Origin of the sequence: Pedobacter agri, from assembly GCF_032678665.1 — a bacterium.
In the GTDB taxonomy this organism is placed as follows: Bacteria; Bacteroidota; Bacteroidia; order Sphingobacteriales; family Sphingobacteriaceae; genus Pedobacter; species Pedobacter agri_A.
Map to the genome: position 1 here is coordinate 1 of NZ_JAVTSH010000013.1, position 57,671 is coordinate 57,671.

Genomic DNA, 57,671 nt, shown 5'->3' on the forward strand with positions numbered 1-57,671 from the left:
GTCTGCAAATAGCTTAATGGCTTTTGTTGCTCAGCCCCGGATAAAACGCTGTTTATCAAAGAGAAAAAGTTCAAAACATTTTAGCAGTTGATTGGTTTTAAAAGGTTGCCTGGTGTGGATTTTTGGGGCAGGTGTGGTAAAGGTAGTTTTGAACCATATAGATATAGAGCACATATAGGTTTGAGCTAGATATAGAATACGTGTTTTTTTAACCATATAGGCATAGAGAACATATAGTATTAAACCGGGATATCAAACTGCATTGTTCTTTGAACCATATAGATATAGAGAACATATAGTATTAAACCAGGAAATCAAACAGCATGTTTTTTTGAACCATATAGACATAGAGAAAATATAGACTGAATTGAAGAGGTTAAGTGAAGAAAGCTTTAGGGCTTAGCACATAGGTAACTGATGAAGGCTTATTCTATTTAGTTAGGTTGGCACCCAGCCATTTGATCGGGGCAGCGCCTGTGCCACCTAAACCCGACAGAAGTGGAAAACCCGCAGCGAGGCACGAGCGAGGATTTGCAACATAGGGCGGGACGATACTTATATATGAGCAGTTGCAGTGCTTTCCAAAAAATGAATATGTTATTTAACAAAATTTCAATAAATTAGGCATATGTTAACGGTAAAACGTTGGGGATATGATCTAATTGGTTTGTTGTTTCCAAACCCATGCAATGCTTGTGGCATACCCTTATATTACAGTGAATATCTGATTTGCACGAAATGCTTGTATGATTTGCCTTTTACTGATTACCACCTGCATGCAGAGAATAGAGTAGCTAAGCAACTATGGGGAAGACTTAATTTAAATGCTGCAATGGCCATGTTATATTTCAGAAAGGGAGCGAAAGTTCAAAACCTGATTCATAACTTAAAATACAATGCTAAAACTGATATTGGCACTTTTTTAGGAAGCAAGCTTGGAGAAAGATTAAAAGCGAGTCAATTGTATTGCGACATCGACTTGATAATCCCTGTACCTTTACATCATAAAAAGTTAAGAAAAAGAGGTTACAATCAAAGTAGTTTCATTGCTTTGGGAATTTCAAATGTGATGAAAATTCCTTTTAGCGAAACTGATTTAATTAGACCGACCGAAACAGAAAGCCAAACTAAAAAAAGCAGATACAACCGGTATGAAAATATGCAGGGTGTTTTCAAAGTAGCTGATCCAAAGTTGTTGAGCGGCAAGCATATATTACTGGTTGATGATGTAATTACAACTGGTGCTACTTTAGAAGCTTGTGCGAACGAGCTTATTAAAAATGGCGCAGCGAAAGTAAGTATTGCTGCGCTGGCTTATGCTGAATAGGTCATCTATACGCATGAAATTATGTATTGCTTTCAATCGAAAATTATTTAAGTTTGATTTATGCGTAACATTATTTTTCTTGCGTTAATTTTTAGTAGCTTCATTTTTGGGTGCAGGAAAGAGGACCATATTAGTACGGATCCTGCTGCAAGGCTCAATTTTTCTACAGATAGCGTTGTTTTTGATACTGTTTTTACCTCCGTTGGTTCAATTACCAAGCGATTCAAGGTTGTGAATAAAAATAACGCTGCAGTTAACATCTCAGAAATTAACTTAGCTGGAGGAGGCTCATCTCCATTTAGCATTAACATTAACGGAGAAAGCATAAGCAATAAAAATAACCTGGTAGTTAACGCAGGCGATTCTATAAACATTTTTGTTAAGGTAAGTATCAATCCCAATAGCAACCAATTGCCCTTCATTGTTCAGGATTCGATTTTGTTTTCTACCAATGGAAACAAACAGGCAGTGCACTTTATTGCCTATGGGCAAAATGCGGTGTTTGTAAATGGATCATTAATTAACTCAGACGTTACCTGGTCATCAGCACTTCCCTACGTAATTACGGGTGCATTAACAATCAGGAATAACGCCAACTTAACCATTAATCCTGGCACAAAGCTTTATTTCCATAAGGATGCCAGCTTAAATGTAGAAGGCAATTTAAGCGCAAAGGGCACAGCTGATAAACCAATTATGTTTTGTAGTGATCGGCTAGAAAGTGCCTATACTGATGAACCGGGGCAATGGAAAGGAATATTTATAAAATCAACAGCCAATGCCACTATTGCCTATGCGACCGTTAAAAACGCTTCTGTTGGCATCACTTCAGATTCGCTTACAAAAAATGCTACCCCGAAGCTAATTTTAAGCAATACCGTAATCAAAAACATGCAAGTGGCGGGTTACATTGGCAACCACTCTGATCTAGTTGCATTTAATAACTTATTTTATAATTGTGGTAACTATCTGATATACGCAGCCGGAGGTGGTAATTATAACTTGAAACAAAACACCTTTGCGGGGTACAATCCAAATTTTCCACGTAAAACCGCAGCCTTAACTTTTTCTGATTATTTATCGGTCAAAGCCTATAACAGGCTGAATTTAAACCTTACCAATAACATTATTTGGGGGCAACTTAATAATGAATTGGATATTCAAAAGAAAACGAATGCAATAACCCAGAGCAGTATTTGGAATAACTTAATAAAAACTAATGTTACTGCTTTTGCTAATAATGATAATTTGATTAATGCAGATCCGGGATTTATTAATTGGACACTCGGAAACTTCGAATTAACCAATAGCAGCTCGGCGTTGAAAAAAGGCTACAACCTAGGCAACGAACTTTATTTTGCTGATTACCTAAGCCATGATTTGAAGAATAATCCTAGAAATTTTCCTTCCTCGTTAGGGTGTTTTGAAAAAAAATAATTTTTTTCAAGGTCTTTAAAACAATTTACCTTCAAGCTCGTTTATATAATTGAGAGCGTTAATTTAGATGGTAAGGGTCGATATTTCTACTAAGGATATCGGCCCTTTACTTTTACATATCTTCGAAGTAATATTTACTACTCGCACCCCAGCCGTTTTAAATGTTGCGACTATCTTAACACAAAATTTTCCGGAAAAACAAAAAGCAGCTACAAGTAAATGCAGCTGCTTCTCGAAAAAATATGATTATGGCTTATTTATAAAGCGGAAAAGCACTTACCAGATTGATTACCTCAGCTTTAACTGCGTTGATGTTTGCTTCATCTTCAGGATTAGTGAGTACCTGATCAATTAAATCAACAATTTTTTCCATTTCAGTTTCTTTTAAACCACGGGTGGTAATGGCCGCAGTGCCTACACGAATTCCGGAAGTTACGAATGGTGATTTATCGTCAAAAGGAACCATGTTTTTGTTTACCGTAATTTCAGCCCGCTCCAATGCGTTCTCTGCCACTTTACCAGTTATGTTTTTGTTTCGAAGGTCAATTAACATTAAATGGTTATCTGTACCGCCAGAAATAATACCATAACCTTTCGCCACGAACGCTTTCGCCATTGCCTGGGCATTTGCTGCTACTTGTTTAATATAGGTGCCATACTCTTCTGTCAAAGCTTCGCCAAAGGCGATTGCTTTTGCTGCAATAATATGTTCTAAAGGACCGCCTTGAGTTCCTGGGAAAACAGCCATATCCAATAAATTACTCATCATTCGGGTTTCACCTTTCGGTGTTTTCAAACCCCAAGGATTTTCAAAATCTTTACCCATCATAATCATTCCGCCACGAGGACCGCGTAGTGTTTTATGAGTAGTAGTGGTTACAATATGGCAGTGTGGAAGTGGGTTTGCCAATAAACCTTTAGCAATTAAACCTGCCGGATGTGAAATGTCAGCCAATACCAAAGCACCAATTTTATCGGCTACTGAGCGAATGAAAGCGTAATCCCACTCACGTGAATACGCTGATGCACCGCAGATAATTAATTTTGGTTTTTCAGCTAAGGCAACTTCTTCCAGTTTTTTATAATCAATTAAACCAGTTTCTTTCTCTACACCATAAAATAGTGGCTGGTACAATTTACCAGAGAAATTTACCGGCGAACCATGGGTTAAGTGACCACCATGAGAAAGATCGAACCCTAAAATTTTATCGCCCGGCTGCAGAATAGCCAGCATAACAGCAGCATTTGCCTGAGCACCTGAGTGAGGCTGAACGTTAACCCAGACAGCGCCAAATAACTCTTTAGCTCTGTCTATCGCAATTTGTTCTACTACATCTACCACCTGGCAACCACCATAGTAACGTTTTCCTGGCAATCCTTCTGCATATTTATTTGTCAGTACAGAACCAGCAGCTTCCATTACCTGCTTGCTTACAAAGTTTTCAGATGCGATAAGTTCTAAACCGTGCTCCTGGCGGTTTAATTCTTTATCAATAAGTTCAAAAATTTGGGTGTCGCGTTTCATCCTTATATAGGTTTGTATTTTTTGTGCAAAAGTAAGAAATTAATCGTTAACGAAGCGGTTGAATATGAGTTAAATTGCTACCTACAAACTTTGCCTTTTGAGTTAACAATGAGAATTAAAACCAAACAATTGCAAACATTTGTGAATATGCTATCTGCAACTCTATTCAGTTATTGATTTCACCTTGAAGTTATTAAAACCACTTCCAAGGGTGATTTCAATAATTTGTTGTTGCAACATTTCTAATATCGCTAGGAAATTATAAACAAAATGGACTTTGTTCTCCGAATTTTTGAGTACCATAGCAAAATCAATCTGCTTATTAATGTTTAATAAGTTAGAGATAAAATGTTTTTGTTGTTCAATAGTGTAAGGATATTGTACTACGGTATGTTTAACCTCTTCGCTACGCAACTCATACTTTTGCAAAGTGCGGTGGTAAATGGTTAATAATTTGTATAAATCAAGTGATAACAGTTCATCCTGATGAGAAGAGGATTCGGCAGCGAGTGATAAATCGTATTCGATGTTACCTCTTCGCTCCTGCTGCATTCTGGTTTCTTCAAAAGCCTTCAGTTCTTCAGCAGCAGATTTAAATTGTTTATATGCAATAAGCCTGGCAATTAGATCTTGTTCCGGATTAAGTTCCTGCCCTGCTTCGTCAACCTCAATACGTGGCAGCAGCATTTTCGATTTTATCCGCATCAATGTTGCAGCCACGAGGATAAATTCGCTGGCTACTTCGACATTTAGAGCTAAAAGCTGATGAATATAAGCCAGGAAATCGTTGGTAATCTTCGCAATTTCAATATCCTGAATATTCAACTCATCGCGTTCGATAAAAAACAAAAGTAAATCGAAGGGGCCTTCAAAAACAGGAAGCTTTATTTCAAAATTCTCAGACTGCATTTAAACAAAAATAATAAATAACAGCGAGACGTAACCAGTACCCGATTAAATTTAAGGCAGGAACTAAATCCCGTTACTTAAAATATAAATCGTTTGTCTGGAATCTAGATGAAAAAGGAATTCTCTGGAATCGTTCACTACCGATTTTCTGATTTTAACTACCTTACCTTGAGAATTGTATTCATCAACTATTTCATCACCGATCTTAACTTTGTTAAGTTTATTTACGGGAGTTGAGTGGGTTAAATTTAGCATGGGATGTTTTTTTTACTAATTTGGTATTTTTTTAAACTTTCGAGAACTCAAGTCGACCAACTTAGTAATATGGTAGAAAATGATGATGCAAATATAGATAAAGAATATGCATAAATCTTAGTAAAGTAGTATTACTACTACGCATTTAGGCTTTACGTGTTTGCCTATTATCGAAGAAGCCTATCATATTTCAACCTATTTGAAGATAATTAGTTACCAATGCGATTTTTCTTCTGTATTAAAACAAAAATACCTTACTTTGTATCTTGTTTTTTACCCAACTACCGAATGCAAGTTAAAGCTGGCCCCCTATTATCTAAAATCAACTATCCTGCTGACTTAAAGCAATATAGCGAATCTGACTTAGAACAAATAAGCCAAGAATTACGTCAATACATTATTGATGTTGTGAGTGTGAATGGTGGCCATTTTGGCTCCAGTTTAGGTGTTGTAGAACTTACGGTAGCACTTCATTATGCCTTAAACACGCCCTACGACAAACTCGTTTGGGATGTTGGACACCAGGCTTATGGCCATAAAATCCTAACTGGCCGGAGAGAATTGTTCCATACCAACCGTATATATAAAGGAATAAGCGGTTTTCCCAAAATTTCGGAAAGCGAATACGATACGTTTGGGGTTGGCCACTCCTCAACTTCCATCTCTGCAGCTTTAGGAATGGCTGTTGCTTCTCAATTAAAAGGAGAATCGAACAGACAGCATGTTGCGGTTATTGGCGATGGTGCCATGACAGCCGGTTTAGCTTTTGAAGGCTTAAATCATGCAGGTATTGAGAACAGCAACGTACTGGTTATCTTAAATGATAACTGCATGTCAATTGACCCGAATGTTGGCGCACTTAAAGAATATTTAACGAGTATTACCATCTCAAAATCTTACAATCGCTTTCGCGATGATATATCGAGTGTGCTGGCTGGCCTTTCCAAACTAGGCCCAAATGCACATAAGTATGTAAAGAAAATAGAGAAAAGCATCAAGGGTACTTTATTAAAACAAAGCAATTTATTTGAGGCATTAAATTTCAGATATTTTGGCCCTGTTGATGGCCATGATGTTAAACGTTTAGCACAAACCATTAAAGATTTATCAGCTATTCCTGGTCCCAAATTATTACACTGTATTACAGTAAAGGGTAAAGGATTTGCATTGGCAGAAAAAGATCAAACCATATGGCATGCCCCAGGTTTGTTTGATAAAATTACCGGCGAGATCAAAAAAAGTGTTCCGGATAAGCCGCAACCTCCCAAATATCAGGATGTTTTCGGGCATACAATGGTAGAACTTGCAGAAGCGAATAATAAAATTGTAGGAATTACTCCTGCAATGCCTTCTGGCTCATCGTTAAATATTATGATGAAAGCCATGCCTAAGCGGGCTTTTGATGTGGGCATAGCAGAACAACATGCAGTAACCTTTTCAGCTGGATTAGCCGCACAAGGATTGGTTCCTTTCTGCAATATTTACTCGAGTTTTATGCAGCGTGCTTACGATCAGGTTATTCACGATGTAGCTATACAAAAATTAAATGTTGTTTTCTGTTTAGATCGGGCTGGTTTAGCGGGTGCCGATGGTGCTACACATCATGGCGCTTATGATATCGCTTACATGCGATGTATCCCTAACCTGATTATCTCATCTCCAATGAACGAAGAAGAGTTACGTAACCTAATGTTCACCGCTCAACAGGAAAACATGGGCCCGTTTGTAATTCGTTATCCTCGTGGAAATGGCGTGATGCCAGATTGGAAAAGACCTTTTAAAGCTTTGGAAATCGGCAAAGGGCGAAAAATTTGCGACGGAGAAGATGTGGCATTACTAACCATTGGACATGTTGGCAATTTTGCCGTTGAAGCACGTTCGGAATTAAATAGCGAAGGTATATATCCTGGGCATTATGATTTAAGGTTTGTAAAACCTTTAGATGAAGAGATGTTACGTGAAGTGTTCTCAAAATATAAACATATAATTACAGTAGAAGATGGATCACTGCCTGGAGGCATTGGTTCGGCTGTACTGGAATTTATGTCCGATCATGGTTATACTTCAAATGTGATCCGCCTGGGTATTCCTGATCAGTTTGTAGAACATGGCGAACAAGCGGAACTTTGGGCAGAATGTGGTTATGATAAGGCTGCTATTATTCATGCCGTAAGAAAGGTAGGGTTTAAGAGAGTGACAGATAGTATGGTGGGATAGGTGTTCATCAATAAATTAAGTATAATTTATTGATGAAAGTTAGACTTTACTTTCATCAAGTGTAGTTAAAACATCTGATACTTTTGAGTGATGAGGATGCCATACAGCCTATATAGTCATCAGATACCTTAAAACTGTAAAAGTTATAAGTTTTAGTAAAGCGAACCGCTTGGTCCTTTAATACTGATATTTCATTTATTTGATCTATTAAGCCTTCACCTGTCGCTTTCAATAATGCTTCTTTTCTGGTCCAAAGCCAATAAAAAGTTTGATTAGCGTATGGTCCATTCTTCAGTAGCTTTAGTTCTGGCTTAGTAAAAGTAATTGCTGTAATACCATTAAAATCAAAATCTTTTTTACAAAATTCAATATCTATCCCAATAGGATTTTTAGAAATAGCAAAAATTACCAAATCTGCACAATGTGTAATATTGAATTCGATACCCTCTAAATACGGCTTGTTATTGAACCCTAACTGAAACACAATACTTTTTGGAGAAATATTCATAAAAAAGGATAATATATTTCTAATTCCATAGCGAGTACATATAAACCTGTTAGCATCATCAATAGATCTAAACTTTAAAGCTTTTTCAACTTCCTCCACTGATAAAATTTCCCGGTAGTCATCTTTAATTTTTTCGTAATAGACTCCAATATCTATTTTAATAATGTAATCACATGCAAGGCTTGTGTAGTCTATGGAGTCAATAGCATCGAACTGCAATTTGGGAAGGCTAAAATATTTTTCTTTTAAATTTAAGTTCAAGATAGAGTTTTAGTTAAATGAGTAACCTGATCAAGGCTTGATTGTAAAATCTCAGCAAACCTTATATCATTAGGGGCATGCAGGAATGTATTGTGATCTCCAGGAACATTATGAATATTTAAAGGTTCCGTGGTTAAATCTTTCCACCCAAGATATTTTCTGTCATCAAGATAGTATAAACGTTTTTCCACACTAAAAAGATTAATTTTCATGTCAATCTTTTTTAATACGTAGCTTTCATAGGCATTAGCATAAGTCTTGTAAACTACGCTCTCTTGAGATGATGCGACAAACTGCTTGACGATCTTTTCGGGGGAAACAAAGAAATTAAGTTTATTTTTAAAAGCCGTTACCTGATGGCCCATAGCCTCTCTTGGATTGTTAATGAATGATTTTGAAAGGTAAGGAAGTTTATAAAACTGTCTTTTTAATTTTTTCAAAAGTTTCAAAGGATCACTATCAATACGATGTTTGTTATACCCGTAAGAATCTATTAAACCTAAAAAACAAACTTCTTTCCCTAATTCCTGAAGTTGCTTCGCCATTTCAAAAGCAATATAGCCACCAAGTGAATAACCTGCTATGGCAAATGGGCCAACGGGATCTTTTTCGAAAATTTCGGCTATATGTTTTCCGGCAATTTCTTCAATTGTAGTCGGGATTTCTTTTTCGCCATTTAAACCATAAGCCTGAATGGCATACACCGGCTGTTCTGCATCAAAATGTTTTGTAAGAGAATTAAATAAAAGAACGTTAAGGCCTGCGCCATGAATCAAATAAACGGGTGTTTTACACCCTGATGTTTTAAGCGGTACTATAGATGTCCACAGGTCATCTTCGTCTGCTGATAAAATTCTTTTGGTGAGCCGAGCCACAGTAGCATTTTTTAAAAGAACCGCTAATGGTAAACGAACGCCAATGATTTTCTCTATTTCCGACATCATTTTCACAGCAAGCATGGAATTTCCACCTAATTCGAAAAAATTATCTAATCTATCTATTTCTTTTAAACCTAATATCTCACTCCAAATTGCAGCTACCCACGACTCATTTTCTAGCTGAAGCTGATTGACATTCTCATTTTCGCTGTCTTTAATTTTTGGTTTTGGTAACGCTGATTTATCTATTTCATGATTAGCGGTAAGCGGAAACTTATCCAAGACAATAAAGCTTTTGGGAATCATAATTTCGGGCAAATCAAGGCTGATCATTCTTTTCCAATGATCTATCAATGCGTCGTGATCTTCTAAAACGTCAATTAAAGTAATATAAGCAAGCAGATGAATGTCGCCTAGCTTATCTTCTTTAGGTATGATAACTAATTCTTTAATATTTTTTTGCTTTGCCAGCACAATAGAAATTTCAGCAGGTTCAACCCTTATTCCATTAATTTTGACTTGTTGGTCTGTCCTCCCAAAATATTGTAAGTCGCCATTATCAGAAAACCGCCCGAACTCGCTGGTTTTGTAAAAAGTTTCACCTGGCTGTCCATCAATTTGTAATTGAAAAACTCGCCCTTCATTCCATGTAAAACAGTTTTCGGCCAGCCCATCGCCATTAACAAATATTTCTCCCGTTTTCCCATGCGGTGTAGGTTGTCCATCTTCATCACAGATTAAAATTCGAGTATTATTTACCGGCCAACCTAAATTTATGCCTTCATCTTCCCTAACTATTTCTCTTACGGTTGTTACAAAAGTTGTTTCCGTTTGTCCGCGCAGGCTCCAAAGTTTATTTCCACTGGTCAATAATTGATCGGCAATCTCTTTTGTTAATGACTCACCAAAATGCCATATCCGCAAGCCAGCCTTTACATCCCAACGATGTTGAATCAATTTCTTCCAAAAGAATGATTGGCTACTTAAGATAGCAATGTTTTCTTTTTGAATTATGCGAGCAATATCTTGCATAGTTGCAGCTTGTTGCAAATTTGCAAATACGATCTGGGCACCGCTATTTAGAGATACCAGTAACTCGAGAATAACAAACTCGGAAACGTTTGTAGCAATTGATAATAATTTTTCGTTTTCCTTTATTCCAGGGTTAGCTTTAATGCTTGCTATTACATTACTTAAACTTTGATGTTTGATTTTAACGGCAACAGGCTTGCCACTTATATGAGATTCATATTGTACATAGGCGATGTTTTGACCATTAACACTTGGAAAATCAATTGGATGCAATTCAACTTCTTTGCTATTTAAGATACGCTCCAAGGAAATATCGGCTGCGTTATCGTAGTGTTGGGCATTTTTATTTTCGGCTACCAATATTATCTCTACTTCAGCATCTGCCAGGATATACGCATTCCTTAGCCTTGGATTTTCAGCATTTAGAACCAGAAAGGCTGCACCAGCTTTAAGGATTCCAAGAATTGCGATCGCCAATTCTGGAGATGGCTGCATAGCAATTGCAATTACATCACCAACATTTACACCCTTTTTAATTAAATGTTTTGATAACTTCTCCGCTTGTTTGATCAGATCATTATAGATGAGTGTTTTACTGCCAGAGCTAACAGCAGTGTTAAATCCACATTTCTTTGCCGAACATTCAAGAAGGAAATTCAAACTCTTTTCCTTTGAGTACTCGGTAGCCGTGTCATTCCACTTAAGTAACTGCTCGTTCCAGTATATTGACTTTTCAGCTGCAAGTTCTTTAAAAGAAACCGATGGCTTAATTGTGATTAATTCTAACAGTCTTTCGAAATCTTTTGAAATTTGTTTTATGGTATCCTCTTTAAAAAGCTGTGTGCTGTAGGACCATTCTAAAAAGAATGCAGATTTAGAGCCAGTAGCATTCAAAAATATTTCGAATGTTTCAAAAAATTTAGGGTTCGATATGAGCTCATATTCTAAATCCGTAAATGAAACTGCGGCGTCAAATCCCATATCTACATTAAATATGATGGGTAATATGGGTATGCGAGAATAGTCTTTCTTTTGATCTAAACTTTCTACAAGTTCACCAACCGTAAACTTTTGATTTTCATAAGCATCAAAAAAATCTTTTTTCCGTTTAGTTAGATAAGTATTAAAAGATGTTTCCAAATCTACTGTACTTCTTAAAGCAAGCAAATTTACGCAATGACCAACCAATTCATACTTCTCTGTAGCAGCCTGGCCCGCGGTTGGCATCCCAATGATAAGATCAGTTTGGTTAGTTTTCAAAAAAATAAAAACTTCAAAGGCACTTAATAGCGTATTTACTAAACTTGCCCCATAAGTTGAACCCAGTTTCTTTAATTTTTCTACCAGTTCATTTGGAATTTGGTGATCAAAACGATTCGATTTAAAGTTTCGATTTTGAGGCCTGGGATAGTCTGTTGGAAAATCTAAAATTGGAGCGCCGTCTTTATAAAGATTTAACCAATACGCCTTAACCTCTTCATGTTCTTTGCTATTCTTAAACTCAGCCATCTCAACTACGTACTCACTAATCTGATCGGCATTTTCTAGTTCTATTTTCTGTCCACTTATTTTTGCATTATAAAGTTTGGCTATATTTTCCATGATAATACCAAAGGACCAACCATCGCAAAACATATGATGGCCAACTATGGTAAAATAATGATGGGTGTCATTGAGTTTGTGTATGAAAGCCCTTATCAGCGGTCCTTCCTGTAAGTCAAAAACATTTTGCATTTCCGCTGAAATGAAAGCTTTAATCCTTACCGCCTGATCCTCAAACGAAGAGAAATCCTGATAAGAAATTTCAAAAGGAATATTGTTAAAGATAATGATAGACTCTCCGTTTGAACTAACGACTGATCGCAAAGCCTCATGCCTTAAAACTACTTCCTTGATGGCGTCTTTAAAGAATTCCTTCTTAAATGCACCTTTCAAATCCAGTGATATCGATTCGTTATAGGCTAGATTTGCATCATCACCCCCAATAATACATGATAGCCACATCAAGCGCTGAGGCTCGTTCATAACTACGGTCTTCTCTATCTCATAACCACTTTTAAATGGATTATAATCAATAGGCTTGAAGTCAGTGAAGATTGTATTTTTTTCTATCATTTTAGTAGATTTCTACCTCAAGGTATTTTCCTTTTTTTTCAGGGTCAGTAATAAACCATGCCGGATTTCCACCTTTATCCATTCCTAATTTTGCTCCAGAAACTGGAGGATTTTTAGTTTCAAACACAACTGAAGCGGAATCAAAATCTGGATTATTTTCGTATGCTGATGGGAAAAACCCAACTTTGATCATCATATCCATACTTTCTACAAAAGCGGTAATCATTTTCTCGATATCTGAAGAAGAAGTGGCTTCTGTCATAAAACAAGGAAAGCCATCTATAATATGAATTCCTTTTTCCCGTAATAGAACAAACATCAATTCACTATAAGGTAGTTCCTGATGGAACTTTACTTTCCAAAGTGAACCATAGTTGGCTACAAAAATTGGAAGTTTTCTTTTCTCAAACGCTTGATTTAGTACTTTAGAAAGGTAATTTCCTTTTTCATTAATTTCCTTCTGTAAATCTGGGCCTTTTTGTTTCATATACTTTAACGAAGCATAAGCCGCAGCCAGAGCCAAAGGATGACGGACAAATGTGCCGGCAAAATAAGTGACACCAGCTTCGGGTACTGAATCATTCCCGTATTGCCAATTACCACCGTCCAATGCGTCCATTAAATTTCTTTCACCAGCAATAACACCAATTGGCATACCCGCCCCAACCACTTTACCGTAGGCAGCTAAATCTGCTTTAATGTTAAAGATTGCTTGCGCACCTCCTGGATGAAATCTAAAACCGGTAATCACTTCATCGAAAATAAGAACAGAACCGCTTTGTTTGGTTATGGATCTTAATTCTTTCAAAAATTCAACTGGTACGAATTCTGGCCTTCTGCTTTGTATCGTTTCTACCAGCACACCTGCAATTTCATCACCTCTTTCTTTAATAATTGCCAGGCTTTCTGGCGTTCCATAGTCTAAAACTAAAATATTTTGTACCGCTTCTGGCATAATGCCAGCTGCAGCAGGGAAAGATTTTAATTTCTTGGTTCCCCGCACTAAAACTTCATCTATTATACCATGATAAGCGCCTGTAAAAGCAACAATTAAAGATCGTCCAGTAACTGTTCTGGCAATGCGTATGCAGCCTAAAACCGCTTCTGATCCGGTACTACACAAAGCAGCTCTATCAAGCCCCGTAAATTCACAAATCATTTTACTTACAGCTGCTGCCAGTTGATGCTGTGGTCCAACTTCATAACCTTTCTCCAACTGTTCATGTAAAGCATCCTTAATCACATCAGGTTGATGTCCTAACATATTTGAACCAAAGCCGTTCAATGCATCAATGTATTCGTTGCCATCCAGATCCCACATTTTACTGCCTTTGGATTTATTGATTACGATTGGATAAACCAATTCTTTAGTTGCTGGCCTAAAGCCCGTTACAACACGGGGATCTGCCATATATGGCCTGCTCTCATTTGTATAAGCTTTACTTTTGGCGGTTTGATTATTGTATCGCTGTGTTAAATTTTCAAGAAAATCTTTTTGTTTTTGGGTAACAGAAGTAGATGAACGTTCAATTTTAGGAGTTGCACCGAATGGTTTTCGTATTTCTTCTTTTTCTTCCTTAGATAAGCTGCTATCTACTGTTTTTGCTACAATTGACGCGGCATTTTGCACAGCGATTGGCGCAACGTGTTGTGCCGGAGCCTGAATTGGTTGTTGTATTGTATTTTGCCCTTGTAACAACACAAGTTGTTGAGTTAAAATATTTAACTGTTGGGCAATTAAACCTAAAGCGGTATTATCTGTATTCATTCCAGCTTGCGGAAATTGGTAAAGCGGTATTTGATAACTTGGAGATTGTTGTACCGAACTCGCCTGTGGTAGGGATATTTCTGCTATTGTTGGTTCCACTATTGGAACTTGTAAAAATTCCTCAACAGGCATACTGGCATCTAGATAATCAACTAAACTATTTAAATTGCTATATTCTTCATTTAGTTTTCTAAATGTGATAGGCAAATTGAATTTACGCTTTAAAGAAGTGGCTACTTGTGTAAGAAGTAACGAATCAAAACCCAACTGTAAGAAATTTAACTGGGGATCAATACCGTTCATTTCAATGCCCGAAGCATTTTCTAATACTTGTCTAACTTCAAGGGCTAGGTTTTCTCTTCTTCTCATGATGATTTGTTGCTTAGCTAATGGTGTCGATAATGTTTTTTGTGGCAATTCAACCGGCATGTTTTTAGGGCTGTTTTGTTTGGGGCTTAACCAATATTTTTGTCTATTAAATTGATAAGTTGGCAACTCTACGATAGATTGGTGAGTATAGTAAGCATCCCAATCAACATCTACTCCATTAATCCATAATAATCCTAAAGCATTTAGGATAGATTCATCTGCATGCTGACTTGGCACTAAAGAGTTGATAGCTTTAACAGTTTTCTTTTCAGATAATGCAATCTGTTTAACTAATGTTGAGGTAACAGTACCTGGACCAACTTCGATAAATACCGGAGAATCATACGTTAATGCTGTCTCAGCGGCTTTTACAAATTCAACTGTATTTCTTAAGTGTGTTGTCCAATAATCCACATCAATCGCCTGCTGGTCGGTTAAAATTTTGCCGGTAACTGTTGATATAATTTTAATATTTGGCTTTGATAATTTTACTTCGGCCACTATCGCGCTAAAGTCAGCTAATATTGGATCCATCATGGATGAATGAAAAGCATGACTTGTAAACAGCGGTTTATTTGCAATTTCTTGCTTATCTAGTAATTTAGATAAACTCGCGATTTGATCTGTTGGACCTGAAACGACACAAAGCATGGGACCATTTACAGCGGCAATGGATAGGTCTTCGCTCAAAAGATTCGTAATAACTTTTGCATTCTGCCTTACAGATAACATACTGCCGCATGGTAACTTGCTAATTAATTCACCTCTGGTAGCCACTAATTTAAGGGCATCCGTTAAAGAAAATACATCAGCCAAATGTGCGGCAACATACTCTCCAACACTATGTCCAATAAAAAGGCTAGGTTTTATACCCCAACTCATATAAAGCTGGGCAAGAGCAAACTCCGTTGCAAATAATGCTGGCTGGGTATATCTGGTATCTTTTAATTTGCTTGTAGCTACAGCCATATCGCTGGTCGCGAAAATAATGTCACGAATATCCTGATCTATGAAATCTTTTAAAATATAAGCACATTGGTCTATCGCAGCTTTATAAACAGGTTGCTGTTCGTACAACGCAAGGCCCATGTTTAAGTATTGAGCACCTTGCCCCGGAAAAGTGAAAACAATTCCTGTAGGCGTCTCCTGTAAAGTATTAACATTTAAATAAGGAACATTTTGTTTTGCCAATATATCTGCAAGTGCTGATGTGGTTTGACCAACCGCAAATTTTCTTGTGCTGAAAGCTTTTCGGCCTGTATGCAAGGTATAAGCAATATTAGCTAATGAAACTGCAGAGTTATTCTGCATATAATCCGATAAAACCCTTTCAAATTTCAGTAAACTATTTTCATTCTGTGCAGACCACCTGATCATTTCATACGGTGCCGCCTGGTTCTCAATCTTCTTTTCGATTTTGTAACTTTCTAAAACAACATGTACGTTCGTACCGCCTACACCGAAAGAACTAACACCCGCATATCGAGTTTTTGTATCGTCCCAGTTAGTCAGTTTTGCATTTACGTAAAACGGACTATTGTCAAAGTCTATGTGGGGGTTAGGCTTTTTGTAACCCAATGATGCCGGTACCATCTTATGATGTAGTGCCAGGCAAGTTTTGATAAAACCAGCAACCCCAGCGGCATGAGTTAGATGCCCGATATTGCCCTTTATGGACCCAATCGCACAGTATTGTTTTGTTTCCTGCGCACCAAAAGCGTCCACAAGCCCCTCAAATTCTATAGGATCGCCTATGGGAGTTGCGGTACCGTGGGCTTCAATGTAAGTGATATCTGCTGCATTAATACCAGCATCGCTTATTGCACCCGAGATAGCACTGGCCTGACCAGCAGTACTAGGTGCGGTAAAACTTCCCTTGTTACCCCCATCGTTATTAACGCCAATACCTTTGATTACTGCAAATATAGCATCACCATCTCGTTGGGCCGCACTTAAAGTTTTAAGTAACACCACACCAGCACCATCGCTAAAAAGCGTTCCGGTAGCATTTGCAGCAAATGGGGTACAATGCCCATCGGCACTCAACATACTTCCCTCCTGATACAGATGGCCACTATTTATGGGAGAAGTAATACTCGCAGCGCCAGCTATGGCCATCTCACATTGGCCAGCTCTCAAACTATTTACAGCTTCAGCAATGGCCAGTAAAGAAGTAGAACAAGCAGAATTCACATTTACAGCCGGTCCATTTAAGTTTAAATGATAAGCAGTTCTAGAAGCAATATAATCTTTATCGTTAACTGAGTTAACCTGAAATTTTCCTTGATTTTCGATTAAATCTGGATGTGCTAAAACATTATTTTCATAATAGGTGTTTACACCAGCCCCAGCGTAAACACCTATTTTTTGCTGATATCTACCTGATAAATAACCGGATTTCTCCAAAACCTCCCATGATATCTCCAGAAAGATCCGTTGCTGAGGATCCATTAATTCGGCTAGCTTAGCATTAATGCTAAAAAATGATGGATCAAACTCATCCGCATGGCTGAGAACACCCCGGGCTTTAACATAAGAAGGATCATTCCTAATATCATCAGGTATGCTCGGGTCTAAATCTTCTTCATTAAAAAAAGTGATCCCTTCCCTTCCTTCAATCAGCATCTCCCATAACTCATCAATGGTATCGGCACCTGGAAATCTGCCAGCCATACCGATTACAGCAATATCAGTACCTTCACTTGGTGTGTTAAGATTTTCGTCTATGGAAGTATTTATCTGAGTCAAATATTGCGCAAGACTACTAATAGTAGGAAACCGGTAAAGTTTGGTAATACTTAACCGAGGATACGTAACCTTCAGTAAACTCGCAATGCGTTGAGCCATTAAGGAATCTCCCCCTAATTCGAAAAAGTTATCGTCGGCACCAATTTTCGTGATTTCTAAAAATGCGGACCACAAACGATAGATATCTTCTTCAACGACTCCGGTTGGTTTTTTATAGAGATTTGCTAAATCCGGCCGCCCAATTTTAATTGATTGTAAAGTTTTTTTATCTATTTTCCCATTGCTCGTCAAAGGCATTTCTAAAACGGGCACGTAGATGGCTGGAACCATATGCGGAGGCAACAGCTTATTTAAAAAATTAATAAGCAAACGTTGATCTATTGGAGCATCCGCGGTATAATAAGTGACTAACTTTTTTTCACCGAAAGACGTTTCATTGGCCAATACGATGCACTGGCTAATTTGTTCATGTTGATTGAGTTTACTTTCAATTTCCCCTAACTCAATTCTATAACCCCTAATTTTAACCTGGTCATCCAATCGCCCGAGAAAAATTACATTTCCATTAGGTAAGATTTTTCCAATATCACCTGTCCTATACATTTTTTCACCAGTTTGGAAAGGATCTTTTACAAATACTTTATGTGATAATTCTGATTGGTTGTGGTAACCTCTGGCAAGGCGATTACCGCCAATATACATTTCACCAGCTTCACCATCTTCTACTTTATTCAGGTTACCATCTAGTATGTAAACCTGCATAGCCGTTAAGGGCTTTCCAATGGGTGTAGTGGTTAAGCTGTCCAAATCATTTGGTTTGCATAAAAATGCCGTGGCAGCTACCGTGATTTCAGTTGGACCATATTCATTGTAAAAATCAACATGTGCTGCCCACTTCTTTGCAAGTTCAACGCTGCAAACATCTCCCCCAGCAATCACACGCTTTAATGATTTAAAGCTCGTTGGGTTCAGGTTCTCTAATAGCCCAGGCGTAGCATGTAAATAAGTAATTTGACTTTCATTAAGTATTTTTGCGAATAATTCATTGTCCTTTATCGAATGTTCATCGATAAGCGTCAGCGTTGCTCTATTTAACAAAGCCAGAAAAATTTGCTCTACAGATGCATCAAAACAAAAACTTGAAAATTGAAGAATTTTGTCGTCATGGTTAATATTAAAAAGTTCCGTTTGACTGCCGATGTATTTGCAAACGGCATGATGCTCAATCATCACACCTTTAGGATTACCTGTAGAACCAGAAGTATAAATTATGTATGCTAAATTGTCAGGGCTTACCGGGCAGTTAGGATCCAGTTTTGACTCATTTAAAACTGCCCGGTCGTTGATATCAATAATGCTTAGCCGATCAGGCAAGTCGGCTCCACTACCTGCATTACATACAATTATATTCGCATTTATATCTGCCAATATATATTCTTTTCTGTTTATTGGATAATTTGGATCAATAGGTACATAGGCACCTCCGGCTTTTAGAATGCCGAATATCCCAATAATCATTTCAAAAGATCTGTTAATGCATAGGGGAACTAAAGTTTCGCATGTTATGCCCCGCTTAATTAAATAGTGTGCGAGTTGGTTTGACCTTTCATTTAATTCTCTGTAGGATAATTTTTCGTTATAAAATTCTAAAGCAGTTTTATCTTGATCAAATAAAACCTGTTGAGAGAATAATGCTGTTATCGCTTTAGTGATCATAGTTGAAAAATTTTTCGGTAATTAAATAACGACTTGTTATTATAAATTATTTAAATCCAGAATCTAGTTTTGTTGGTATAATGCCCATATGTATCTCAAACATATCGGCGCGATATTACGATGATCAAAAATACAAAGAGTTTTTATAACAAATAATAGTCTTAAAGGGCTATAATTGAACATAATTGACAAATCCAGATTAGATTCGGATTAGAAATTTTCTTCAAAATCAATGAAAATACCTTCAAAGGAGGCTTTGGTTCGTCGGATCTGGGCACCTCAAAATAGGTGATGGAAAAAGATGAGAACCTAAACGCTTTTTAGGAAATCTTTACTATCAGCACATAAGGAAAATCGCCTCATCAAAATATCAAAACAATAAGCGGCAGTAATCAAAGGGCTTTATAATTTTATTATAGTATATGGCGATTCGTTATTGGTAATTTATCCGAAGGATGGGAAATGAGAAATCAAAGCTGTTTCAGCGATATTTTTGAGTCAATCAGTAAAAAATTTTAAATAAAAAATAATAACCGGTTAAGAAATAAGTAGTATTTAAGGGCTATTGGCCTATAGTGCAACGTTTTCTACTTTCGTAGTGTTGGTTAGATCAATTATGATCCATACTCACCAACATTTATACTATTAGTTATGAGAGTATTAGCTATTGCCTCTTCAGGCGGCCACTGGGTCCAACTTTTACGGTTGAAATCTTCATTCAATGATCATGAATTAATTTTTGCTTCCACCACTAAAGCAAATGAAGTGATGGTAAAGGAACATGAATTTTTCCCAATTCCTGACACCAACAGAAATAATTATTTGAGCATTCTAAAAACAACATTATCGCTCACAAAAGTTTTAGTAAAAATTAAGCCTGAGTTGATTATCACGACAGGTGCAGCGCCAGGATTATTTGCACTGCTTATAGGTAAATTAATGGGAATAAAAACGATTTGGATCGATAGTATCGCTAATGTGGAAACTATCTCAATGAGCGGCAAAATAGCGATGCGATTTGCAGATCGAGTGTATACACAATGGCCGGATTTGGCAAATAATAAAATTATTTTTAAAGGTAATATTTTATGATGATTTTCGTCACAATAGGAGGGCAGGAACCCTTCGACCGCTTGATTGAAGCAATGGACCTATTGGCTCCCAAACTTAATGGATATGATATTGTTGCACAAGTGCTCAATTCAAACTATAAAGCAAAAAACATTAAAACGATTTCGTATTTGTCTCCCAAAGAATTTGATTTTTATTTTGATGAGGCAACGCTGATTGTTGGTCATGCTGGAATGGGCACAATATTGACTGCCCTGCAACGCGAAAAACCAATCATTGTTATTCCGCGTAAAATTGAATTAAAAGAACACAGAAATAACCACCAATGGGCAACTGCTCAAAAAATGACAGAACTTAATTACGTTCACGTAGTTAACGATGAAAAAGACTTGCTGGAAAACATCAGAAAGTTTTTAGAAACAGGGGCTAAATCACTTTTTAAAATAAATTCAGAAGCCTCTGATTCATTACTTGAATCTATTAAAGATTATACAGAAGAAATAGCTAGCATTTGATGCTAGCTATTTATTAGCTTCCTTCCAATACTATTATAATAGTACCCTAAGTCAATCATTTTTTGAAGGTCATATAGATTCCTTCCATCGAAGATAATTTTATTTTTCAACCTCTTTTCCATATTTTCAAAATCTGGATTTCTAAAAACAGACCATTCAGTTGCAATAAGAAGTGCATCTGCCATATCAAGAGCATCATATTGATTTGTTGAATACCTAACCTTATCGCCAATCAGATTTTCAACATTTTTCATGGCTTCAGGATCAAAAGCCGTAACCGTAGCACCTTTCTTTAACAAAGCATCAATAATATATAAAGCCGGCGCCTCGCGAATATCATCAGTTTCTGGTTTAAAAGCCAGTCCCCAAAGTGCAAAATGTTTGCCTTTAATATCATTTTTATAATATTTCAATAGTTTATCGATCAAGATTGTTTTCTGGCGTTCATTCACCTCCATCACCGATTTTAAAATCTGGAAGTCATAGGCATAATCATCAGCTGATCTAACCAACGCCTGAACATCTTTTGGGAAACATGAACCACCATACCCCACGCCCGGGAATAAAAACCGCTTTCCGATACGATCATCAGAACCAATTCCTTTTCTAACCGCATCAACATCTGCACCAACCAGCTCGCAAAGGTTCGCGATTTCATTCATGAAAGTGATTTTGGTTGCCAGAAAAGAATTAGCGGCATATTTTGTCAGTTCAGAAGAACGTTCATCCATAAATAATATAGGATTTCCCTGGCGAACGTATGGGCCGTAAAGTTCAGCCATTAATTTTTTAGCCCTTTCACTTTTTGTACCTAATACCACACGATCAGGTTTCATGAAATCATCCACAGCCACACCCTCTCTTAAAAACTCAGGGTTTGAAACCACGTCTACTTCAATAGAAGTGTTTTCTGTAAATACCGCTTTCACTTTATCTGCTGTACCAACAGGCACTGTAGATTTATTTACGATGACTTTATATTCAGTAATTAATTTGGATACATCTTTAGCGGCACCTAAAATATAGGATAAATCTGCCGCTCCGTCGCCACCCGGAGGCGTTGGCAAAGCCATAAAAATGATCTGGGCGTCTTTGATGGCATCAGCAAGAACTGTTGTGAAGGTTAACCTACTCTGCTCAATATTTCTGTGAAACAATAGATCTAATCCAGGCTCATAAATGGGCACTTCGCCACGCTGCATTTTTTGTACCTTGCGCTCATCAATGTCTACACATATTACGTCGTTTCCTGTTTCCGAAAGACAAGTACCAGTTACTAAACCAACGTAACCAGTACCAATTACAGCTATTTTCATTTTTAAAGATTGATGAATAAAATTATGAGTGACATTTTATAAGAGCTTATAACTACTCTTAAATGCCCCGAAATTATCCAAACAATACAGATCTAACAATAGCCCTTTATAGCTAAATAAAATAAGTGGAATTGAATTATTGTTTATGGTGTAAATGAACTAACCTATAATTTGGAATAGTGTAATCGGTATAAAACTGCAAAAGGAAAAAATTCATGATATAGTAAGCACATTACCCAACATCCGAAACCCTTAATTTTACGCATAGGTCTATTTTCAGAACTTAGTTTATAACAGACGACATTTTTTGTAGATCTGCAGCTTTACTGGCAATTTTAAGTTCGTCAACATAAACGGTTCTACTTGTTATCGGGTTATTGGCGATTTTATCCCAGTCATACCTGTATATTCCTACTTTAAAATATGGATAATTTGCATCGTTGAATGAATTCGGTAAATTTATTCTACTGACAAGTTTTGTTTTATTTTTCCATATTTCCAAAATACCTGAATTGTCATAGCTCCATTTAATATGGAAAACCCAGTCACTCCATTTGTTTTTTTCAACTAACCCCAGATCGCTTCGATTATAGGAATAATCACCCTGAGCATTAACTCTCTTAGCACTGGTTCTTGTATCCAGGAAGAATTTATCATTCGAAACGCCTAAACAAAGCGGCGCGCTTCTCCATTGTTCTCCAAATGTAAAATCGGGTAGAGATTGCCACTGGATAATACAATCGTCAATTGAATCAGAAGTAAATGATGATGGAAAGTATAACGACACCGCATACCAGCCATCCTCATTTTGTACGCCAGGTTTGGTTCCCAGTTCAGATCGGTGACCATTTGGCAAATCATTTCTGCGTAGTTCTACCTTCATCGAACCACTGCCAGCCCTGACTATTTGTTTATCAACACTAGCAGACCATACGCAGCACTGACTAACTTCGTACCAATCGCCAATCGTTGAATTGAAGTTATAATATTGATAAACCGAGGCGTCTAACGTATCAGGTAACTTTAGGATTGAGCTAACAGCTACACTTTTTGGAACACCAGGATAGAAATCGATAGTTTTTTCACAGGAAACCATGAAAAATGAATACATACACGTAGCACATAGTAGCAACACCATTTTACGATATTTCATAGGAGCAAGAATTTTTAAGGACGTCCTAAAATTAATGCAAAGTTTTAAATAAACAAGAAATATTTAAGGTATGAACAAAATGAACTAAGTTTTATTAAAAGTCTATGAATGGTAGAAGTTTTTATACCACAGTTCTAATGATAATAACATGAACAGATTTCTTCTATAATCTTTCTTTTTGTTTTTGTGCAAATCTATCATATTCTTAATCGCGCCTACATGGAAATATTGTTTGCTGAATGATTGATTTGAATCGATCAGATCTCTTAAATTACCAGCCAGTTCTTCCTTAAACCAATCACCTACAGGCGTTTCAAAACCTCTTTTCTTACGGTTAATGATCGAATTTGGAAGCCATTTTTCAGCGGCTTTACGATGAATGTACTTGCCAACCTTACCTCTTAATTTTAAAGATATAGGCAAAGTTTCAATAAAGTTAATTAAATCAGTATCTAAATAAGGTACCCTGTTTTCTATTGAGTTGGCCATAGTCATTTTATCATTAAAAATAAGCAGGTTATCTGGCAACATTCCTCTGGTATCTAAAAACAAAAGTTTAGATAGCGAATCAGCTTTTGGATCTGTCTGATTATAATATCTTTCGAAATGAACCCTTTGGCTCTGATCAATTAACGGAGCAATGTTATCTTGATAGAGTTGTTTTTTCAAATCTGGGGTAAACATCGTATATATTGCTATGAATCTATCCAGCTCATCTTTAAATTGCGATGAGTATACGCCTCTTTCAATTGCGTTATTGGTTGGAAACATTTTTTGAGCAAGAGACAGCGGTAACATTGATAATAAACCCGCGTAATCTGATAATATTTTCTCCCCCCTGTACCGTTTGTATCCTGCCATCGGTTCATCTGCGCCTTGGCCACTCAATACCACTTTTACATGTTGAGATGCTAGATTAGAAACATAAAACAGTGCAGGTATTGTAGGCTCTGCTATTGGCTCTTCAGTATGGTAAAAAGATTTGTAAAAATAGTCCATATATTGCTGGCGATCCATAAAAATATCTCTATGTTCCGCACCAATAAATTTTGCAGTATCTCTGGCATCATCTAACTCGTTAAAATTACCCTTTCCCTTAAAACCAACGGTAAACGTTTGAATAGGATGGCTATTATGTTGTGACATCAAATGACCCAACACTGCAGAATCCAGACCGCCACTTAGCAGTAAACCTACCGGTACATCACTTAATAACTGTCTTTTAACCGCTTGTTCCAATAAACGTTGATATTCCTTAATGGCCTCATGCTCATCAATGTTCTGATTAATTAGTTGTGGTTTTTTCCAGTAATTGATTAATTCAGTTTCTCCATTCTGGTGATAAACCAGATAAGTTGCTGCCTCTAACTTTTTTATGTCTTTAAATAAAGTAAATGGTGCTGGATTGTACCGAAAAGTTAAAAAAGTATTCAGCGCATTCGTATCTATTGCTTTTTCATAAATTGGATTATTTTTAATAATCTTCATCTCTGAGCCAAAAATTAATGATTTCCCGTTTTGATAATAATAAAGTGGTTTAACACCAAAATGATCCCTAACCAGATAAACTTTTTGTTTTATCTTATCAACCAATCCAAAAGAAAAAATTCCATTAAAGTCATTTACAGCTGCAATACCGTATTCCTTTAAATAATAGAGAATCGTTTCCGTATCAGAATTGCCGTGAAAAGTTACCCCAGGCAACTTTTTTCTTAAATCTAAGTGATTGTAAACCTCACCATTAAATACAATCCCGAAGTTACCACATTTGGTAAACATCGGCTGATTTCCATTTTCTGAAAGATCTAAAATAGATAGACGAGTATGGCCGAAATATACTTTATTTCCTCCCATATCGAAATCGATCAATTGTTGAAAGTCTGGTCCTCTATGTTTAAGAGCGTCTAATTCAAAGGCTGATAATTTACAGTTAATACTACCGGCTATTCCACACATATTCTTATAGGTTATCTTTAAAGCTATTTAATTTAAATTGATTATTATTATTATGGTTACCATTTACATGTTACTAAAAGGTATCTGGTAAAAACACATTTGTATCTATTTTTTTGCTGTTTATTTATAGCGCTTTTGTAATTTTAACGCCGTTAATCTTTATTATGTATGCAGGAATACCGATAACAGTAGCATCTGAGGGCACATTTTTAGTGACCACAGCATTAGCGCCAATATTAGAATTGTCTCCAATGAAAATATTATTAAATACTTTTGCACCAGGGGCAATCCTGACATTATTTCCTATAGTAGGCCGGCCGTTTCCTACACCAAAGCCTACAGTTACTTGTTGATTAATCCAGCAATTTTCCCCAATAGATTCGGCCGAAATAATTGTTGCAAAACCATGTTGAATAAATAAACCTGGCCCAATGTTATCCGTTGCGATAAATAATGATGACATTTTTGGGCAGATGATGTTTAGGAGATGGCCAATCGTACCCACACGCTTATAAAATAAATTTCTATATTCTGGAAAAAAGCCAAGTAAATAAATAAGTCCAATAAGCCCGGTTTCCTTCCTATTCATTATTTCAAGCCACCTTCGGTTATCCTGTTTGATAATCTCATGATTTGAACAAAACAGGAACACGATAATATGAGGTAAGCACCTAATAAATTCCAAAGTCAATCTAAAATATTTAAGTATCTCTAACATTGATGTTTAATTTAAATTGGGTTACAATTCATTTTTTAATCTCCTCTCCGTCCAATTACTCTTGCAGGTGTTCCACCTACAATCATATACGGTTCAACATTTTTTGTTACTACTGCACCTGCGCCAACTATAGCACCCTGGCCCAAACTAATACCCGGTAATATAATTGCATTCCTGCCTATCCAAACATCATCCCCGATCACTACAGGCTTTACCTCAGTAAATTTTTGATGTATAATCATTTGGGTTTTATCTTTAAAGTTATGGGTAATAGCAAGTATGCTAACATTATGGGCAATTAATACATAATTACCAATTACAGCCGATTGAATATATACGCCCTCATTAATTTCGCAGTTATCCCCAATCACAATTTTCTCCTTTAAGCCAAATTTAAAATTTGATTCTATAACGGTGTCTCTACCGATGTCAATTACATACTTTAATATTTTTATCCTCAATTTATTGAAATATTTCCCCATTGGAAAATAGACATTTGGAAGCCTGATTGCTATCACATAATATATTACCAGCCAAAACTTTTTCATATCACGCTTTCATACATCTTGGAAAGTTTTTCAGCGACGCTACCTTCATCGATGCCCATTTGCATCAATTTTTGACGCCCATTTGATACCCGATCCTCTTTATTAAGCAATAAAATTGCCTCGACAGGCGCAATAAAATCCATTTTATCAAAGGTTTCTACAACAAAGCAATTACGTACATCCTGAAGCAGATCAGATACATCACCAACGTTTGTTGAAACTATCGGCTTATTACAGCCCATTGCTTCCTTTATAATTTGCGGTGAGCCTTCGCTAAAGGAAGTCATAATCAATAAATCCAATTCATTCAAATTCTGGGCAACCTCGTCTCTGGTCATATCATCAAACTCTACAACAACTATATTGAATCGGGCTTTCAATTCTTCGATGATAGAAGTAAACAATGGCCAGTTTTTTTCTATTCTCGATCTGCTACTAGGAAAGCCAATTTTGAGGGTATCAGTTTCCTCAGGCCCAGCGAGCTGTTTAAATCGATTGGCATTAATCCCACATGGGATTTTCATTAATTTATTTTGATGCGATTTTAGTAATTCTGCGGTTAAATCATTTAATACAATAACCTTAGATGCATATTTCAATATATTTAAGGTGATGTTTTTCTGTAAAAATCGATTTATAAATCCTTTCATACCAAATAATTCGCCACCATGCAGGGTGATGATCACCGGTACTTTCGGCCTAAAAAATAGCAGAAAAAGACCTGATATCGCATAATGGATGTGAATGAGATCGTAATCTTTACTTTTTAGCGCATGTTTAATTGATCTAATGCTTTTGAAGTAATTTACTTTGCTCTCTCTTCCATTGATAAAAAAAATATCACTTTCAACATTTTTTAGGCTTTCTATTTGCTCTTTAACGTGTATGCCGAAAGATTGATAATCTTCAACAGGAAACATGTTTGTTATAAATAAGATTTTCATTGATGATCTAGTCTTGAGTGTATGCATGAAGTAAAATATCGGTATTTGCTGTCCAAAGGTTTAATGCTGAATCAATCTTTAAATTATCTGCTAAAACATCATAAACTTTTGACTCAATAAATTCAATAATTCTTGCCGATAGTGCAGAAGGATCACTAGGCTGAATGAGTGAGCCATTTCGATCCGGATTAATGTGCTCAGCAAAAGCACCTACACTTGAGGCTATAACCGGGGTTTTTAAACCAAATGCAGTCATTAAAACAGCACTTTGAGTGGCTTCAATATATGGACATATAACAAATTTCGCTTCGCTTATTAAGTTGACTAATTCGTGGTTGGAAATATGTTTATTAAGTATCGTTGCATTTCCAGAAATATTTTTCAATTTCTCTGTGTTTATTTCATAGCCATTAATACTCCTTCCAGCAATAACGAAATGTTCATCAGGGTATTTCGCAATAACGCCTGGAATAGCATCAAGCAGCACATCTATTCCTTTGTAAGGAGACATTCTTCCAAAAAATAAAATATGCTTTTTTTCATAAGTCTCTTTATCCTGAAAATTTCTGTAATAACTTAGTGCTTCCATTTTCAGATTAATTCTTCTTATACTTTCTATTTTATAAAAGGATTTAAACTGTTGTTCAGCGAATTCTGAATAAAATAAAAGTCCCTTGAGGTTTGGAAGTTTAAACAGCAATGCCTTGTAAAATTCTATTTTATAATCTTTTTCACCTAGGTGTGGTATCGGGTCATGCAGCGTAACGAAAACTTTTTTAAATTTTAATATTGACGGCAAAATTAAAGCTGAACGAATTAATATTGCCTCTATGTGTAAAACATCAGGCTTTATCTTTGATATGTATTTACGTATTTTATGCGCTTTAGTAATATTTGATAAAATATTTGATTGCTTATGTGCAATAAACATCGTACTTGCAGTGCCCTTTATAAAAGGCTCCATAAAACTAAAGCTTTTAGGTGAAAGCACCTTTTGAGGATCTACAAATAATTCGTTTTCCGGAAGCTCATTGATGTCACATACATTTTGATTCTTTGATTTTTCAGTAACCTCTATTAATACATGTAATTCAACATGGTTTTTGAGTACATTTATGAGTTCCAGAGAAGCATCCATGAAACAGGTACCGGTATAAAAAATAACTTTCTGCATTTTTTTTATATCTATTTTACAATAAAAAAAGATTTAATAGCTTTTTTTAGTAGGCCACTGTAAAAAATAAAGTAGGCCATTGATTTACGATTCTCTAAATTTAAGCTTTGTAATGAACTTACAATGTAATCCTCTTTCTCTCGTATATTTAAGCAAGTGATTTCTATTGGCATCGTTAAAAGCCATTTTAGCTTCTCCCTGGCTGTAATTTTAAATTTTGCGATATATGATTTAAAATAGCGATCTGCCCAAAGTAAGTAGGCTAGGTTTGCCTGGATTTTTCGAATCACAATTGGCTTATCATTGGTAATAGATGAAATATTTAAATCACTATATCTCCAATACACAATGCCCTGGTTCATGGTGTAAATTCCATGTTTCCTGGCTAATTTTATCCATGTCGCGTCATCCGTAGACCAGCACAAATCGAAATATTCAAAACCTTTAACATCTTCGAAAGCCTGTCTGTTGAATATATATTCAACAGCATAACTATAAATTTTTTTGTTAAGTCTTCCTTTAAAGAAATCATCTGCACTAAGAAATTCAGGAAATTTGTTTAATGCTCCAATTGCTTCCCCACTGCTATTAACAATCTGATTATTAAATCGATATAAATCTATATCCTTGTTCTTATTCAAGCTACTGTAAAACGTTTCCACGCAAATTGATTCAACATAATCATCATCTGAAAAAAGCCAAATCCATTGCTCTTGATCAATAAGATTGATGCAACGATTCCACTGGTCAACCAGGTTGACACCCCCTAAATTATTCTCAAATTTTTTATAAACAATGTCAAGTCTACCCTCAAATTCCTCAACTATTTTAAATAAATCGTCGGGGCTCTTATCATCTCCGATATAGACTATAAAATCTTTACAAGTTTGAACTGCTAAAGACTGTAGGGTTTGTTTCAGGTATTTGCCTTTATAAGCGGGTATTACTATTGCGAGACGTGATTGTGTTGACATTTAGCGTATTAGACTTATAAGATGTTTGAAGTACCTATTATGGAGTGCTACGAAGATCTTGTTTCCCGTAGTTTCACACAATAGCCCTATATCACTATCCAAATAATGACCTTTCTTTATTGATTTATAGCTGAGATTTGAGCAACGTGAGACCTTGATATTTTTCCTATTTCATACAAATATTGATAGCAATACAACACAATTACTGTCGTAATCAAAAAATTAGTTGAAATAATGGAATCCGAAGTTAGACAAGTGACGAGTAATAGCCAAAGGTAGTATTTAAGATAATAGTAATCTTTGGGCAAAGGAATTGTAAAACTCTTATAAAAAATCATGATATAGGCGATGACCGCAAATATCCCAAATAAAATATATAATTCAACTAAACCGATATCTGATAAGAAAAAACCATAATTGTCACTTAACGCCAGCACTGTTTTACCATACGAGGAATTATTATTGTATAATCCATTTCCAAAAACTTTACCTAAATCAGTTGGGGTAAATTGAGTTAAAAAGTAATCAGCCGCACGAATTCTGATGTAATCACCACCAGCCGATACATCTTGTTTCTGTTGCTCAACCAAACCTTTACTAATTGGCGTTTCTATATTGAAGAATGCATACGCAGCAATGGCAAAAATTGCAACCGTAACAACTTTATAAACCAGTTTAATACTACTTAAAAAATGAAACAGATAAACAATCAACATGAGAAAAATTGCTTGCCTGGTAACTTGTAGTATATTGATAACTAATCCGGTAATGGCATAAGCCAACCACAAATATTTCATATTTGTTTTCAGATTGGTTACTTTGTTAACAGCAATAAAACATGATAAGAAGAATACCCCGGCGCCAGGAAACCCCACACGAACTACTCCCCGATCTTCTACAAATTCAGCATGTTGACCAAAGTATACAACAGTAGTATGGGTAAACTGAAAAAGAAACAGGAGCATATAAATAAGCCCATAAATAAGTATGATATTTTCTATTTTGCTAATCGGTATTTTGGCATATAAGAGGTAAAAAAATGTAAACCAAATCAGATACGGAATTGTTGTAGCCGCGTAGCTAAGTTCCTGACCCCAGGAAAATCTCGCCATAAATATCGAAAAAAGAATAGAAACGCATAAAATTTGTATCGGGAGGATAAATCCACCTTTACTTTTAAAGAAGTGAGGAATTGATATCATTATCGCTATGCCCATAAAAGCATAACATAGGTTTTTCAATACACCAGAATTAGCGACAACGGCATCAAAAAATTTTAAAGAAAAGATGATTAAAAAAAAGATGAAAATTGTCTTCTTATCGAACATACCCAAAAGTTAGTTAAATGATTCGTTTAGCTCGAAATGTTTTTTAGCATTCTGATTGCTCAAATCAATTATCTTTGTTTTATAAGTTTCATAACTTTTTACAAAATTATAATTCGATTCCATCATAACCCTACCAGCACCTCCGATTTTATAAGCAAGACCTCTATCTGAGAATAGTTTTTTTATCGCAGTGGCGTAATCTATCGGGTCCGTGCAATGCATATAATTTATACCAGATTCGGCAGAAATACCCTCGATACCAACATTGTTACTCAAAACAGTAACTGCACCAGACATCGCTTCCAGAATTTTTATTTTAATTCCGCCTCCAAAAGTTAACGGAACAACCATGCATAAAGCTGTTTCAAAATATTTTGCGGGATCATCTACAAAACCGGTGAAAACAACACCCGGGACATCCTTATATTTTTTAGAAAAAGATGCTGAAGTCCCAGCACCTATCACAACAAATTTGACTAAATCGCTTAAATTAAACGGAATAAAAACATTTTCAATAAACCATTTCACCGCGTGCATATTTTCCTCACGATTCATGGCACCATAATATATGACCTCATTTTTGTGTAAGGCTTGACTCCGATTACTTCGGTTATAAAATGGTGAAATTAATAACACTTTGTCTGCATCAATGCCATTATTAATGAGTAATGAAAAATCATTACTGCTAAGTACCAATATCAAGTCCATCAATTGTAATGCAGCCAATTCCAGCGCTTTAAATTGCTTCACCAAAAATTTCTTCTGTAAAATGCTTTTATCAAACATTCTTTCAACTTTGTTAAAAGATACATCATGCTCAGTAGCGATAAATATTGCCTTTGGAAATAGCTGCTTGCAGTAGTCACTTAAAAAAAGCATTTCAGTCCATTCAAATGCAATGATGTCTGGCACCCATCCTTGATCAAAAACGCTCTTTAAGGCCTTTTTGTAAACTAACCCTCTAAAAGGCTCCAAATATAACCATGACGGTTTGAGAAGTGAAAGTAAGTTTTTGATTGGTTTTTTGTAAAAAGGATATTTTAATTTTTTAAGAATCGCTGGCGTTTTTATAGAAAAATCATGGGCATTTGGAAATTGATTTTTCATTTTGCCAGCATTTATAAAATCGTTATTATGATCTACAACATAAGCAACCTCAAATAATTCATCATTACAAAATTTATCCAGATAAAAACTGAAAGATTTATGACCGGCCTGATAAGTAGAATCATGCACAAAATGCTCAGTAATAAATAGAATTTTTGTTTTTTTATTCATAATGTTATTACGTAATATCGGTATCGAAGAAGGGGAAGTATTTCAATTTGTATTCATATTCCTCAATTCGACGCACTGCAATAAATTTTGCTGGCATACCAGCTACAATGTAGTTAGTTTCTAAGAAAGATTTTGTCACAACAGATCCTGCACCGACTACACATCCTTTCCCTAAAATTACGCCAGGTAAAATAATTGCCCTGCTGCCAATCCAGGCATAATCGCCAATAGATACTTGCTTGCCAACCGCAGCGAACATTGGATCATGAACCTCATGACTTAATGATAGGATATAGCACTCGGGGGAAATGCTTACATTATTCCCGATTTCAATTCCATATCTCCCATCAAGATAAACTTTTCTATTAATTACGGAATTTTCACCTATTTTTATATTTCTGCCAGTAAAAAAACAGCCCATGTGCACGGATGACTCTTTCCCAATCTTGATTCGCAGGATTTTTTTGATGTACCAGTGCCTCACATCATACAAAGGAAAATTTGTTATAAAATGATTGTAAAGGTAAAAAGAACAAGCTATTAAAAATTTACTTCGCATTTTGCTTTATGATTATCCAAATCAAAATATTTACTTGTTAAATATTCCAGTAGCAGTTTTATTCAAAATGCGACGTGTTTGGATGTAATAGATAATTCCTAAAAAAATAAAGATAAGCGTATTTGATAAGGTTACTCCGGCTATACCAAACTTATGTGATAAAACTATTGCCAATGGAATGTTGATTAAAGCTGTAAATACAATCAGGTATAATTGTAGCCTGATTTTGCCAATGCCATTTAAAAAATAAACGTACATGGTTTGGAAGCTATAAGCAATAACCCAAAGTGCCATCACAAATGATAGAAATGTGGGCAGCTCTACACTGTCTTTCAACCATATTTTATAAATGAACGGTGCACTAACAAACATTAAAATTGTTATACCCACCAGAACTAACCAATATTTTTGCATTTTATTTAACACTTCATGTATCCACTTTAAATCATTTCTAGCATATGCATCGGTAAATGCACTCCAGAATGGTGTTATGACTATTGTAAATATCATCGTGATGATAGAATAAAGTTTGAAAGCAACATTGAAAGTGGTCACTTCTTTAGGCCCAAATAAACGGATGATGATAATGTTATCTGTTTGAACCAAAATCAAAGCCCCTATCTGTATAATGAAGAAAATACCACCAACCTGTAACAAGTCCTTTGCGTATTTAAAATCTACAAACTTGAAACTGGGCTTGAGACTTTTTAAACTAAATTTATAAAGGATAATTGAAGCAATAATTTGGATTAGAAGGGGTACTCCAGCCAGTATAGCAACAATATAAACTAAATTAACAACTACGGATTTAGATAGTATATATATGATGGTTGCACTAAATAACTGGCCTAGAAATGCAATTAGTGAGACTTTTGAAGGAACATGCCATGCCGTTAAAATTGTATTTATAATTTGAAATACGAATTGCACACAAAACGTAATAAATACCACAAGCACCAATAAATTCAGGTTCAGGTCTTTTGAATTTTTTACATTTAATATCGATTCCCAATTGAGAAAAGGATTTATGGGTAAAAAAATTACTAAAACAATAAGCGAAATGATACCCAGAATGGCATAAGTCGTGCTAACATATATCCGCGAATTAAGCGTTTGACCTAGTGCAGAACTTTCGGCGAGTTTATTTTTTAAACCATTGGCTAAACCAATATCAAAAAAATTAAGCCACCCAATTATCGAACTCAAAGTTAGCCATAAACCGAACTGGGATGGATTAATATAATTGATCGTAATAGGGATCAATAAAAATCCTATGGCCATGCTTAAACCCTTTAATATTAATGAATAGAATATATTCTTCTTTATTTGACTCGAGCGGGCATGACCGTTATCAAAGAATGAGTTTAATTTAACCGTTAAATATTGGATCATTTAGCTAATGATGATTTGCCTTAGGTGAAAATTTGTAAATTAAAATAATACGCTAGAATCTACTACCAAAATCACTAAAAACAGGCTCTAGAAAGTTCTTTTTTGTAGTGGTGTAGTAAGAGTTGCTATAACTATATCCCGAGCCAAACTTTTGACGGTCCAATCCATTAAAAACAATGTTAATATTCTTAAGTTGATCCTGATCCTTAATCGTTTCCAGATAATTAAGTTCAGTTTTACTCGTCACACCTTGCCTTATAACATACAAACAAACATCTGTTAACGGAGAAACAATTGTAGCATCAGGTACTAAGTGAACTGGAGGACTATCTATAATAATATCATCATAAATTTCACTAAGTGCCTCGATTAGCGCAACCAATTCAGGTCTTTCTAATAACTCTGATGGATTTAAAGCAGCTTCTCCGCTACTAATCACATCAAGATTATTTGTTACGCCAGATTTTTGAATGATATCATTAATGCTTGCCGAACGCATGAAATATTCGTTTAAGCCTGGTTTATTATTCGGCAGATTGAGTATTCCTAGTATTTTAGGTTTTCGCATATCCAACTCCAAAATAATCGTTTTGCGTTCTGTATAGGCCAAGGAAATACTTAAATTGATGCTAACAAAACTTTTACCCTCACCAGGTAAACTAGACGTGATCAGTGTTACCCTTCCTTTTGTTTTTTCTTTATGCAGGTAATGTAACCTCGTTCTTAGTGCCCTGAACTGCTCGCTTGTGGGCGTAGCATCCCGCTCGTTGATGGCAATTTGATTTTTTTGATGCGCTAATGGTATTTCTGCAATAACCGGCAAATCCACAGCTTCTGTAATATCCTGTAAACCAATTACTTTATTACTTAAAACACTTCTGATAAAAATTAAACCACTTGGTATACCCAGGCCTAAAACCAATGCCAATGCATATATTGTATTCTTTTTATCTTTAGGAAAACTAGCATAAGCCTGATCGATTATTTTATCATCGGTTAACGTAGCTGCGTAATTGGCAGATGCCTCTTCTCTTTTCTGTAAGTAATAAGTATAGAGCCCTTCCTTACTAGATTGTTGCCTTTTTATATTTATAAACTCACGCTCTTGTGTAGGAATACTCCTTATGGAAGACTCAAAATTTGAGTTATAAGAACTTAATTTATCTCTTTTACCTTGTAAAGAAACCTTGATACTCCGTACCATTTCTTTAATGGTTTGCTTGGTGGTTTTGATTTGCCTATTGATAGGCTCAAACTCTGGACTTGTTTCGGGCGTAGTGGCCGCTAGTTCCTGATAATCCAACTGAAGCTTAGAAAGGTTATCTATTAAATTGGAAAGCGAAGGGTCATCTATCCCATTTGCTGATGGTACCTTTTCAGAGTTCTTTGAAGAATTAACATATTTATCAATCCTATTGATAATATCTAACTGAATATTAGCGTCATTAAGTTTGGTATCATTGGCTTGTAAGTTTTCTAAGCTCACTTTAGATTGTAGGCTGATATCTGTTAAGCCTTTACTACTTTTATAGTCTTCAATTCCTTTTTCTGAAGCACCTAAATCGCCAGATAATTCTGCTATTTTTTGATCTAAAAAGTTGATCGTATTTTTTACATCCTTGTTCTTATCAGTTGAAGAAGAAAGGTTATAATTAACTAATAATTGATTAAGGATATCTTTTCCCCTTTGCGCATTTGCATCATTTAAAGATACAACAATTGTTGATGACAGTTTATTTGAAAGGGATGCATCAATTGCTTTCTGATAAAGTACCACAACAGTTTCAGGATTTGAAACCGCTATGCTAAGTTTATCCCCAATATGAGCCGCCAAATGTTTTGTTGGCTCAATTGTCCATATTCCTAAACTATTTTTGTATGCTTTATTGAATTGAAACCGATTCGATTTGCCATTTGGCATAATGAAATCAAAGGATTGACCATCAATCGGAATAATCTGTAGTGTTTTACCCTCAAAATTTGGATTTTGCTTCACAAAATTGATTTTAACCGGAGTTAAATTATATAAATCAATTTTCTTCAACCCCTCTTTTTGTTGGTAATTTACCCAAAGCTTCAAATCCTGAACTACCTGATTGGTTAATTTTCTTGATTTAAGTATTTCAATTTCATTTTCAATTGTTTTTGCAGAATTGACAAAATCAATTTCGTGTAAAGCAGAAACCTGCCGATCTTGATTTTTTTTATCGTCCTTAATTAAAAGAGATGCCTTGACTTCATATACAGGCGAAAGCGTACCTACATAAATATATGCTAGCGGAATAAGAATACCCAAACAAAGTAAAAACAATGGCCAGTGAAACAGGTATTTACCAATTAGGGCTCCTACACTAAATTGCTTACTCTTTTCAGGTATATTGAAAGTGGTGGTTTGTCCTTGTAATGATGCCATTCCTATTTATATAATACCGAGAAAACAATTGCAACTACAGAAAGCGCTGATAATACTAATGAAGTAGTTTTGCCCCTGTCAATCGTTGCAAGTTTAAGCTGGCTTGGTTGCACATAGATTTGGTCGTTATTTTTAAGGTAGTAGTATGGTGATTGAAAGATTTTCTTTGAAGTTAAATCTATTGGTATATATACTCTTTTACCGGCCTCTTCTCTAATCAACACTACATTTTTTCGCATACCAGTTACGTTTAAATCTCCAGCTAATGTTAATGCCTGGGTAACCGATATTTTTTCATCTTTAACAGTATAAATATCTGGTCTCAATACATCTCCATAAATGGCTACCTTAAAATTCAGTATCCTTACGTTAGCAACCGGATCCTTGTAAAATGTAGTCAACAGACCGTTCATTTTTTCCTGAACCTGGGTAGTGGTTAGCCCAGCTACTTTCAAAGCTCCAATTAAAGGCAGTTGAACCTCGCCTTTGGCATCGACTAAATACCCTGAAACAGTTGCTTGATTATCTTTGGAAGTGTAGTTAAATATTGCTGATTGATCTGGTGTTCTACTGCTTACATTAATACCTAGAATATCTGACGATTGAATAACAGCTGGTTGATAGTTATTGATCGCTTCCTGAGTAATCGCGGCGCGGTCTAAATCCTGGTAATAGGGAATATCTTTATATGAACCACAAGAACTTAAAAGCAATGCAGCTGCCAATATTAATAATTTATAGTTTTTTTTCATTTGAAGGTCAAGATTAACGCGAGGTGTTTGTATAATTTAATTGAATAATAAAAGAATTGTCTATAATAACTAGCACAAAAATACAGCTACGCAGATGAGCTATCAATAGCCCTTTATCGCTATATTGACATTTACAGACTGTTATAATATAGCCAACTGTCAAATTGATACTACAGAAATGCTTGGCTTTTGTGCAACATATGTGCATGAGAATTATTCGAAATAAAAAATGCCCTGTTCAGGCATTCTTTACAATCTTTATATTTGGTTAGTTAAAAGGCATTATCTTCACCACCAACTGCATTTAAAACGGTTTTACAGATAATTTTAAGATCAAGCCACAAGTTCCAGTTTTCCATGTAAGCGATATCATGTTTAACACGCCCTTCCATTTGTTCGTGTACTTTGGTTTCCCCACGAAAACCATTCACCTGGGCCTGGCCCGTAATGCCGGGCTTTAAAAACTGCCGCACCATATACTGATTAATAATCTGACGGTATTCTTCCGTGTGTTTTAGCATATGAGGCCTTGGGCCAACCACACTCATATCACCGAACAATACATTGAAAAACTGAGGTAACTCATCTATACTCGTTTTGCGCATAAATGAACCGATTCTTGTCACCCGGGGATCATTCCGGGTAGCCTGCTGGCTATTACTATTCTTGTTAATGCGCATGCTCCTAAATTTAAAACAATAAAACGGCTCATTGTCTCTACCAGACCGCAGCTGTTTAAAAATTGGATTTCCTTTAGATTCAATTAAAATCAAGACCATCATAATCGGGAATAACCAAGAGAGGACGAAAAGAATCACACCAAGGCTAAATACAATATCAAATGCACGCTTAATAATCCTGTTTCTTAACCTGGTAAGGGGCTCCTTCCTGTTTACCAATATCGGGATACCATCGTAATAACTGCTCAGTTTATAATTTGCACGGTTGAAAAATTCCTGGTTTCGCTGGTAGTGGATGAAAGAAGTCACAAATTTTATTCTTACACAATGTTGCTCGGCCAAGGCCAGTATTTCATTCATGGCATTGCTTTGTTCAGGAAACTCTGTCGTATAAACCTCATCCAAATGGTTTTCTATGGCATATTTAATCGAGTTACGTAAATTTTCTATTGGAAGATTATTGATCAGAACCTCCTCATGTAAATCTTTGAAAGACCCTGCAAAATTTACTGTCAGACTGTTCATCAAAAAAAACTTCTCTAGCCGATTGCCTAAGTCATGATTGCCGATAATTGCAATCCTCTTTTTAAAGGTGTCCATTTTCAAATAATAGCGATCAGAAACATAAGCCATTAAACGAATGGTACTAAAACACAATATTTCTAAAATGAATATATATATTACTGGTAAAGTAACCCGTATTCCTGGCAAAAACTGATTGCAGGTGAAGTAAATAATTGCAATCTGCAATAAAAAACTAAATGCTAATTTCTTATACAAAATCTCATGCTTTTGCACATTGGCAAACGTATAGGTTCCGAATATTACGGCAGAAACCATCCAGGATAGATTCATTAAAATTAAAAACCTGGCCGCAACCTCCAAATTATTTTTGGTTAAAAAGCTGGAAAAGTAAATGAGTGCAAATGAACAGTTGATCGCAAAAGCGTCAAAAATTACCAGTAAGGTAATGAGTATAAAAACATGACGACTCTTCATATTATTTGTGCGTTTTAGATTTTTGATAACCGTTTACTTGATTATTATATACTTGATATAATGCGTAAATTGAGAGATTTTATTGGGGCCGTACAATAGCCCAAAAGTACTACACAAGATAAACAGCTAGAAAATAGGATGTTAGCTAAGGTCTTAAGAAGATGATGTCATCCCATAATGATTGAATTTGTTTAGTGCCTCAACCTTGTTTTGTACATGCAATCTTTTGTAAATATTTTTGCAATGGTTTTTCACCGTGTTGGGACTGATGGAAAGCTGCACAGAAATCTCTTTGTATAAAAGCCCTTTGCTTAATAAAGAAAGAACTTCCAATTCCCTTTCGCTTAATCCAAAAGTATGCTGGTTACTTTGCTTGCCATTTAATAATCCAATCACACGTTTTGCAATATATGGGCTCATTGGCGCACCTCCTTCATAAAGTTCCGTAATGGCCGAATGAATTTCTTCCATGCTTGATCCTTTCAAAATATATCCGGAGGCGCCAGCTTTCAATGCATTGAATACATTTTCATCATTCTGATAACTCGTACACATTAAAAACTGAGTAAGGGAAAGGCTAGGTTTAGCCTGATTTACAAATTCTATTCCCGATTGTGTATTCAGTTTGATGTCTACAAGCGCAATGTCTGGTTTATCAATATGTATTTTCAACAATGCTTCTTCTACGGTAGCATAAACACCTTTAATTGCGAAATTTTCGTTATTTTCGATGGCTCTAACGAGTAAGTTACGATATTGAGCATGGTCTTCTAAAATTGAAACAGTAATCATATGATATTTGAGATGATTTATAAATATGTTTCGCACAACCCTCCATCAAGAACCAATTGAATCTTTTTTCGGTTTAAAAAATTAAACGCTTACACACAAGAAGTCGGGATATACAACATTCAAAAAACGAATAAGTCGTTTCTTAAATTTTTTGCTAAGTTAGAGTCAATGTTTTAAAACGCAAAGTAATGGTATGCCCTTTTAATCATCATGTTACTAGGTATTAAGATGCATATAAATCATTTAAAATGATACTTTTGCAATGCAGGTTATCATACCCTACAAAGTGACAATATAGTATATATTTGTATTATTTAAACTACAGTAATTCAAACAAAATGAACCAAATTCATATTACCAATTTGATTTTTCCGGAGCTTTTATCACTTCAGTGGGATGCCTTTTATCCATCTTCAATAACAATAACAGTCTTTATTATTACATCTGTAGCGATTTTATATTTTTTATCCCCAAAAATTAGATTCTTAAGAAAGTATAAAAGTGAGTATATCGCACAGAGTGAAGCTATCAAATTAGAAAGACAGCGGATCAGCGAAGAATTACATGATGAACTTGGATCCGGTTTATCAGCAGTAAAGTTATATGCAGAATTAGCCGCTAAAAATAATGCGGAAATTACTGAATTAGGGGAACTTAATGACATGATCAATGACATCTCCGTTAAAATAAATGACATTATCTGGACAACAAGCACGGAGAATGACCAATTTAACAATGTAATCTTCTATATTCAAGATCAGTTAGCTAAATTGTTCAGACATTCTGGCATAAATTTCGAATCAATTCTTCCGGAAGAGATCCCATTTTTGAGAATTAAAAGTGAAAGCCGAAGAGATATTTATCTTTTAGCTAAAGAAATTGCACACAATACCTTAAAGCATTCGCAGGCTGAAAAAGTGATACTTGAAATAATATTATCACCAGAGGTCATTACGCTAATGATCAAAGATGATGGAAAAGGTTTTGACCCGGTTGCGAAAGAGAAAGCTGGCATGGGCCTCTCAAGCATTAATAACCGGGTTAAAAGATTAAATAGCAGGTTAACAATCGAAAACTACAAGGGCACGAAAGTATTGGTCAACATCCCCATACTGGATAACTTCTATCCGGAAATTGAAATACCTAAAAGCACTTACATTTTCAGTTTTTGGAATAAAAATTAAACAATCTCAGGGGTACGAAATTCCATAGGGTCTTCGCCCAGTGGAAATTTGTAAATCATCTTTAAAATTACAGCAGGGTTACCACCAATTACACAATGGCTTTTTACATCTTTAGTCACTACTGCGCCAGCACCAATCACCACATTGTTTCCCACGGTAATATCACCTATAATAATCGCATTAACCCCAATATCCACATTATCACCAATTACTGGTGCTGGTCCAAATGATCCATTATCCAGTATTTTACTGCCAATCGTGGTCAAATGGCGTAAAGTGCAGTTTTTCCCGATGCTTGTTTCGCCATTAATAACTGAACCATAACCATACTGGAGTTTAAAACCACTACCAATTTTAACTTTGCAACTGATCTCAATGTTAAAAAGCCATCCGATGATTAACTTATATAACATCAGGTACCAGAAAAAGATAATTCTCAAAATGATGTGCCGGTTAACAAACGAAGCGCACCTAAAAAAAACCATCACCGCACGCCCCTTTACATTGTGATGATTGGTTCTCCAATCTTGAAAAATATTATAACTAATGACGTCCATTTATTTGGCAAATTTATACCGATAATACTCCTACTAAAAATTACGACCAGCAATCAGCTCATCGAAATGTGCCACATACTGGTCCACTACATTCGACCAATTATAAGTTTCCCTAAGCTTAGCCATATTACGATCAATCCGCTGCACATGATGATTCATCTTGGCCTCAACAGAGATTAACTGTTGTGCAACAGCCTCCAAATCTTGGAAATAAAAGGAATCGGATGTCAGTATACTTCTGTTGGCGTCATTATCATATGCAGTGATCAAACAATTTGAGGCCATGGCTTCCAATAATAAATGAACGGATCCATCATGTCCGGAACCATGAAAATATAGGTTTGAAAAATACCTCAGATTATCAAGCCTGTCAGCCTCATATACACTACCGAGAAATTTAATATGCGCAAACGGTTGATATTTTTCGCTCAGATAACTGCCAAATTTGCTTGAGTAGTTACCAATAACTAGAAAAATATTTTCCATTCCTGATGCTACAACGCCATCCAGAATTACTTCCGCCACACCATCTTCCTCCAAACTTCCGATGTATAAATTGTATTCAAACGGCTTAACATCTTCTATTGTCAATAATTCTTCATTTGCATTTGTAAAAACAACATCAACGCCCTGTGCAATATATTTAGCTCGTTTCTGATACCGTTTATTAAGATAATAGTTAACGATTGTTGAATCAGAAACCAAAGAGTCGCTGTATCGAACCGCAAATTTCTCTGCCAACCGAAGAAATCTTGAGCGAATAATTCCATGCCTGCTCCGCTTCCATTCTGTGGAAGAGATATTAGAAATCAATAGCGTATTTTCAGGCATTAACCAGGACCAAAACGAGCTCGAAGCCCCAAACTGTATCACCAAATCACACTTTCTATTTTTTAAATCTTTAAAGCAGTTATAGTCATATATGAAGTTACCTAAAGCCCCCAACTTATATTCAGGATCGTAAACATGAATGAGTTTAATTCCGCACCAATCCGCCCGCTGATAGGAATGATTATGGGAATTATAAACGGTCACTTCATGTCCTCTTTCGGCTAATCCGAGGGCGATGTATTGAGCACCCTTTTCAAAACCCCGATAAAGATCAGGTATTCCCCTGGTGCCTACAATTACAATTTTCATCGATTTTTTTACTTGGATTTGCTTCATTAATGCAGTGAATTAGACATATATCCTCATACATTAACTATCATAAAATTAGTCATATACGGCTCATAGGTCAATAGCCCTTAAATACTAGATTTAAGTACCTGAAAGATTTTTGCCTAACGCGCAAACGCGCTTCGGTATAAGACGGGGGCGCAGCCATGAGAATTTTTTATTGGTGGATGCGTGCTATTTCCTAATGCAAGTTTATAATGATAAGGTTTAATCAACATCGGCACAGTTGAGGACCTCGCAATTAAAACCTCGCTCTTCAGATCAAAGATAGTTTAGGCTTGAAGGCGACCTGGTATTGATTCAATCAAACCTGATGGCACACTTGGAAAACTGATGGATATTAGTAAACTACGCAGCTTAAGGTGGAAACATAAGATTGATCTTCCGGAAGGTATTGAGTTGGCTTATCAAGACTTTGAAGGCAGATATTAATATTTCAGCAATAAATGATAACCCTATAAAGGTTTTCAGTAAACGACCAAGCCAACTAACATCTTAAGTGCCTTGGTTGTTTACATTAAAATAAAATATTTTAGAAAGCGTTTTCTTCTCCTTTTGCCATGTTAATCGCAGTCATAAAGATGATTTTAACATCTAAAGCAGCTGTCCAGTTTTCGAGATACCAGATATCGTGTTCCACCCGCTTAACCATTTTATAGTCTTCTTTTGTTTCACCCCTGTAGCCATTTACTTGTGCCCAGCCCGTAATGCCTGGTTTTAAGAAATGTCGAACCATAAACTGATCAACGATACCTTTGTATTGTTCTGTGTGACTTAGCATATGCGGGCGGGGACCAACCACACTCATGTGTCCCATAAATACGTTAAAAAACTGGGGCAACTCATCCAGACTAGACTTTCTCAGAAACTTACCAATTTTAGTGATGCGGTCATCATTTTTGCTTGCCTGTCTTTTATCGCTGTCTGCGTTCATGCGCATGCTCCTAAATTTAAAGCACCAGAAAGGTTCATCATCCCGCCCACTTCTCAATTGCTTGAACAATACAGGCCCCTTACTTTGTAATTTGATGAGTAAGGCAATGATAGGATATAACCAGCTTAATAAAAATAGAATTACCAGGCCACTGAAAATGACATCTATTAACCTTTTTTTGAAGCGGTTATGTACTTTCTCCAAAGGTTCAGAACGAAGGGAAATAACGGGGAATTCATTCCCCAGATAACTCACGGTATAAGGAGAAAGCAAAGCGCCGCTGATGTCTGGGATAAATTTTAACCGGACACACTGACGTTCTGCCTCTTCAGTTAGCAGCATCATATCACTCATTCTCTCCGGAGCGATGGTAACATAAATATCCTTAATCCCTTTCTCTACTGCCAGTTGAAAGGACTTTCCAACCATATCTGATAACCGGCCATCACGCTCCAGGTATTCATCAGGAACATCAGGTATAAAACCATGAAATTCAATGTATTTCTGCTTTTGAAAATAACTAGCCAACTGCGTACCGGTAGCATTATTACCCATAATGGCAACAGACTTAACGCCACGCAAATGATTGAAGAGCAAAAACTGAAACGATGTTCCGATGAAACGATTGACTAGAAAAAGAAGGCCTAAGGCCCCGTAAAACACTAGCAAAAAAGACCGTGAGAAATCATTTTGTTTAGAGAAAAACAAATATACTGCAAATAAAATGGCATGCAAAATTACACTCCGCCACGTTCCTCTATAAATCCGTTCAATACGCCTTGAGCCATATTCCGTATATAAACCAAAAGAAGTGGTAGAAACAATCCAGAGTAAACTACACACCACCACATAGTGCCATTGCAATTCCGCGTTTACACTTTTACCTAAATAACTGGTGAATGTATAAGCGAAAAAATAGACACCAATAACCATCATCAGATCGGTTACCGGTAAAATATATTTCAGAATGAATAAGTAACGTGTTTGCATAACATAAATTAAGGGCGTAAGCCAAACATCATTGTTATCAAAATTAATGCCTCAAATTATTCATTCAAATTAGAATAAGACAAGAATTGATTTCTATTGCTGGCAAAATTCAAAGATACTACTTTAAAACGATTACTTATAAAGAGTAGGTTTACCCGTTTATTTGACAGATCAATTATGAAAATTAATAGATAAAAAAAAGCTTATCATTTTGATAAGCTTTTTTTGGTATCATGAATATTGGGATCCGAACTTCTGGACCATTTCTCTCGATACCGCTTTAATCTCTTGTTCATCCGATTTGGGATAGATCAGTAGCACCTGCTCGTCATCCACTACAATATAATTATCTAATCCGCGGATTACCGCTGCTTTACCTTTTGGCAAATTTATCATACAATCTCTGGTATTGCTTAAATGGATGTGCTCGGCATTAAATACATTCAACTGCTCATCTTTTTCCGCTATAGCGTGCAATGATGCCCAGGTACCCAGGTCAGACCAACCGATATCTGCCGGGATAGTATAAATATTATCTGCCTTTTCTAATATGGCATAATCAATGGAAATATTCGGACTAGCAGGGTATTTTTCCAGAATAAATCCTGCTTCCTCCGAGGTATTATAAAGTGAATTACCTGATTTAAACAAAGTATCGATCTCAGGTGCATATTTTTCAAAAGCATGCTGCAAACTACTCGCTTTCCAGATAAAGATTCCTGCATTCCATAAATAATTTCCACTTTCTAAATAAGCTTGTGCTTTTGCCAGTTCAGGCTTTTCTTTGAAGGCAGTGACTTTTTTTATTTCGCTATTAAATCCTTGCACCTTATTCCTTGATCCTTGATCCTCCACATATTCAATATAGCCATAACCTGTATCCGGTCTGGTCGGGCTAATCCCAAGCGTAAGTAACGCATCATTTTGATCTGCATAGGCTAAGGCCTGTTCAATTTTATTTAGAAAAACATGCTCTTTCAAAATTAAATGGTCAGATGGCGCCACAACAATATTGGCCTCAGGATTTTGCTGTAGGATTTTATAAGTGGCATAGGCAATACAAGGTGCTGTATTGTTACGGCTTGGCTCTAATAAAATATTATCGACTAATATATCTAGAAGTTGTTCCTTCACCAAATCAGCATAATCTTTATTGGTTAATATCAGAATATTCTCTTTAGGGCAAATGTTTAAAAACCGTTGATAGGTGAGTTGCAGCAATGACTCCCCTGTTCCTAAAATATCAATAAATTGTTTAGGGAAGTGGTTACGGCTTTTTGGCCAGAAGCGGGAGCCTACCCCTCCAGCCATGATTAATACATAATTATTTATCTGATTATTCATTTTTATTTTTCTTCGTACTTTTCAATTATAAACTTTTTCAATTCGCTCATAAACACCTTTTCATCATATTTTTCTGCATGCTGCCTGATAAATTTTGAATCAAATTTCAGGGTTTCAAATAACTCGATGGCATCAATCAAACTTTTTTCGTTTTGCTCCTGAAAGAAAACAGCTGTAGACTTACTTGCATCGCCTGTATAAGGTACCATGGTTTCCATCACTCCGCCAGCACCAAACGCAATAACTGGCCGCCCTGATGCATTCGCTTCTAAAGGTGTAATACCATAGTCTTCATGTTGCGGAAAAATCAAGGCTTTGCAATTGGCATAGAGTTCAGCCAATTCTTCACTGGATAAACCTTTTTTAAATTCAATATTGCTTTTCGCCAGTTGCTTTAATTCGTCGGCTTTTGTGCCATTGCCCACAACAATTAATTTTAGGCCCAACTCATTAAAAGCTTCAATAGCCAGATCTGCTTTTTTATAATATTCAAGCCTAGAGACCAATAGATAGTATTCTTTAGGTTTATCAGAGAGATGAAAATTCCTGGTTTTAACATCAGGTGGTATCAGTTTGATTTCCTGAACACCATATGCATCTTTGATCCGTTGCCCAGTCTCCTGTGTCATACCCATAAAATAATCCCCCCGCTGGGCTGCATCCTTATCAATTTTCTTTAGGATGTTGATTACATAGTCAAAAATCAGCCGGCTTAAACCCTTTGAATCATTATATTGACTGTAGGACTCAGGATCCCATGCTAGCCTGAATGGGGTGTAAGTATAAATGAATACTTTAGCGTCGTCATCTATATTAACATATTTTGCACTATGCGTATTTGAAATCAGTACGATGTCATATCCATGTACCTTGAGGGTTTTCATCGCCCAAATGGCAAATGGGAAATACAATCTTTGCATCCATTTCACACTTTTGGATAAAAACTGAAGCCAGGATGTATTAACCTTATAATTTTTATATTCTGGGTAGGTACCTTCAGGGTTATAAGCCAAAGTAAAAACATCAGCCTGAGGAAATGCCTTTAACATCGTCATTACCACCTGCTCTGCTCCTCCTCTCCTCATTAACTCATCATGAACAATAGCTACTTTCATTACGTAAAGTTTTTATCTTCCTCATTGATTAATATTTCCAAAACATCGAAGAATGATTTGTCATATTCCCACCCTAATACACTTTTTGCTTTATTGTTATCGCCGTACATATCTTCCATGTCGGTAGGCCTAAACAATGCGGGATCTTCCACAAGCTTATTCAAAGATATACTGAGGTAATCCATCGTGTAAGTTATAATATCCCTCAAATAGATGGATGTACCAGAACAGATTAAATAATCATCAGCTTTGTCTTGCTGCAGAGAAAGCCACATCGCCTTAACATAATCTGGCGCATAACCAAAATCCCTTTTAACATCAATGTTACCTACTCTTAGTTCCTGCTTTAAACCTTTTTTGATTTCCAAAGATGTCCTGATCACTTTTTTCACAAAGAAGTTTGGACTTCTTAAATATGACTCATGATTGAATAAAACACCATTTACGCAAAACACTTTATAAGATTCACGATAATTTATCCCTGTCCAAAAGCCAGATGCTTTTGATATGGCATAAGGGCTTAGGGGATGCATTGGAGTAAGTTCTGTCACTGGAAGTGATTGAACTTTCCCAAACATCTCACTACTGCTTGCCTGATAAATCTTGGTGTCTAATTGAAGAAGACGAACACTCTCTAATATATTCAGGACGGATTGTGTATTATAGTTTAAAGTTCCGATAGGTTGCTCAAAAGAAATACCCACGGAACTTTGGGCAGCTAAATTATAAAATTCATCGGGTTTATATTTTAATAAAATTTTTATAATACTCGAGAAATCCAACAAATCACATTCCTCAATTACAATATCAGTTTTTATAGCTAAATAATTAAAATTCTTTGCACTGAAATTGTGACTACTACGGGTTAAACCAATAATATTGTAATTTTCACGAGCAAGTAATTGTGCTAAATAAGCACCATCCTGACCTGTGATTCCTGAAATAATTGCTATTTTCTTACTCATCTATAAGGCTATTATTCAAATTGACTTTTGATATAATATCCATTTTCTTGCAATAATTTTTCTTTCTTAAAATGATCTACATCAGATGCCACCATCTCCTTAACTAGGCCAGCCAAATCATATTTAGGCTCCCATCCCAGCTTTGTCTTCGATTTGGTTGGATCACCAATTAAAAGATCTACTTCTGTTGGCCTAAAATACGTTGGATCCACAGCTACAACTTCCGTGCCCAATGCAATTTGAAAATCAGGATTTGAACAAGAAACTACCTTACCAATTTCCTTAACACCCTCTCCTTCGAAACCAATTACAACACCAACTTCTTCAAAAGCCAATCTTACAAATTCTCTAACGGTTGTAGTTACACCTGTTGCAATCACATAGTCTTCAGGCATATCTTGTTGCAAAATCCGCCACATCGCTTCAACATAGTCTTTAGCATGACCCCAATCTCTTTTAGCGTCAAGATTACCTAGGAACAGTTTAGATTGCAAACCTTGAGCAATCTTAGCAACAGCTCTTGTGATTTTTCTGGTCACAAACGTTTCTCCCCGCAACGGGCTTTCGTGATTAAATAGTATACCGTTACAAGCGAACATATTATAGGCTTCCCTGTAGTTTTTAGTTATCCAGAAACCATAAATTTTTGCTACGCCATACGGTGAGCGAGGATAAAAAGGCGAATTCTCATCATAAAATCCTTTATCATTTTTATTTTCTGGCATACCACCATATAATTCCGAGGTAGATGCCTGGTAAACCCTGGTCTTTTTTTCCAAACCTAAAATCCTTACTGCTTCCAATATCCTTAAAGTTCCAAGGCCATCTACATTCGCCACATACTCAGGGGAATCAAAAGACACCTTAACGTGGCTCATAGCGCCCAGATTATAAATTTCATCTGGCTGAACTTCTTGAACTATCCTAACCAAATTGGTCGCATCTGTCAAATCACCATAGTGCAATTTAAATCTAACGCCATCAGAATGCGGATCTTGATAAAGATGATCTATCCTGTCGGTATTAAACAAAGAACTTCTTCTTTTAATACCATGTACCTCATAACCTTTATCTAATAACAGTTCCAGTAAGTAAGCCCCATCTTGGCCAGTAATTCCAGTAATTAATGCTTTTTTCATTTTATACTTTGCAAATTTATTATTTGTTTAAAATTAATAATTACGTTTGAAGTATTTCGAACAACCATACAACATAAATTATTAAAGCTCGGGTAAAGTTAATATATTCTTTAAGCCCATTGCAGAAGTATGCCAAGAAAATTTTTGTATTCTATTATACCCTTTTTCAATAAGATCTTTTCTTAACTTCTCTTCAGCGCAAATCTTCACCATTTGATACATCAGTTCATTCGAATCATTCGGGTCAAAGTACAATGCCGCATCGCCGCACACTTCTGGCAAGCAAGTTGAGTTGGATGATATAACTGGGCATCCATAGCTCATTGCTTCAACCAGCGGTAGACCAAAACCCTCGTATAAACTAGGATAAATGAATGCAATCGCTTTGCTATATAATTGACTTAACATTACATCATCAACCTCTGTTAATCTTATTATATCATCATTAATACTTAATTGGCTATTGCCGAAATTATTGTTGAAGCGACCTACTAAGATTAGCTTTACATTAGCAATATTTGCGTTGTTAAATGACTTAATTAAAACGCTGACATTTTTCCTTGGGTCCATTGACCCTACAAATAAAAAGAATTTGCCGTACCCTAAATCAGATGGATCATCCGATTTGCTATGCAAGCTTGACACCGAATTATAAACAACATGAATTTTTTTTTCAGGTACATTTAATAATTCTATGATTTCTGACTTGGAGAATTTACTTACAGTGATTACTTTTTTTGCTCGTTTAGCTATTATTGGGATTAAAAATCCATACCAAGTTGAAAAGGCCCTGGAAAACCACTTCGGGTTTCTTAAAAAAGCTACATCATGAATAGTAACCACTTGGTCTCTAATAAAAATTGGTGCAGTATTACATAAATTAAGTAAGGTAAATTTACTTCTGGTATTTAAATAAATTGGCAAATCAATCTGTTCCCATAATGTACCGGTTTTATTTCCAATTACTAATATCTTATCCTCTTCAAAAATGCCATACAAGCTGATATTTTTGGGGCATAGAATGAGGCATTCTACTTTTAATTTCAGGAATTCTTTTATCAATTCAATAGCAAACCGCTGTACTCCAGTAATCTTTTGTGATAAAAATTTTCCGTTTATATAGATCATTATTATATTAGTAATGTTAAAAATAGTTATTTACTGCGACTTAAAAATTAATTTAGCTTATTGATTTCAAAGATTATTATGAAAAACTAAATTACAATTAATTATAAGTTAACTTTTATCTATTATAATTTTCTATCCCCTAAAACTTTCACTTTTAATATAAAAATTTTGACGTTTATAAGTTTTGTTTAATGCCCATGTCAAGACAATCATTGGTAAAAAAATAGCATAAATCGCAAAAAAACCCGAAGTGATCATAAAAGAAAATATTATAACTGACATGAGTGACATTGCATAGGCTTCAATCATTTGCTTGTTTTTAATGTAATACATAACCTTTCTATTTATTTCCTGCAGAAAGTAACCATAAGTGAGTGAGAATATAATAACACCTATCAAACCGAAATTAATATATGATTCTCCGAAAATTGTTAACCTCAAGCCTCCATGATAAGAATCAGTTAAGCCAGCAATACGGGTAGTAACTTTTCCCAGTGCCCATTCACTTCTAAACTCAGAAATTCCTGACGGTATAAATGAGATGAGCCCTGAGAAATGTGTTTTACCCAGAATTAATTGATGATTCCAATCGCTCAATACCCACGCAAAATCTCTTAGGTCTGAAAATGTATTACCGTATATCAAAGATGTAACTATATCACTACCGGTAACTTTGGTTTCCCCACTCCGCAATATTCCAAACCCAAGTACGGCAGCAATTAAACCAGCTCCCATAACAAGTATTTTAGACCACCCAATATTTCTACCTTTTGACGTTATATAGAAAAACATAAGAACGGAAAGAGAACCGAATGCAGCACCACGACTCCCAAAAATAAAGGAGAACCCAAAAACCATAAGGAAGCCTATCAAATATATTTTTTTCTTGTGCGCTAAATATAGTACGCCTAAAATTGAGATAAATATTGGATATACAGACACTGCTATATTGTAAAGTGGCCGCTCGGTACTTGATTCCCCTAAAGAATCGCGTGCACCTAACAATGCGCCAGAGGTCAAGGCTTGATAGGCAACAAATAGAAAACATGGAGAAAAAATTATAAATAATACCCATAAAGCATTTTTAGAATTAATAATCCTTTTCACAACGCCAGCGAGATACCATATTTCAAAATTACCTGTTACAATGAATCTATTATTTTTATGGTTGTAAAAGTATTTTCCCAACCACATAGAAATGTATCCAACCGTTACTATAATTAATGCTAAATCTACTTGTTTTGCAATCATGAATTGCGAACCGCCTGTTGCTCCCTCATTTTCCACAGCTTTTGCAAAAGGATAAAACATAAAATAAAAAATTACATTATTTATTAATAATTGAAATGCCCAGAAATCAATGATAAACCCGTTCTTTAGCCTAACTGATACAATGTACCATATATAATGAATAAATTGAACTACACAGACAATGATAAGTAACGAAGTCATTTTTTTTAATTCTTATTTAATAATATGGAAATCAATATAAATCTTTTAACTACTTAAAATTGAGATAGCAATTATAAAAGTTCTTAGATTCATATATAAAATTGGGTTTTAAAATTCTTTTATTCCTTCAATAGCGGACGTTGTATCGCTAAATATATCAAGGGACGGCTGCAACACCCTATTTAAGTTGAGTCTTAAAAAAATTGATAAACTTCCCGACTTCAGCCTCTTGCTTTTTGAATACAATTGGTTTAACTTTAAATTCCAGATGTGCTAAAATAGCATGGCCATATTCCATTTCGTCAAGAGGTGAGATATACGCAACTCCACTATTGCCGCCAGATTCCCTTAATTCTTCAATATCACTCGTAACAACTGGCACGCCACATGCTAGTGCTTCCCTAACCGGAATACCAAACCCCTCATAAATTGACGGGAAAAGAAACAAGCTTGCACCATTGTATAAGTATGGCAAATCCTCATCAGAAACATATCCTAATCTTAAAATTTGATTTTTATATTTATTACAAAGATCAATTAATCCTTCATTCTTCCATCCACCAGCCCCTATTAATACGAGTTTGTAACCATTTAATTTATTATGATTTATTAAATCTATAAAAACATTAATAGTGGTTATCAAATTCTTACGTGGCTCTATGGTCCCAACGGTCATTAAATATTTCCCGTTTAAATTATATTTGTCGAGAACTTCTTTTACTACTATTTTATCTTTTGGTTCGTAAATGGCGTCGATTGGTGGATTGATAATTGCATGACTTTCCTTATCAAAATATTTTTTAGTTTTTTTCGCGGTACCTTGAGAAATTGAAATTACGAAATCTGCACTTTGGGTATCGCTCTTTAAAAACAACAGATGCGAGTAATAATGCAACTTACCCATCTTCTCCGGGACTAGTTTATAATTTAAGTCATATACTATTGTTACTCTTTTTACCGATTTTTTTAGTTTTGGGAAAAATCCAGTGGTCGAGAAGTAAACATCAATGTTGTCTTTTGCAATTAATTGCCCAGCAAATAACTTTAACCACACTTTATCCGGTAATTTCCTCTTTAATGAACTTTCTTCTTTTTTAATTACAAATTTTGAAAGCAAATTTTCAGGCAAATAAATATCTTTATTTGAGTAGCCATAATATGTTGCTTCTGGGAAGGCCTCGAAAAGATAGCGAACCAATGCAATTGAGTATTTCCCAATACCACTTGGATTTTTTCCAAAGGGTTGTGCGTCAATTCCAATTCTCATTCTAACTATTTTTTTCAATTAAAAACGCCTGTTTTTCAAATCTACTGTGTGAGCGTATGAACTTCATTAGCAAATAATATCTTTTTATACCTACAGTCTTTTTAAGTATTATTAAAAGTTTTTTTAATTTTTCAATTTTCCCGTCAACATTTGATATCCCCTTTCTAATAGCTATATATTTACCATCTTTATCAAAAATCATTAATTTATTAATTTCTAACAGATTAAAAAAAGAATCTTTAATTGTTATAAAAGGATTTTTATAAGCTTCTTTATTACCTAAAGTTCGGAAAAATCTTCTTTGGTAAGGTAACACGGAAACACCATTATCATATTGATTATATTTATATTTCAACTTACTTAAGTAGGCTAAATCATTCTTCTCAAGATTGTCAACATATTCTTTGAATAATTGCAAATATTCTGGCTTGTTATCAAGATTATACTTATCTTGTTTTCTAGCAATATTATGGTAGTCGTGAGCATCAAGGCCTGAAAAATGAAATATTGCTAACGGCATTCCATCAACAAAATAATTGCCGTCCTCAACAGAAAACGCCCTCTCGTGCATATTCCAAAAAGCCACATTCATACCAGGATGACGTAGGATTTTCACATTGTCTCCATGTAATGCTGGCAGAAAATCCATCCACCTTTGATCTACATGTTGCGCATCCTCCTTATCTGCGTAACATTGGTCCGCTAGTTTGTGCTTCCACCAATCTATAATTTGCTTCCCAGTAGTACTATTATTAACAGCAAAAAAACCTAAGTTATAAATTCCAACGAAGAGCAATTCTTCTTCACTAGTAGCACCTTCATATTTGACATATGGATATAAAATGTGGGGAGTTAATAGAGCCGCTTTCGTTTCCAATTCATCGAACAAGAAATTCAGTGAATTGTACACAACCATATCAGGATCTATATATAGAACATTTTGGTAACCTCTTTCATTGACTAAAATGTCTAAAAAATAAGGTTTTATTGAGGTACTAAATTCAATCACATCATATTTAAAAGCCATTTCATAAAAGCTATGAATATTTGGCAGATTTTTAGATTCAATTACATTAAAATCTTCACATTTAATGTTGATGCCATCAATTTCATCCGACAGCAAAATAAAAAAATCTACGTCGGGGCAATGTTTTTTAACAGAATAACCCAATGTTTTTGCTTGCGCTAAATAATTTTTGGCACAGATTGTAAATATAGCGTTTCTCATGGTTCGATCGTCTTTATAAGTTTTGCAGGTACACCTGCGATTATAGAATTTTCCGGAAAACTTTTAGTAACTACGGCATTTGCTCCAACTATGCTATTTTTTCCAATTGTAATATTAGGCATAATGGCAACACCTTCTCCTATCCAAACATTATCTTCAATTACGACTGGTCCTTTTGAGGTTACAGTGCGTTTAGAAGGAGGGATCTTTAAATAATCATAGCTTATTTCGCCATGAAAGTGATCAGTAATAAAAACTCTACTAGCAATTAATACATTGTTTCCTATTATCACCTTATTTACACATCCAATGTGACAATCAAAATTTATTGAGACATTGTCGCCTATTATTATTGCAGGACTATAAATATGACCATTATGTTTTTGGTGAGCCTCTAATCTTAAACGACCAAAAGAACTAAAATTTTCGCCAATGTTTATAAACTCTCCCCCAAAAATACGAGCTGGATATTCAATACTAAAATTCTTACCAACAGATTTTATATCGAATACGTATAGATAAGAATAGATTATATTCTGAACACGGCGACAAATATTAATAAACCTAAATAACATTCTCTAAATTTTTTATTAGTTCAATAAATTGTTTTTAAGAGTAAAAACGTACAATAAAATATAGTTAGAGAGCATACAATTAAATAAAGTTAAATAAAGTTAAATTATCACTATAACAATGATAACTTATTGCAACCACATGTCCAGCCAGCAAATACCTAGCTACAATAATACAAGCAACTTGTGGAAATGAAACTATAAATCCTTTAATTTTTAAATTTGGAATTGTTAAATAAATTACAAAATACTCACAGGTTTTAGATAAATTATCTCGAATAGTATTCGGATAAAATTATCAAATCTTCCTCTTTTATTGTTTCAAATCATTAATTTTTAACACTATCAATCTTTACCCATAATCTTGAAACTATATTGTTATGCTTATAAAATTCCACCTCAGGATTAAACCAAGGCTCTGGAGCAATAACGATCTTGTCAGGGTTTGTGTTAAGCCACGCGCCCCACCAACTATAAGTACTATTTGCAATAATATTATGTTTGGCACACGACATCAATTGCATATCACGGAAATTTCTTTTATTACTCGTCGGATTCCAATCCACCAGGGTATACTCAATACCATTTATGTTTTCCTTCACCCAATCATGATTATCTGTGAATACGTAAAATACCGGATTATCGACGTGTTCCTTCATATATTTGATAGATCTATCATAATACTCCTTTGAACAAATACCTTGATATAAATCAAATTTCTGATAATCTGCCCCTTTGCGAACGTGAATTGCAATTGAATTCTCACTCTTCATTTTATTGTTAATTTCAATATTTTTCGGTTCATCAAATGGTAGAAAAGTAAAATTCTTTCTTACGTCTTCTTTGCAATCTTCAAAATATTTCTCTGTCTGCCACAAGCCAATAAAATTACAATCTTTAGTAGCCTTTTCTTCAATATCCGGCACATAACTAAAAACCGGCTCTTTAATGTATTTTTCTCTACCTAATATATTTGAAAATTTTCGCAAAAGGGATCCTTTTCGACCGGTAATGCAACTATACTTAAACTTGCCTTCAGTGGTCGACTTTACATCAATATTTGGAAATGCATCTTGCAATCTCACAAATTCAAAAGCCCATTCCTCTCTTGGCTTAAAATTATGTTGGTCTATGTAGACATCCAACCCTTTAGCTTTTAAGCCTCTTGCAAAAGCATAACAAAACATTTGATTTGCCAATCCAGCTTGTAAACATACTGATATCATAATTATTTTAATTTATTGTTAAATTTATCATTCCTCTTGATATAATATCAGCTTCATGAACAATAGCTTCATTCTTTTTATCTAATTCTAGTCTTCTCACTTTACTAAAAATCGTTGAAACCAAAGTAAATTTTATAAAGAAGATTTCCTGTATTAAATTAATATTTTGTTTATTGCTTATTAATTTTATCTCTTACGGCAAATGCTGCTTCTACAGCTTTATCCATATTATAATATTCCCACTCAGCAAATCTTCCAAGTAAATAAATCCCATTTTCTTCTAGTATACTTTTAGCCTTATTAATGACTTCTCTGGTTCTGTGATCTTGTATTACATAAGAATTAGGTTCATAATTGTATGCTATTGGCTTTAAATTACCTGGTAACTTCTTTATCTCTTCTGCCATTTCCTCAAACTTAACTTTGCCCGAGAATTCAACCACACATGTCTTTCTCTTGGCACCTCTATTATTAGTTTCACTAAAATTACCGGTATAAATTATTCGATGTGCACTCGTAAAAGATTCGGGGATATACAGCCATGAAATATCTGTTTCATCAGTTTCACAAAATAGATTAGAAGTGCCATTAGACCTTAGTTTTTCTAAATATTCTAAATCAACTCCACCGTTTCGCAACAAATCTTTAAAATAGGCGGGCAATTTTCTAACATCTCCGCAATATATTACTCGATCAAAATCAACTTCATTAATTCTTAACTTACCCAAGATATTTTTGACATCACTAACGTTAAAATCTTCAAATACATTCAGTCCTTTTTTTAACCTATCAACAATAAATTGCGAACCATTTTCTTTAGGATAAAAAAAAGTTGAATGAACCATATTATCTTCTTCTTTTCTAAAGAAATTGCTTTCTAAAATCTCCTGTAAAAGAGGCATTGGCAATTTTCCTTCCAGCCATTGCATAGAAACAGTACTCAAATCCGTTTTCCAAATTTTAAGATTATAAGGTTTAAAATAAATCTGATACAGCGTGTCACCAAAAGTTCCCTTTAGAAAATCCTCAAAATTAGAATAATCAAATGGTGAAATCTTATCTTTTTTTTGAAGTTCTAATAACTCATGAATTACCTTTTTTACAATATCTTGATCCAACATATACAAATAGTTTTCAATCGGATAACCAATAATAGTATTGTTGAAAAAAACTTTGGCATTTCGAGTCGCTTTAACAAATTCATTTTCCTTATCGAAATGTGACCAAAACCAATCCAAAACATCGTTATTTCTAGAGTTAAAAACATGTCCCCCAACTTTATGGAACAAACAATCATTAACTCTTTCGCACTTTATAAGCCCCCCAGCTTTAGTCTCTTTTTCAAAAAGCATAACTTCATTTTGATCTTTCAACATATTGGCAACACTTAAACCAGATATTCCCGTACCTATAACTGCTATTTTCATAAATTATAAAATTAATTATTATCAAATAAACAAAACATTAAAGCTTCCTCTTTAAAATTTTATTAATATTTATTAATGAGGACAAAAAATTATTTTTGAAAAATATCTGGGAGACTAAGAAAAAAATTAAGAATGATCCAAATGTAGTCACCATTAAGGGTATCCCAATAAAATGTCTTTTATAGATTAAAAACAAAATTAATGTAGAGAACAAACAGCAAAAAATTTGTATTAATAACTTATAATCAATAAATATTTTTATTTCCTTTTTTGCTGCAAGAAAAACATATAAACAAACACTGATCTCTGCTATTACAGCCGCAATAGCCGAACCAAG

The 57,671-nt window shown here is 35.2% G+C and carries 42 protein-coding genes and 1 pseudogene (1 of these 43 running past the window's edge); 6 read left to right on the top strand and 37 right to left on the bottom strand.

Features of this window, described 5'->3' with window-relative positions; translation table 11 throughout:
• Nucleotides 1–628 precede the first annotated feature (628 nt).
• Nucleotides 629–1,327 carry a ComF family protein gene (locus R2Q70_RS21345; RefSeq protein WP_316809581.1) on the top strand — a complete coding sequence of 233 codons (699 nt, stop codon included), beginning with the start codon at nt 629–631 and terminating at the stop codon, nt 1,325–1,327.
• 60 nt (nt 1,328–1,387) lie between these two features.
• Nucleotides 1,388–2,764 (top strand): hypothetical protein, encoded by a 1,377-nt coding sequence (locus R2Q70_RS21350; protein WP_316809582.1) that lies wholly within the window; start codon nt 1,388–1,390, stop codon nt 2,762–2,764.
• A 253-nt stretch (nt 2,765–3,017) separates the two neighbouring features.
• On the opposite strand, the gene glyA is transcribed toward R2Q70_RS21350, so the two are convergent.
• From glyA to R2Q70_RS21365, 3 genes are all read right to left on the bottom strand, one after another.
• Nucleotides 3,018–4,289, bottom strand: a complete 1,272-nt coding sequence (gene glyA / locus R2Q70_RS21355; protein ID WP_316809583.1) for a serine hydroxymethyltransferase — start codon at nt 4,287–4,289, stop codon at nt 3,018–3,020.
• 162 nt (nt 4,290–4,451) lie between these two features.
• A complete protein-coding gene (locus tag R2Q70_RS21360; protein ID WP_316809584.1) occupies nt 4,452–5,198 on the bottom strand; it encodes a segregation and condensation protein A in 747 nt (248 codons plus the stop codon).
• A gap of 63 nt (nt 5,199–5,261) precedes the next feature.
• Nucleotides 5,262–5,453: a hypothetical protein gene (locus R2Q70_RS21365; protein ID WP_316809585.1), complete on the bottom strand. Its 192-nt coding sequence runs from the start codon at nt 5,451–5,453 to the stop codon at nt 5,262–5,264.
• Between the two features lie 288 nt (nt 5,454–5,741).
• Between R2Q70_RS21365 and dxs the strand changes: the two genes are divergently transcribed.
• Nucleotides 5,742–7,670 (top strand): 1-deoxy-D-xylulose-5-phosphate synthase, encoded by a 1,929-nt coding sequence (gene dxs / locus R2Q70_RS21370; protein ID WP_316809586.1) that lies wholly within the window; start codon nt 5,742–5,744, stop codon nt 7,668–7,670.
• 55 nt (nt 7,671–7,725) lie between these two features.
• Here the strand turns inward: dxs and R2Q70_RS21375 are convergent, their stop codons facing one another.
• The 3 genes from R2Q70_RS21375 to R2Q70_RS21385 are packed head-to-tail and all read right to left on the bottom strand — an operon-like array spanning nt 7,726 to nt 19,065.
• Nucleotides 7,726–8,439, bottom strand: coding sequence for a 4'-phosphopantetheinyl transferase family protein (locus tag R2Q70_RS21375; protein ID WP_316809587.1), 714 nt, complete (start codon nt 8,437–8,439; stop codon nt 7,726–7,728).
• Nucleotides 8,436–12,464, bottom strand: a complete 4,029-nt coding sequence (locus R2Q70_RS21380; protein WP_316809588.1) for a condensation domain-containing protein — start codon at nt 12,462–12,464, stop codon at nt 8,436–8,438. Before R2Q70_RS21380 ends, R2Q70_RS21375 begins: the two co-directional genes overlap by 4 nt.
• Before the next feature lies 1 nt (nt 12,465).
• Nucleotides 12,466–19,065, bottom strand: coding sequence for a polyketide synthase (locus R2Q70_RS21385; protein ID WP_316809589.1), 6,600 nt, complete (start codon nt 19,063–19,065; stop codon nt 12,466–12,468).
• 651 nt (nt 19,066–19,716) lie between these two features.
• On the opposite strand from R2Q70_RS21385, the gene R2Q70_RS21390 reads away from it, so the two are divergent.
• Nucleotides 19,717–20,157: an oligosaccharide biosynthesis protein Alg14 gene (locus tag R2Q70_RS21390; RefSeq protein WP_316809590.1), complete on the top strand. Its 441-nt coding sequence runs from the start codon at nt 19,717–19,719 to the stop codon at nt 20,155–20,157.
• Complete coding sequence (locus R2Q70_RS21395) at nt 20,154–20,651, top strand: glycosyltransferase (RefSeq protein WP_316809591.1); 498 nt, start codon at nt 20,154–20,156, stop codon at nt 20,649–20,651. Before R2Q70_RS21390 ends, R2Q70_RS21395 begins: the two co-directional genes overlap by 4 nt.
• A 2-nt stretch (nt 20,652–20,653) precedes the next feature.
• On the opposite strand, the gene R2Q70_RS21400 is transcribed toward R2Q70_RS21395, so the two are convergent.
• From R2Q70_RS21400 to R2Q70_RS21475, 16 genes and pseudogenes are all read right to left on the bottom strand, one after another.
• Nucleotides 20,654–21,967: a UDP-glucose/GDP-mannose dehydrogenase family protein gene (locus tag R2Q70_RS21400; protein ID WP_316809592.1), complete on the bottom strand. Its 1,314-nt coding sequence runs from the start codon at nt 21,965–21,967 to the stop codon at nt 20,654–20,656.
• 283 nt (nt 21,968–22,250) lie between these two features.
• Nucleotides 22,251–23,120, bottom strand: a complete 870-nt coding sequence (locus R2Q70_RS21405) for a polysaccharide lyase (protein WP_316809593.1) — start codon at nt 23,118–23,120, stop codon at nt 22,251–22,253.
• 102 nt (nt 23,121–23,222) lie between these two features.
• The gene (asnB, locus tag R2Q70_RS21410) at nt 23,223–25,076 is read right to left on the bottom strand and encodes an asparagine synthase (glutamine-hydrolyzing) (protein ID WP_316809594.1); all 1,854 of its coding nucleotides are present in this window, start codon (nt 25,074–25,076) and stop codon (nt 23,223–23,225) included.
• Between the two features lie 124 nt (nt 25,077–25,200).
• Nucleotides 25,201–25,665, bottom strand: coding sequence for a hypothetical protein (locus R2Q70_RS21415; protein WP_316809595.1), 465 nt, complete (start codon nt 25,663–25,665; stop codon nt 25,201–25,203).
• Between the two features lie 167 nt (nt 25,666–25,832).
• Nucleotides 25,833–25,997: pseudogene (locus tag R2Q70_RS21945) on the bottom strand (DapH/DapD/GlmU-related protein); the annotation flags it as partial.
• A 341-nt stretch (nt 25,998–26,338) separates the two neighbouring features.
• Entirely contained in the window at nt 26,339–27,286 is a 948-nt protein-coding gene (locus R2Q70_RS21425; RefSeq protein ID WP_316809597.1) for a glycosyltransferase family 4 protein, read from the bottom strand.
• 7 nt (nt 27,287–27,293) lie between these two features.
• Nucleotides 27,294–28,460: a glycosyltransferase family 4 protein gene (locus R2Q70_RS21430; protein WP_316809598.1), complete on the bottom strand. Its 1,167-nt coding sequence runs from the start codon at nt 28,458–28,460 to the stop codon at nt 27,294–27,296.
• 11 nt (nt 28,461–28,471) lie between these two features.
• Entirely contained in the window at nt 28,472–29,434 is a 963-nt protein-coding gene (locus tag R2Q70_RS21435) for a glycosyltransferase family A protein (RefSeq protein WP_316809599.1), read from the bottom strand.
• Between the two features lie 116 nt (nt 29,435–29,550).
• Nucleotides 29,551–30,762, bottom strand: coding sequence for a hypothetical protein (locus R2Q70_RS21440; protein WP_316809600.1), 1,212 nt, complete (start codon nt 30,760–30,762; stop codon nt 29,551–29,553).
• A gap of 9 nt (nt 30,763–30,771) precedes the next feature.
• Nucleotides 30,772–32,040, bottom strand: a complete 1,269-nt coding sequence (locus tag R2Q70_RS21445) for a glycosyltransferase (RefSeq protein ID WP_316809601.1) — start codon at nt 32,038–32,040, stop codon at nt 30,772–30,774.
• A gap of 7 nt (nt 32,041–32,047) precedes the next feature.
• Nucleotides 32,048–32,461, bottom strand: a complete 414-nt coding sequence (locus tag R2Q70_RS21450) for an acyltransferase (protein ID WP_316809602.1) — start codon at nt 32,459–32,461, stop codon at nt 32,048–32,050.
• Between the two features lie 168 nt (nt 32,462–32,629).
• Nucleotides 32,630–33,991 (bottom strand): lipopolysaccharide biosynthesis protein, encoded by a 1,362-nt coding sequence (locus R2Q70_RS21455; RefSeq protein ID WP_316809603.1) that lies wholly within the window; start codon nt 33,989–33,991, stop codon nt 32,630–32,632.
• Between the two features lie 52 nt (nt 33,992–34,043).
• The gene (locus tag R2Q70_RS21460) at nt 34,044–36,404 is read right to left on the bottom strand and encodes a polysaccharide biosynthesis tyrosine autokinase (RefSeq protein ID WP_316809604.1); all 2,361 of its coding nucleotides are present in this window, start codon (nt 36,402–36,404) and stop codon (nt 34,044–34,046) included.
• Between the two features lie 2 nt (nt 36,405–36,406).
• On the bottom strand, nt 36,407–37,156 hold the full coding sequence (locus tag R2Q70_RS21465) for a polysaccharide biosynthesis/export family protein (protein ID WP_316809605.1): 750 nt from the start codon (nt 37,154–37,156) through the stop codon (nt 36,407–36,409).
• A gap of 272 nt (nt 37,157–37,428) precedes the next feature.
• Nucleotides 37,429–38,835 (bottom strand): exopolysaccharide biosynthesis polyprenyl glycosylphosphotransferase, encoded by a 1,407-nt coding sequence (locus R2Q70_RS21470; RefSeq protein ID WP_316809606.1) that lies wholly within the window; start codon nt 38,833–38,835, stop codon nt 37,429–37,431.
• 153 nt (nt 38,836–38,988) lie between these two features.
• Nucleotides 38,989–39,627 (bottom strand): response regulator transcription factor, encoded by a 639-nt coding sequence (locus R2Q70_RS21475; RefSeq protein ID WP_316809607.1) that lies wholly within the window; start codon nt 39,625–39,627, stop codon nt 38,989–38,991.
• 338 nt (nt 39,628–39,965) lie between these two features.
• Here R2Q70_RS21475 and R2Q70_RS21480 point away from each other — a divergent pair, with 338 nt between their 5' ends.
• On the top strand, nt 39,966–40,811 hold the full coding sequence (locus tag R2Q70_RS21480) for a sensor histidine kinase (protein ID WP_316809608.1): 846 nt from the start codon (nt 39,966–39,968) through the stop codon (nt 40,809–40,811).
• On the opposite strand, the gene R2Q70_RS21485 is transcribed toward R2Q70_RS21480, so the two are convergent.
• From R2Q70_RS21485 to R2Q70_RS21555, 15 genes are all read right to left on the bottom strand, one after another.
• Nucleotides 40,808–41,368: a serine acetyltransferase gene (locus tag R2Q70_RS21485; RefSeq protein WP_316809609.1), complete on the bottom strand. Its 561-nt coding sequence runs from the start codon at nt 41,366–41,368 to the stop codon at nt 40,808–40,810. The genes R2Q70_RS21480 and R2Q70_RS21485 overlap by 4 nt on opposite strands.
• Before the next feature lie 33 nt (nt 41,369–41,401).
• The gene (locus R2Q70_RS21490; RefSeq protein ID WP_316809610.1) at nt 41,402–42,535 is read right to left on the bottom strand and encodes a DUF1972 domain-containing protein; all 1,134 of its coding nucleotides are present in this window, start codon (nt 42,533–42,535) and stop codon (nt 41,402–41,404) included.
• Between the two features lie 544 nt (nt 42,536–43,079).
• Complete coding sequence (locus R2Q70_RS21495; RefSeq protein WP_316809611.1) at nt 43,080–44,471, bottom strand: undecaprenyl-phosphate glucose phosphotransferase; 1,392 nt, start codon at nt 44,469–44,471, stop codon at nt 43,080–43,082.
• A 231-nt stretch (nt 44,472–44,702) separates the two neighbouring features.
• Nucleotides 44,703–45,815 (bottom strand): mannose-1-phosphate guanylyltransferase, encoded by a 1,113-nt coding sequence (locus R2Q70_RS21500; RefSeq protein ID WP_316809612.1) that lies wholly within the window; start codon nt 45,813–45,815, stop codon nt 44,703–44,705.
• A gap of 2 nt (nt 45,816–45,817) precedes the next feature.
• Nucleotides 45,818–46,930 (bottom strand): glycosyltransferase, encoded by a 1,113-nt coding sequence (locus R2Q70_RS21505; RefSeq protein WP_316809613.1) that lies wholly within the window; start codon nt 46,928–46,930, stop codon nt 45,818–45,820.
• Nucleotides 46,930–47,895 carry a GDP-mannose 4,6-dehydratase gene (locus R2Q70_RS21510; protein WP_316809614.1) on the bottom strand — a complete coding sequence of 322 codons (966 nt, stop codon included), beginning with the start codon at nt 47,893–47,895 and terminating at the stop codon, nt 46,930–46,932. Before R2Q70_RS21510 ends, R2Q70_RS21505 begins: the two co-directional genes overlap by 1 nt.
• Nucleotides 47,896–47,906: 11 nt before the next feature.
• Nucleotides 47,907–49,034 carry a GDP-mannose 4,6-dehydratase gene (gene gmd, locus R2Q70_RS21515; protein ID WP_316809615.1) on the bottom strand — a complete coding sequence of 376 codons (1,128 nt, stop codon included), beginning with the start codon at nt 49,032–49,034 and terminating at the stop codon, nt 47,907–47,909.
• 81 nt (nt 49,035–49,115) lie between these two features.
• Complete coding sequence (locus R2Q70_RS21520) at nt 49,116–50,162, bottom strand: glycosyltransferase family 1 protein (RefSeq protein WP_316809616.1); 1,047 nt, start codon at nt 50,160–50,162, stop codon at nt 49,116–49,118.
• A 132-nt stretch (nt 50,163–50,294) separates the two neighbouring features.
• Nucleotides 50,295–51,614 (bottom strand): O-antigen polymerase, encoded by a 1,320-nt coding sequence (locus tag R2Q70_RS21525; RefSeq protein ID WP_316809617.1) that lies wholly within the window; start codon nt 51,612–51,614, stop codon nt 50,295–50,297.
• 178 nt (nt 51,615–51,792) lie between these two features.
• Nucleotides 51,793–52,881 carry a glycosyltransferase family 1 protein gene (locus R2Q70_RS21530; RefSeq protein WP_316809618.1) on the bottom strand — a complete coding sequence of 363 codons (1,089 nt, stop codon included), beginning with the start codon at nt 52,879–52,881 and terminating at the stop codon, nt 51,793–51,795.
• Between the two features lies 1 nt (nt 52,882).
• Nucleotides 52,883–54,109 carry a hypothetical protein gene (locus R2Q70_RS21535; RefSeq protein WP_316809619.1) on the bottom strand — a complete coding sequence of 409 codons (1,227 nt, stop codon included), beginning with the start codon at nt 54,107–54,109 and terminating at the stop codon, nt 52,883–52,885.
• Nucleotides 54,106–54,684, bottom strand: coding sequence for a DapH/DapD/GlmU-related protein (locus R2Q70_RS21540; protein ID WP_316809620.1), 579 nt, complete (start codon nt 54,682–54,684; stop codon nt 54,106–54,108). Before R2Q70_RS21540 ends, R2Q70_RS21535 begins: the two co-directional genes overlap by 4 nt.
• A 326-nt stretch (nt 54,685–55,010) precedes the next feature.
• A complete protein-coding gene (locus R2Q70_RS21545; protein WP_316809621.1) occupies nt 55,011–55,907 on the bottom strand; it encodes an alpha-1,2-fucosyltransferase in 897 nt (298 codons plus the stop codon).
• A gap of 170 nt (nt 55,908–56,077) precedes the next feature.
• Entirely contained in the window at nt 56,078–57,334 is a 1,257-nt protein-coding gene (locus R2Q70_RS21550) for a protoporphyrinogen/coproporphyrinogen oxidase (RefSeq protein WP_316809622.1), read from the bottom strand.
• A 37-nt stretch (nt 57,335–57,371) separates the two neighbouring features.
• Nucleotides 57,372–57,671 carry the 3' end of a flippase gene (locus R2Q70_RS21555; protein WP_316809623.1) on the bottom strand. It continues 1,137 nt past the right edge of the window, so the window shows 300 of its 1,437 coding nt (coding positions 1,138–1,437); its start codon lies beyond the right edge, outside the window; the stop codon is at nt 57,372–57,374.

Bases quoted from the DNA above. Each gene is read 5' to 3' on its own strand.
- R2Q70_RS21345 (WP_316809581.1), top strand. From the start codon at position 629: ATGTTAACGGTAAAACGTTGGGGATATGATCTAATTGGTTTGTTGTTT.
- R2Q70_RS21350 (WP_316809582.1), top strand. From the start codon at position 1,388: ATGCGTAACATTATTTTTCTTGCGTTAATTTTTAGTAGCTTCATTTTT.
- glyA (WP_316809583.1), bottom strand. From the start codon at position 4,289: ATGAAACGCGACACCCAAATTTTTGAACTTATTGATAAAGAATTAAAC.
- R2Q70_RS21360 (WP_316809584.1), bottom strand. From the start codon at position 5,198: ATGCAGTCTGAGAATTTTGAAATAAAGCTTCCTGTTTTTGAAGGCCCC.
- R2Q70_RS21365 (WP_316809585.1), bottom strand. From the start codon at position 5,453: ATGCTAAATTTAACCCACTCAACTCCCGTAAATAAACTTAACAAAGTT.
- dxs (WP_316809586.1), top strand. From the start codon at position 5,742: ATGCAAGTTAAAGCTGGCCCCCTATTATCTAAAATCAACTATCCTGCT.
- R2Q70_RS21380 (WP_316809588.1), bottom strand. From the start codon at position 12,464: ATGATAGAAAAAAATACAATCTTCACTGACTTCAAGCCTATTGATTAT.
- R2Q70_RS21385 (WP_316809589.1), bottom strand. From the start codon at position 19,065: ATGATCACTAAAGCGATAACAGCATTATTCTCTCAACAGGTTTTATTT.
- R2Q70_RS21390 (WP_316809590.1), top strand. From the start codon at position 19,717: ATGAGAGTATTAGCTATTGCCTCTTCAGGCGGCCACTGGGTCCAACTT.
- R2Q70_RS21395 (WP_316809591.1), top strand. From the start codon at position 20,154: ATGATGATTTTCGTCACAATAGGAGGGCAGGAACCCTTCGACCGCTTG.
- R2Q70_RS21400 (WP_316809592.1), bottom strand. From the start codon at position 21,967: ATGAAAATAGCTGTAATTGGTACTGGTTACGTTGGTTTAGTAACTGGT.
- R2Q70_RS21405 (WP_316809593.1), bottom strand. From the start codon at position 23,120: ATGAAATATCGTAAAATGGTGTTGCTACTATGTGCTACGTGTATGTAT.
- asnB (WP_316809594.1), bottom strand. From the start codon at position 25,076: ATGTGTGGAATAGCCGGTAGTATTAACTGTAAATTATCAGCCTTTGAA.
- R2Q70_RS21415 (WP_316809595.1), bottom strand. From the start codon at position 25,665: ATGAATAGGAAGGAAACCGGGCTTATTGGACTTATTTATTTACTTGGC.
- R2Q70_RS21425 (WP_316809597.1), bottom strand. From the start codon at position 27,286: ATGAAAATCTTATTTATAACAAACATGTTTCCTGTTGAAGATTATCAA.
- R2Q70_RS21430 (WP_316809598.1), bottom strand. From the start codon at position 28,460: ATGCAGAAAGTTATTTTTTATACCGGTACCTGTTTCATGGATGCTTCT.
- R2Q70_RS21435 (WP_316809599.1), bottom strand. From the start codon at position 29,434: ATGTCAACACAATCACGTCTCGCAATAGTAATACCCGCTTATAAAGGC.
- R2Q70_RS21440 (WP_316809600.1), bottom strand. From the start codon at position 30,762: ATGTTCGATAAGAAGACAATTTTCATCTTTTTTTTAATCATCTTTTCT.
- R2Q70_RS21445 (WP_316809601.1), bottom strand. From the start codon at position 32,040: ATGAATAAAAAAACAAAAATTCTATTTATTACTGAGCATTTTGTGCAT.
- R2Q70_RS21450 (WP_316809602.1), bottom strand. From the start codon at position 32,461: ATGGGCTGTTTTTTTACTGGCAGAAATATAAAAATAGGTGAAAATTCC.
- R2Q70_RS21455 (WP_316809603.1), bottom strand. From the start codon at position 33,991: ATGATCCAATATTTAACGGTTAAATTAAACTCATTCTTTGATAACGGT.
- R2Q70_RS21460 (WP_316809604.1), bottom strand. From the start codon at position 36,404: ATGGCATCATTACAAGGACAAACCACCACTTTCAATATACCTGAAAAG.
- R2Q70_RS21465 (WP_316809605.1), bottom strand. From the start codon at position 37,156: ATGAAAAAAAACTATAAATTATTAATATTGGCAGCTGCATTGCTTTTA.
- R2Q70_RS21470 (WP_316809606.1), bottom strand. From the start codon at position 38,835: ATGAAGAGTCGTCATGTTTTTATACTCATTACCTTACTGGTAATTTTT.
- R2Q70_RS21475 (WP_316809607.1), bottom strand. From the start codon at position 39,627: ATGATTACTGTTTCAATTTTAGAAGACCATGCTCAATATCGTAACTTA.
- R2Q70_RS21480 (WP_316809608.1), top strand. From the start codon at position 39,966: ATGAACCAAATTCATATTACCAATTTGATTTTTCCGGAGCTTTTATCA.
- R2Q70_RS21485 (WP_316809609.1), bottom strand. From the start codon at position 41,368: ATGGACGTCATTAGTTATAATATTTTTCAAGATTGGAGAACCAATCAT.
- R2Q70_RS21490 (WP_316809610.1), bottom strand. From the start codon at position 42,535: ATGAAGCAAATCCAAGTAAAAAAATCGATGAAAATTGTAATTGTAGGC.
- R2Q70_RS21495 (WP_316809611.1), bottom strand. From the start codon at position 44,471: ATGCAAACACGTTACTTATTCATTCTGAAATATATTTTACCGGTAACC.
- R2Q70_RS21500 (WP_316809612.1), bottom strand. From the start codon at position 45,815: ATGAATAATCAGATAAATAATTATGTATTAATCATGGCTGGAGGGGTA.
- R2Q70_RS21505 (WP_316809613.1), bottom strand. From the start codon at position 46,930: ATGAAAGTAGCTATTGTTCATGATGAGTTAATGAGGAGAGGAGGAGCA.
- R2Q70_RS21510 (WP_316809614.1), bottom strand. From the start codon at position 47,895: ATGAGTAAGAAAATAGCAATTATTTCAGGAATCACAGGTCAGGATGGT.
- gmd (WP_316809615.1), bottom strand. From the start codon at position 49,034: ATGAAAAAAGCATTAATTACTGGAATTACTGGCCAAGATGGGGCTTAC.
- R2Q70_RS21520 (WP_316809616.1), bottom strand. From the start codon at position 50,162: ATGATCTATATAAACGGAAAATTTTTATCACAAAAGATTACTGGAGTA.
- R2Q70_RS21525 (WP_316809617.1), bottom strand. From the start codon at position 51,614: ATGACTTCGTTACTTATCATTGTCTGTGTAGTTCAATTTATTCATTAT.
- R2Q70_RS21530 (WP_316809618.1), bottom strand. From the start codon at position 52,881: ATGAGAATTGGAATTGACGCACAACCCTTTGGAAAAAATCCAAGTGGT.
- R2Q70_RS21535 (WP_316809619.1), bottom strand. From the start codon at position 54,109: ATGAGAAACGCTATATTTACAATCTGTGCCAAAAATTATTTAGCGCAA.
- R2Q70_RS21540 (WP_316809620.1), bottom strand. From the start codon at position 54,684: ATGTTATTTAGGTTTATTAATATTTGTCGCCGTGTTCAGAATATAATC.
- R2Q70_RS21545 (WP_316809621.1), bottom strand. From the start codon at position 55,907: ATGATATCAGTATGTTTACAAGCTGGATTGGCAAATCAAATGTTTTGT.
- R2Q70_RS21550 (WP_316809622.1), bottom strand. From the start codon at position 57,334: ATGAAAATAGCAGTTATAGGTACGGGAATATCTGGTTTAAGTGTTGCC.